Below are 51869 nucleotides of genomic sequence, written 5' to 3'. Positions count from 1 at the left end.
CGCGCGCTACGTTCTTGCAGCGTGGATGGATAATGATTTCGTCGAATCCGCGAAGGTGTGCGATCCCGTCCTCAACACTACCCTGCCACTTGTCGGCGGCTGAGATGTTGAAGCCCTGTCGCTTGAGATAGCTAATCGTCTCAGGTCGAGCGGAGTCGGCCTTGATGGGCCAGTCACGCGCGCCAGGAATCGTGTCGTACAGCTCTGGCATGTGGTCGAGCTCTGTCTGCTGACCGTATGCCTCGTATTCGATATACAGCCGGTTGTGCAGGATGAACGAACGCACCAAGGTGTTAGGGTCTTTGGCGAAACCGAAGTCAGCACCGAAGAACAGGCGCTCAGCTTCTTTCCAGAGGCTTTCCGAGAACTCAGCGATCCGGTATTTACCGGCCAGCACCTGCTTATCAGAGTTTTCGAGGTAAGCACCTTCCCACACCCATGCGTATGTTGCCGGGTCGAGGCGGCGTTGATCGTTCTGTCGCTCACCTTCCAGCACGTCAGGGAACCAGGGGTTATCCGTGTAGTTCATCTCAACGGTGATGCAGTCGTCGCCGGCTTCTTTACGGAACCTCTTATCCGTGGCGCTACCGTCGCGCTCCGGGTTCCACGTCACCCAAATCTCAGAGCCTTCTTCACGAACTGTCGGGCTCAACTTCTGCCAGGCTATTTCGCTGACTGATTCAGCCTCATCAACCCAGCACAGCAGGATTCGCGCTTTCGACTTGATGCTGTCGAGGTTGTGCCGCAGACCGCAAAAGACATAGTTAACGCTCTTGTCGATGGTGCGGATGTACTTCTCGCCGATATCAAAGTTGGCGGCCAGCCAGGGAACGGACAGGATCGCCTGTTTCACCTCCTGCATGCTCGACTCTTCCAGCGAGTTCATGAACTCACGCGCGCAGAGCACCACACCGCTTTCACCGTTCATCATCGACTGGTAAGCCTTTACCGCAGTCATCAGCGCAAAAGTGCGCGTCTTGGCACTACCACGACCACCATGCGAGCACCGGTAACGCTTATTCACGGCGGTGAACAGTGGCGCAAGCTTCGCGGGGATCGGCAGTTGAACGGCGTTACTCATGCTTTCGGCTCAACGGGGAGTAGCTGGATGATAGTCGGCTGCGGAGTCATGCTGCCATCAGGACTTGTATGCTCTACTTTCTGGCGATTGGTGTAGGCATCGCCCATTTCTTTGGCGGCCTGCTCGATAAGCTGAGAGGTCATGCCGTAGTTCTTCATCTTTTCAGCGTTGGTCGCCATTCGGTCGAGGACACGCAACCGGTACGCTTTATTTGCGATCGGGATGTCGGCGATCTCATTCTGGAATCGTTTACGGGTGGCGTTGAACAGGTCAATCCACTTCTGGCTCAACTTGGCCGCCATTGCGTTGCCGGGCGTATATTGCGACACCTGCTGGCGTGAGACATCGATGCCGTATTCAGCCTTTACAAGCTCAATGACTTTTACTGGCGGCTCGTAGCAGGCGAGCGATTGAACGATGAAGGCTTTGACCTCTGTCGATAATGCTGCCACAGGCTACCTCCATGACAATCTGAATAAAGCGTTACGCCAGCTTCAACATGCACGTCCCGCATGACCTGGCTATATCGATGTGAGCAACTTCTGCTGGCGCATTGGCCGCATCAACGAGCTCCTGCACTTCTTTGCTGGCACCGTATCGACGTACGACACCAGTGAATTCTTCGACGTCGTGGCCGCGCAGAGTTAGCACTGGCTGTCCGGTCTCTTTGTTGAACTTAGGCGCGCCGAAATCATCGGTGGCCTGTGCGATGTGGTAAAGCTCATGCTCTACCAGTGCGCAGAACTCCGGGTCGCTGCATTGTGAGCAGTAATCGGCTGCCAGCGTGATGATGAACTTCGGGATGCGCCCGAACCATTCATACATCTGCTGTTCCATTCTGGCTTTCTGCCAACCACCGGCGCGGAGCATTACCTGTTCGGCCTGACCGAGGACATACCGCCCTTTCTTCGCGAACGAATCGGACGCCCACATAAAGCAGAGGTCAGCCTCTAACAGGTGTTCGTGGTCAGGGTTATGGATGCTTCCGGTATCGCTGAGGATTTGCCGTTTTATCCACTCATGCACTTCATTAGCGGGGATCAGCCTGGTGTATGGCTGCCAGTTGTCGGAGGCGATGAAGTTAACTGGCGGATATGGCCTGCGCTCATCATCGTTAGCCATGGTTTACTCCGTCGTTTGTTCTGCTGGCGGCTCGGACTGCTCTGCCGGCACTGGCGTAAACTCCACGCGTTTTACATCGGCAGGCGCGAAATACAGCCACTGCCCAGTTTCGGTCGCCAGCGGCACAAATCCGTTCACCAGTTCAGGCTGACGTCGTGACATCTTGCCCGTGAAGGTTTCGCCTGTCTGGGTGGTTAGCGTGATTTGGTAGATGTCGGACATTGAGAGCCTCTTTATCCGCTTGTGGGGATATCTGGTTGATTATCCGTGACAGGGGATAATACTCGGTGAAACTGCGAGATGATTCAGTGACACAATAGACGAGCAGAGTCACACATCTTGCTCTATAGGCGTGAGAGGTATCCACCCAAATTGTCTACAATTGTAGACAGCATGATACATACCAAATCTGTCATCTCCGAGTTAAGTGACACAATAGATTTAATACTCTTTTCACACCATCTTGGAGGTAAACATGACTGATTTTCTTAGAGCTTTACGACCTTATGCAGTATCCATTAACTACATAATTATTCTTTTATGCTACTGGATTGCGGATATTCTCGGTATTTCTCTGCCCTTCTAATTCCCGCCTTATCCAGATTGCACTGCCCCAGCGCCGTATAAAGCTGAGCGTTTAACTCCAGACTTGCCTGCCACGTGAACGGAACCACCATTCCGGGGATCGGCGTGTCTGCTGTTAGCTCAGCGCTTAACGGCACCACCGGGGCTGGAACGTAAACTGTCTGCGTATTCCCGCAGGCTGTCAGCAGCGGCAGAAGGAACGAGCTGGTTAGCACACGGATCGCCCTGTAACGTTTGTTTGATATAGACAATGCGTGTTTCGCCTTCATGAGCCAGTTCTTGCTTAGCATTCTGGGTAGCCTGTGAGATATCACGAATTAGGTTCATCGTGGTGATCACGTTGTTGGTGATCGCCTCTGATGTGTCTGCTCGGACCGTCGCTTTATCGCGCTGGTCTTTATAGGTGATGGCGTTGTCGCGGTAGTGATTAACACGCCATGCCAGCAGCACAATAACCAACATAGCGACAATCGGAAGCCAGAACTTCTTTAGCAATGAAACAATGACGGCGTTCATAATGCAGTCTCGTTTACCTTCCCACCTGCGGCTTTGAACTTAGCGATCAGGTTGTCAGCCTTATGCTCGAACTGACCATAACCTGCGCCAGGCAGCGATGCCCATATATTGCTGCAGCGGTCGATGGCTTGACGGATATCACCGCGATCAATCATCGGTAACGCCCCACGCTCCTTAATCTGCTGGAGTGCAACCGCATCCTGACTGGCCGGGGAAAAATCCGTAAGGCCAAGCTGCTTACGATACGCATCCCAGTAACGGGTCAGTAACTGATATCGTCCTGCGGCCGTTGATTTCAGTTTCGGATTAAGGGTGACAAGCTTACGGGGGTGATCGGAATAGTCAGTGAACAGTGACCCACCAACAATCACATCGTAACCATGATTTTTTGTAGGTTGACCGGGTTTATCTGTACCTTCAGACCAGGCCAGTGTATCGAGGAACGCCTTACGCTGCGGATTAATTGTTTGCATTCTTCATCCCCGTCAGTCGTTCCCAGAAATAAGTCAGAGCCACGGATCCCATTGCACCGCTAATTCCGGAAGTGGCAAGAATCATGTAGAAACTAAGTCCGCTTTCAAGACTGATAAGTCCACCAATTACACCTGTGAATCCTGATACGGCTATTTGTGCCAACGCGTTAATCCAACTCCACGTTGCTTTGTTGTTCTTTACGTCAATAAGATAACGAACGAGACCTCCCCAACACGCCAGTCCTAGCAGGACAAGCCATGAGAGTCCCGCCATACTTTCTTTATCGGGCATACGCTTCATTTCCACCCCTCATATAACGGGGATCTGTTCAAATTAGGAATTAACGTGGTTGTTGAGTGAACAAATCCAGGATACGTTTATCAGTAACGTGGTTTGTTCGTGACTAAAGGCATGAGCAGATCAGGCAGGAGGCTGTTAGCGCAGTCTCTTGCCGCCCATCTTCACGAAGCCCAGCCATAGTGCTGGGTTTTCTTTTTTGCAAAGCGCATCGCACCTTAGCCACAGTGGATAAGGTGAGGGTTTGTCTGTCTGGTATTTGGTGGGGTGCGCTTTCAGAAATGTCGTGTTATTTTCGGCATTCACACAGCAAAAGGATAAACATTAATGAACGACTTTAACACTAGAAGACTCAACACAATCCATGCAACTCTTCAAGAAATCGCCGGTAAGACTTTAGAGATATCTATGTCAACGTACTCTGATGAGCATAAGCAAAAGCTTATCGCACCGCTAATGAAAAGACACGCCGAACTGATCGCTGAAGCTCAGGAATTATTAAAGTAAGAAAATAAAAGCCCCACATCTCTGCGGGGCTTCTATGGTCACATTTGCAACCTGTACTGCGTCAACTTTTACAGACCTCTCAGCCTGTGATGGTTGGAGTACCAGGCCATTAGCCGAAGATACCAACTAGGCGGTTCAATGGTGAGCGCCGCCTCTTTTGCCTCACCACCAACGAATGCAGTATCCCATCGTTAGAGTCAAATTTACCCAACTTTATTCAAAATGTCAACATTCTGATGTTAACTTGTCGCCATCCGTGGCAATCGTGGTGCTAACGTGTGACGCTATTCAAAATATTGTCAGCGTTAGACTCTTCTTTGTGGCATTGGGTAATCAGAGCGTCATACAGGGGCTTAACTGTGCGAGACCATGTAGGTTGCGTCAGGTCTGGTACCAGCACCGCTACAGCGCGATACGCTGCGCTTGCTGGCATACGTGAATAACCAACTCCCTTGCATCGCCCACACTCTTTCTCGACTATCCTTCCCCATTGTTCGGTTTTCGCCAGGTCAACGGCATGACCGGTACCATGGCAATCTCTGCATCGTGCGCCAGGTGTTGCAGCGCTGCGGCAATAATCCGCATAGGCGAATGTTGCGAGCACTTGCAGAACCTTTGCCTTAATATTTCCTTCAAGCTTTGCAACTCCACGGTATTTCCCCGATACCTTGTGAGCGAATTGCATCAGATAGTTGATAGACTTTTGCTTGTCGTTCTGGCTGAGTTCATGTTTCCCGCAGAATGCAGCCATACCGAAACCAGCTTGTGATTGCGCCATCCCCATAGCTGCCATCACATCTGTTCCTGAAAGAGAATCCGAAGCTGTAGCCCTTGGTGAGTCGCTCATCATTGGGCTTTTCGGTGAATGAAACTTCGCTACACTTTCCAGCCTCATGCAGCCTCCGGATCGTGATCTGGTTTGTTAATTCCAAGCCTATTAACCAACTCACGTCGACGATGAAGCAGGATGACTAGCGCTTTCTCTGCGTCTGCAATTGTCGCATCGAGTGATTTTAGTGCTTGCTCATCTGCGTGACGCTGCCATTTGACTTGCTGAAGGTTAGTTACAGTACTCATGCGGGTTCTCCTACTAAGCTGTCTAACTGGCGACGCATCATCTTCAGTGCGCCATCAGGGAATGGCTGACGGGCCAAACCTGCGAAGATGGCGCGGATTTTCTTGTCACGGATACGCTTGAGTAACTCGGTTACTGTTGCGCGGATGGTGGCGTTAATCTTGCGGTCTTCGAGTTGTGCGAATCGCACGGATAACTCCACTGTGACCAGTGCATCCAGATACTCTTCACAGACCTCTCTGCTTATGTCTATCATGCTGCCTCGCTATATCTCTTACGGAGTTTTTCGTAATGACGAGCCCGGCGCGTGAAGATTGATTTCACTCGCTTCAGGTAGTCGATATCGAATTTTCTAGTTTTGTTGTCGTGCTCGATGCGCTCGACAATTTCCAGTCCGTACTTTTTGATGAGATTTATTCGGTATGGGATAGGGTTTCCAGACAGGTCACGATTACATTTGACGCAGCTGGAGTTGTTGTTGAACACGTTAAACCTAAGCCACGGAGCTGCTCCTCTTGACCGGTAGTGGCTGGCATCCACTGCGCCACCTCTTACGCCGTAATTGAGCGGCCTCTCGCAAGATATGCATGGCTTTCCGTAGTCACGCCAGAAGATGAACTTATTTACCGCCGCCTGAGCCTCTTTGTTCCATTCCGATCTGGTCTTTAAAGCCTCCCTTCTCTTCCTCAAATCAGCGCTTTGCTCACGTTCGCGCTTGCGCTGTTCACGCGCAGCAATTTCAGCATCGCGTTGCTTATTGAACGCAATGGCACATTTGTAGTTGTGGCAGACTTTCTGGAGAGAACTTCGAGGGATGTATTCGGTAGAGCAGATTGGACAGGTCTTAGGCTTAGGCGTTTTGCCTTTAGCCATTTAATACTCCAGTTCAGGGTCGTTTTTCAGATCGTGTTTTTTGTAGAATTCCTGCCACTCTCTTTCCAGTCGTTTGCTTGTAAACTTCACTCGGCATTTTGAATACGTACGAATGGCATTGAATGGCGCAGTGCCTTTTGGGAATTCAGACCGGAACACTTCTGCCACAGGCACTAAAACCAAGTATAAATAATCAGAGCTACTTGTTGAATCACTCATCATCTTCCTCCGTCATAAATCCGTTAGGGTCGCGATACGCTATTGCCAGTGAGGCGCATTCTTCACAGCAGTGAACCTCGCCATCTGATAATTCCTTCGTGCAGCCAGCACACAACGTTCTACGTATGCTCTGCTGCTCGTAGGATTGAGCTTCTGATTGGCTAAGGGTGCACATAGCATTTTCCTTCGCATTGAGGACAGGCTTTATACTCAATGCCGATGTTTTCCCCGTGGTCAATTTGAATTAATCCATTGCCATCGCAGAAGGTGCATTTATTGGCCTTCATGAGGAACGCGATCATTGCCGTTTTGAGCGGCTCTTTCTCGCTACCATAGTGAGACTCACCTGTTTTGGTGATGGCTTTACACCAGGCATTTTGCGGAGGTTCGTTGCCGTCTTCATCGAAGATGATGCTGATTAAGTTGTCCTGGATGATAGGCCACGCATCAGAAGCGTTGTTGCATGGGTCGAATGAGCCGCGTACAACTTCGACCTCCACAATATCTCCACCTACTACATCACCTTCAAACGAGACAAGTAACATCGCTCCGTCATCACCCTCTTTGCAATCTGGTGAACCACCATGAAGCGCTTCGAATACTGCGACGTTAATTTCAAAATCTGATAACTTCGAATAGTCCATAGCTAACTCCATATCTTCTGCTGAAATCTCTTATCCACTCTCGGTTCTTTCGCGTACTCAGGTAGAAGCGCAGCCACATTCCAAAGGCGCGGGTCTGTGCTTAGCGTTCGTTGAGTTTTTACGTTGCGGGAGCGGTACTGATTGATGAGGTTTGTTGCTTCTTCGGTGGTGAGATTTAAGTGATGAAACCATGACATTTTCATTTCATGCAGCGTCTCCGAATCTGGCTTTCCACTCCAGCGCTAACCGGGCTTCATCAGACCACTTAACACCATGCTCAGTACCGAATGCCTGGATAAGCTCAAGTAACTCTGCAAACTCGCCTACGCGCATCTTGCTGGTTGACTGGCCTATCACCACGAAGCCGTTATTCTCCAGATTTGGCACCACATCCTGCTTCTTCAGTGCTGCGGTGAAGATGCACTTCCAGCTTTCAGCATCCAGCCATCGACCATGCCAGTTAACCTGCTGAGAGATATCCCGAAGAGTGGCCCACAAACGTTTGTTTTGTTCTCCTGAGCGCGTTCTCTCGGAGATGGTTACTGTGATTGGCTTTTCGTAGGATGGAAGGATTTGCTGTATGGCTTGAATGGCGTTCTGCTGATGAATGGGGCTTCTTAGCTCAAACGTTAGTTTTTTCATCTCCAGTTCTCCGATTCCAGTTCTCTTCTGCTTCCTCAGGTGATAACCAACCAAACCAGGTTGTCATCGGGCATTTACCTATGTCGCTTGAGCACATGATTTGATATCCCTCCATATCACCATCTGGGTAGTGCTCAGCTGGGCTTCCACAAAATGGACACGGCTTTAACTCGCTCATACTCACTCCTTCACTTTGATTCCAGCGGCGATTACTTCATCTCGCACACGAGACCTATAAGCTATCTGGGCGCGCACAGATTCTATAGAACGCCACTTTTCTATTTCAGGAAGCGCGATATCGATAGCTGCGCGAGATGATTTCCAGATTTCCCAAGCCATGCTAATTCCACTGGTTCTTAAGTGTGCTTCATCCCAGTAATCTTCTTTGAACCTGGTGCTTTCAACCATGCTCAGAGGGATACCCTTAATTTTTGCGAACTCTCGTTCAAACTGCTTTCTTGATTCGTCCACATTCCTCTCCATCAGCGTGCTGGGGTGTTAGTTGGCATTGGCATTCAATGAGGATTGATTCTCCCCATGGATAAAATCCGCCACTGTCCTCCATGCCAGTTCCATTGCATCTTTCGCATCGCGGTTCTTGCTCATTGACGCATCTTTCATAAACGTGAAGCGCGGAATCGTTTGAGTCAGGAAGTCTGATATACCCAAACTCAACGCCGTTGAGAATAAATTGACGCCTGAATTCAGATTCAATTTTGATATCTTTAATCGCCTTCTCAATCCGCTCTGCCCAGCCTGGGATGATGTGCTTACCACCATATTCATCAGCTTTCGGGTTGTATTGGCGCATTTCTTCTAAAATGTTTTCTAGTTTATAAATGTCGTATGTCATGAAGCCCTCACCTCTCTCAATCTCTGGTTGATTTCTTCATCCAAATAAAAAGGCCTATCGTTGCTGATAGGCCTGTTATTAACTCTGTGATGTAGATGGTCATACACTAATCCTCTGCGTTTCGTTCCTCGCATTGAAATCAGATGCTGTTATGCACTCCTGAATGCAATTAGCGAAAACAATTTCACCATCAAGGCATCGAACCCAACGCCAATCTTTGAATATGCGATCGGATACATTTCTAGACGGGCCAGTAGGTATGTCATCCAGAAAATCGGAGTAATAACGAATCAGATATTCCATTGCGTCTTCACGCAGAATTGCGTCTTTGTAGTCCATCATCCCCTCCAGTCTGTTTTCGGCGCTTCACTCTCGTTGTCGGCGAAGCGTTTGGCTGCTTCCTGTTGGTCAATGTTGACGAAGTGCCCATTCTTCCAGCCCATGTAAAACGTTTGAGGCTGCCCAGATCGGTATTTACCGATGATGATTTCCGCAATTCCCTTCATGTTGCTGTTCTCGTCGTAAACTTCATCCCGGTACGGGAAGATGATTACGTCCGCATCCTGCTCGATAGCGCCAGATTTAGCCAAATCACCCAGCCCAGGACGTTTTTCCTGACGTCCTTCTGGGCCACGGTTAAGCTGTGCAAGAAGGATTACCGGAACCTTGTTGCGCAGGCAGAACTGCTTTAGCTTTCTGGTGATGTCAGCGATGGCCTGATGCTCTGGAATGTTTGATGGCTTCTCGATTAGGCCAAGGTAGTCGATTGCGAGGAAGCTCAGGCCGCCGTCCATGTTCATACGCTCCGCATGAGCTATGCACTCATCAACGCTAAACGAACCGTCTATAACATGGTTTTCTTCATCCAGAAGAGTTCCTGTTGCAACGGTAAGGCGTGTGTATTGCTCCTGTATCATGCAGAGAGGGTTGCGAAGGGTTCCCACAGATAATCCTGCGCGATCTGCAACGTGACGCTCTACTACCTGCATATCCGACATTTCCATCGAGATAAAGAGCCCCTTCCCTTTCTGCCTTCCAACTGAGTTAGCGATATTGATGGCAAGTTCCGTTTTGCCCATTCCAGGACGACCAGCAATTACAATCAGGTCCGTTCTGTCCAGTCCTCCGTATGCATCATCCATGGGCTGAATTCCAGTCTTGAGGTACAAACCAGACTCTTCTCCTTGCATCCTGTTTTCCAGAACAACCATGTAATCGTCAAGCAAATCACCGATGCGGCGCGGTAGCTTGTCGTTGGTTTCGAACTGTAGTTTTGACAGGATTCCGCTTACTTCAGCGATCCTGTCATTCAGGTCATGTGTTCCTGCTCCTGCCAGAAGTTCTGCCGCTCGCTTAAGCTCAGCCTCGCCACGGCGTAACATCCAGCACTGCCTGACACGTTTTGCCCAACCGCGGATGTTTGCCGCCGATGAGCATTTGCATGCCACCTCGACCACAAAGTCCTTCGTCGCAGATGGAACTGCATCCTTCACGGTAAACATGTCTACCGGCTCAGCCTTGTTGAGCAGGGTTACTATCGCCTGATACATGCTTTTCAGGTGGAAGTTCTCAAATGCGTCAGCAGGTAGCTTGCCGGCGATTTCTCGGCAGTCGATGTGATCGCCCTTGACCATCATCGAACCAACCAGTTGGTGCTCAAAGTCGTAACTTTCCATCAGCTTCCAGCTCCTAAAATCTCATCAATCTTTTTCTGCGTCAGGGCAGTATCAATTCCGTACACCTTTCCTTCAGGGTTTCCACCAAGTGCCCACTGAGTAGGCTGATAACCGTGCTCGATGTATCCATTCAGGATGCTGTCGATATCACGTGGCTCCTTGCCAAGCTCTTTGCACTGCTTCAGGTAGGATGACCACAGACGCTTAATTCCATTCTCTGTCGACGTAGTGATGCTTCTGATGGTCGGCATACCAAGACGCTTGGCTTTGCAGTTCCAAGTATCTTTGAAACGCTCGCGGTCGAATACCGGGACTGTAGAGCGAGGATTAGTTTGTCTTGCTCTTGGGTTGGTTCCTTTCTGACGGGGTGTTAATTTTTCATCACCAGATAATCCCACTTCGTGGGTTTGGGTATCTTTTAAATTGTCTTTGGTAAGACTGTTTAGGGTGTCGGGTGATTTCGCCCAACTTGAAACCTTTTTTCGCCCAACATTTTGGGTGGTTTCGCCCAACATTTTGGGTGGTGTTTTTGGGGTCTTTTTGAGCACCCATTTATCAATGCTGACGTTCACGCTAACCAGCTTGAAACCACCAACTTTTCTGAGATTAATAATCTTGCGTTCTGCCAGAACATTCAGGGCTGCGGCTACATCTGAATCATCCAGATCTGTCACTTCAGCCAGGTATGTATTCGTTACCTTGTCCTCCGACTTATTCCAGCCAAAGGTGCAATAGATAACGGCGTCCAGAACCTGATGTTCACGACCTGCAAGTTTCAGTTTTGGCTTAAGCTTCCCGATGCTGGTAGCTACACGCATGTAACCATCATCAAGACTCGCCACTTTACGCTCCACTACCTCATGTCGAGGTTGGTAGTCCGATAGCTTAACGACGCCCATTCTTCACTCCTGCTTTGGCTAGTCTGTAAACGCCAATAAGACGCTCTGCGAACGCCCTGTTATTGGCTGCTGTAACGACCAATCCCTCAGGTGAATCAGGGTGTCGAATTTCTTCTTTTTCCTGGTATTTCTTACGACGCTTTGTCATAATTACTCCTGTGAATTGATCCAGTTGTTCCCACTCAGAACTGCATGGTGATTTGATCTGAATCCCCGACCTTGCCCGTTGGGGATTTTTTATTTGTGAGACCGTTTAAAGCACATCGAAACGCCCTGCTTATCGGACTTATGTCTGAATCCATTCCGAACGCGCACAGAACCGCCGCTATGAAGCGCCAGTCAGTTCTGCTTATCTTCGACTCATGACAACCAACCATCTGCGCCAGTCCACGCTGGGTGACTGTAGAAAGGTTAATTAGCAAGTCTGTTTCAGTGCGATCGATGTCTCGTTGCGTTGGTTTGCTGTAACTTGCGTGTTCCATATGTGAAACTTTCCTTAGTTAATAAGTAAGTACGCATTCATTGATGCGCTGTATTGAGTGGGCCGGAACAGCCCGTAGGTTTTTAAAGAGCGGTAGAACTATGCGGCTTTGCCGTTTTTGGTACCGTACTGCAACCAAATTGGATCACAGTTGAGTGCCATCGCTATCTCAAATAAGAATCGTGGACGCTTTGTTACCCCAGCCTCGATAAGCTGAATAGACTGTTGCTTAACACCTGCTTTGTTAGCCAGTTCAGTCTGGGTCATCTTTAGCGATACACGTTTCTTTTTGAGGCGCTCAGATAGAGTTTGCATATCGCCTCCTTCAACAAACTTTCTTGTATTTTCATACAAAGTAACTTGTTTGTCAATTACAGGTTTTCTTGTAACTATTGGAGGAAATTACAGAGGTAAGTTATGAGCATTTCTTCCAGGGTAAAAAGCAAAAGAGTACAACTAGGCCTCAATCAGGCAGAGCTGGCGCTGAAGGTTGGCACCTCTCAGCAATCAATCGAGCAACTGGAAAATGGAAAAACCAAGCGACCAAGATTTTTGCCAGAACTCGCTTCAGCTCTCGGAGTTAGCGTCGATTGGTTATTGAAAGGTTCGCCAGATTCAAACATAACTTATGTTGGTCCAAACGAACCTAAAGGAAAATATCCATTGATTAGCTTAGTTAGCGCTGGCGCGTGGTCAGAGGCTTGTGAGCCGTACAATCTTAAAGATATTGAGGAATGGTACGATAGTGACATCCATATGCTTGGAGAGGGATTCTGGCTGAGAGTCGAAGGTGACTCCATGACTGCGCCAGTTGGTCAAAGTATACCTGAAGGGCATATTGTCCTTGTTGACACCGGGCGTGAGGCATCCAACGGTAGCTTAGTTGTCGCCAAGCTCACTGACGCCAACGAGGCAACATTCAAAAAGCTTGTTATCGATGGCGGTCAAAAATACTTGAAGGGACTCAACCCTGCATGGCCCATGATCCCAATCAATGGTAACTGTCGAATTATCGGGGTTGTCGTTGAAGCAAGGGTTAAGTTCATATGATAAGAATCCTCGTAGCAATAGCGATACTTTTCTTGCCAATAGCCTCTTATGCGAATTGCTGGATCGTCTCTAATTTACAGGGAAAATCATCATTTAATGGTGATAACTATGATTTTATTGACGATGGAATGTCTGGAGTTGCGATAAAACTAACCATCAACGATGACACGGCATCTGTAACAAATCTGGATGGAAGCCCTATATCTGACATCACATACGTTCCCCTATCCAGCAATACAATGGTTGGAAGCTTCCAGTCTGGCGGCGGGATAACAGTTGAGACATGGTCAGTCACGAAGGATAAAAAGGTAATGTATTCAAAGGTTATGAATATCCCTAGAATGCAAAAGCTAACATCGACAAAAGCTTTCGTAGGCAACATTTCTGGAACTTGCGATAACTAACACCTGAAACACCACTCCCCCACTATCTAAAAACAAACTATTTTCCGTTAAAAAACAATGGAGTTTGTTTTTCCTGCCTAAAAATACAATATTTCTTGTTTACAACATACAATCTTTCTTGTAATTTTAACCCATCAGCAGGACGCACTACTCACCAGGACGGTGAATGCTCTTTAACAACAGAAGGCCTGTTCCGGGCCAACAATACCAAACGAGATGGGTTTGGGGTGTGGTGAATACTGACCAATGCGCAGGAAGCCACTCAGGTGACGCTGTCGAGCTAAAGATAGTCGACCACCACACCACCAAAACCATTTCAGGAGGCAATCATGACTAATCGTGAACACAAGAAGTTATTACGCGCTATTCGTCATCAACAACAGCTTCGAGATAACCAGATGCTAGCCAAGAAGATTGACCGCGCATTTACACGCATCTCAGAGGGCTGTAGCAATCGCGTTGTGGCTGCTACGTCATTGGTTAGCCTGAGAGAGAAGAAAGCTCAGGAAGAGTTACCAGAGCGTTCTAATCGCATTTACTACAGCAAGCCACGCGGTGACATGGGTGTGACTTGTGCGGGTCGTCAGAAGGTAAAAGGGAAATCTATCCCACTTATTTAATTGAGGGTTAATTATGAAACTGAATATAACTGTGGATCTGGAATGGCTTGGCGAAGATGGTGACATGGATGAAGAAGTTAAACACCAGATCATCTCAGGAGTGAAAGCAGCCATCTCTAAGGACTGTTTAGCGAAGGTTGAGAAAGAGGCTTCACAGCAGATTAATGAAGCCATTAACGAGTCAATAGTTGCGGCCAGAAAAGCAATCGAACAAAAGGCCGTTCAGTTCGCCGATGACTGGCTTGAAAAAGAAGTGACCATTACCGATAAATGGGGCGATACGCAAGACTGTCTGACTATTACCGACCTTATCAAGCGCACATTTGATGGGCTAATGGAGAAAAAGGTAGACGATAACGGAAACTTTGCTGACAGCTACAGCGGTAAAACCCGACTCATTACTTGGCTTACCGGCAAGAGAGTTCAGGACGTTGTACAGGAAAAGCTTAAGGGAATAAACCGAGACATTGACCGTCAAATTACTGAGTGTGTTAACGAAGGAATTCGTCAGAATGTTGCTAATAAGTTTGCTGAAATGGTTGTGCAGACCGCGCAGCATAACCACAAGGTTGCATTAGAGAGCAAATCATAAGGCCGCATAGTCGGCCTTCTTTTGGCAGCAAGCCACAGAGGTGAATATGAAAGAGTTTAAAGGAACAAAACAAGAATGGGTACGTGATGGGCGAATGGTTTACGCGCTACAGGGCGATGAGAATAGATTCTACGCGGCGTTTTATCCTGGCAAATGCTGCTCGCCAGACGAAGCATTAGCTAATGCCAGGCTTTCTAGTGCAGCTCCTGATTTGCTGAACGAGCTGAAAAAGCTTCGGGAATACGTCATTAACATCTGCGACGTTGATGAGGACGATTGCCATAGTGAACATCCGTTGATGTCGTCACGCGCAGCCATCAGCAAGGCTCTTGGGGAGGAGTAATGGAGTGGATTAAGTGTAGTGAGCAGATGCCGGATGAGAATGCAGAACAAGAGGTTCTGGCATGCTTCAAGGGTGGTGACATATCGACTTTGTATTATTTCGAAGGTCGGTGGGATGACGCATACGGAATCGTGCCAATTCGACAGGACGTTACCCACTGGATGCCATTACCTGAACCACCAAGCGAATAGCAGCTGATAGCTAATTCTCTGAGTTAGCTATTGGGTGTAATACCGCACCACATCATCCAAAGGAGACGGCGGATGATGTTCTGATTAAATGCCTTAACCATCCCTTGATAGTCTTGCCGCTCTATATGGGCGGCATTTTTTACTCGCATATCAATAACTCTTCGTCGAGGAGTTTTCGCTATGCCTATAACAACACAAGGAGCCACCCATGATTATAAAAATCGCGGGAGGCACTCGCATGGGTGTCTTCCATCTACATGAATCACTTTTAGATCGCATTACTCGCAAATTACGCACCGGATGGAAGCGTCTCAGTGAAATCCTTAATCAGCCAGGAGTTCCACGCGATGACTATTGTGCCTGTTAACGGAACCATCCTTGTTCAGCAAGGAAATCGTGAGTTCAACAAGCTGTACGAGAAATCATTCCCTGACACTAAGCAAGGTATTGCAGAGGCCTATATGTGGGCTGCGGGAATATCTCTTGGCTGGGATAAATGGCAAGACGAAGATTGGGATAAGAAACATGCTGCATGATTTTGATGATGATGAATTTATAGCGCTCATATCTCCAGAGATTGAAGAAGAAGTTGAGCAGCAAATTAATCTGGCAGCAGAACGGAATAACCAGCAAGTCACATTGCAGGAGTTAGCGGGGTATTACTCATGACAAGCAATAAGGTTTACGCAGCAATTAGTGCTGTAGCTAAGGAGATGGCTACAACAGGAATTAGCAAAGACAGACGAAATCAGCAGCAGGGATTCAACTTCCGCGGAATTGACCAGGTATACAATGCGTTAGCTCCAGCCCTTGTTAATCACGGACTTCTTATCCTTCCTCGAATCACTGAGCGCTCTGTAACTGAAAGAACAACACAGAAAGGTGGCGTGTTGTTTTATGTTGTCGTAAAGGCGGAATTCGATTTTGTCAGTACAGAGGATGGCAGCATTCATACCGTAACCACCTACGGAGAGGCGATGGATAGCGGTGATAAGGCCACGAACAAGGCCATGTCTATCGCATATAAGTACGCAGCGTTTCAGGCCTTCTGCATTCCAACAGAGGAGACTGCAATTGATGCTGATGCTGAGGTTCATCACATTAAACCAGCGGATGCAGACCAAATTCTTTCTGAGTTCACCCAATACGCAAGTATTGAGAATGACGGCAAGAAACTACAGGAACAATACGCTCTTACATGGACAAGGCTGAACGGATTTGCTGATCATCAAGCTAAATGTAAAGACGTTACAGGCATTCGTATCAAAGAACTAAAACAGGCGGCATAAATGGCTAGTAGAGGCGTAAATAAGGTTATCCTCATTGGTAGATTAGGCCAAGACCCGGAGGTGCGCTACGCACCTTCTGGTGCGGCATTTGCAAATCTCACTGTAGCAACATCAGAACAGTGGCGAGATAAACAGACAGGTGAGCAGAAAGAGCAAACTGAATGGCACCGCGTAGTAATTAGCGGAAAGCTTGCGGAAATTGCCGGAGAATATCTGCGAAAAGGTTCTGAGGTTTATCTCGAAGGAAAGCTGAAAACCAGAAAATGGACTGACCAGGCAGGAATTGAGAAATACACAACAGAAATTCAGGTTGGTATTAACGGAACAATGCAAATGATTGGAGGAAAGAGAGAACCCGACAATCAACCTAAAGCACCTCAATCTGCACCACCACCAAAACAGAAAACATCGAATGAGCCTCCTATGGACTTCGATGATGATATCCCCTTCTGATTTAAAACAATAAGGACTTAACCATGAATACACCTCTTCAAGGGGCGGGATACCTGCATCTTCCAAAACGCTACCGCACCAAAGAAGAGGTGCTTCAGATGCTTAAAGAGCATGTAGCAAATGGTTGCAACGGAGTGCGGGAATCAAGGGATGAACGAATGCTGCGTAAATACCAGGAGCGTCACGCAGCCGCTGTATGGCATGCAAACACTATCGCCAGACCATATTGGCAAATTACCGGGCCGGTTCGCCCGGTTGAATACACCGAAGAGCGACTCAGGAATTACATCGGTCGCTATGGTCAGACTCGTAACGACTGAGGAACTTCTCATGAAACTAAACATAGATTTGGGTAAATACGTTATCACAGGAACCAAGCATGACCTTGTTCTCAGCGAAAAGAAGAAAGTAAACGACGAGAAAAGTAAAAATTTTGGTAATGAAGTTTTGGTGCGCTGTGGTTACTACAGCAAGTTTGAGCATCTGGTTAAAGAACTATGCCATCGTGAAATTCTGGCATCAGAATCGCAATCACTTCAGGAATTACAGCAGCACATAGAGACGCTTGGACTGTCATTGAGCAAAGCGATTAATGACTTTATGGAGGCGAAATCATGTTAGGCAGACAATACGACCCTTCATTAACTCCTGGTGAATTAGTGGCGCGCCAGAGAATCAGACCTTACCCATCACGCGAAGAACTGTTAGCGCGTAATTCATTCCCAAGCGTGAATGAAAATAAATATCTGAATGCAAGATTGCCGGGAGTGAAGAAATGAAATTATTTGAGATGGAAGGATTTCTGCGCGGCAAATGCATTCCCGGCGATTTGAAGGTAAATGAAACCAACGCAGAATATCTTGTGAGAAAGCTTAACAAAATTAACGAACTAACAGCAGCACACTCAACGCTTGAGAAAGCGCGTGAAGTGACGAACTGTCCTGATGGTGTGGAGTTGCAGGAGCATTTGAAGCAACTGGTCAGCAGTACATGCCTATCCAAACAGTGGAAGCCGGAGTTTTGCCCCATTACAGGACGTAGATTCTTCATGTGGATTGAGCATCCAGAACTCGGCAATGTTCCTACGTATGGCGGCCCGTTTGATAGCTACACCATTCCAACTAAAGACAGTAACGGAGAATTTAACTGCGAGCGGTATGACCATGATTCTGGTGATTGGGCCGATAGTGAATATGTTGGGGTGCAGATTGTAAGTGACGAAGAGGAAATCGTGACAGACAGCATCCTGCGTGAAGCTGAGGCGCGGGGTGTTGAGAAGCTCAAGGAGCATCTTAATGAGTGGATGGCTGTAATGAACGTCCCATCAGATATGCAGTTCGAATACTCTGAGTTCATCAGCGCATGCGATGAATTCGCAACCCAGCTTCGCGAGGGGGAAGCATGAAAATCGAAAAAATGGATGTACTGGCTTTCACCATTACCGATGTAGAGCGTCTCGATCCGGTGCGCGTGATGATTGAGAACTATGAACCTGGTAAGGGCCGCATCACCGTTACATGCTTTGGTAAGGCTTGGACCGGCGCCTGGTTTGCCATGGGCGGCGACACCGTGCAGGCGTTCATTAAGCGCGTTAGCAATGAGTACCTTATCGGCTATTTCGACCCGCAGCTGGAAAGCACTGTTGATGATGATAACGATGAAAACCTTATTTTCGTGAAATCAGAAATCATCAAACTTCGCCGCCAATTGGAGATTAGCCACGAAGAAGCCCGTTCTATGTGGGATGAGGCAGAAAATGCTGACGATGTGAAAGCGTGCTGCTGCAATTACCTTGTCGGTGACAAGCTGCTTAGCCTATTCGGTGATGACCCATGGTATGCGAAATGGCCGAAAGTGCCGAACCACGAATATCAATACCTCGATCGCATCGTTAGCGCGGTACGTGATGGCCTGAACGAACTGGAGCAAACAGCATGAGCATGACAACAATGTCTAACCGTGAGCTTGTCGATGCAGCGATCGAACTTGCTGGTCAGTTCTACGCCATGCAGGGCTATTCACATCGGCCTGGTTTTAAATATTGGCAGTCACCACACCCACAAGAGCGCCTTGTTTTCGAAATGGCTTGCCATGCATTTGAGGTCATTCGTGGCTCTGACGTAATGGATGCTATCGCTGATTTGGAGGATGAAGAGTGAGCATGACAACAGAACTGGCGCAGCGTACCGATATGTTGATGGTCAACGCGCTTGAAACAGCGAAACAACTCCGCGAACTGGCAGAGTCTTCCGTCGCAGAAGCAATTTTCGAATCAGTTGTTGAAAACGAAAACGGTAAAGAAATTCAGTTTGAACGGCCTATTTCTGACTTGGCATATGCAGCATTTTTGCAGCTTGAGGCACTGGTAGAGGCGCTGGAAGCCAAAGAAGAGCAACGAGCCAACTGGTTTCATATGACTGAGAAATTGGGTAGTGAGTTGGATATTGCCGAAAAGCGCATTGCTGAGCTGGAGCGTATGGAGTCGACACTTCGCGCGGTAGGTGTGATGAGCCAGAAAGCATATTGCCGGCTGGAAAATAGAGAATCACGATTCATTGCGCTCTGGCCTCGCCCTGAAATCTATTTACCGCGTAAGCGTCCTGATGATGGTGTGATTGTCTATGCGCGTACGGCTGGCATCCAGGTTATCGAAGGAGAGCAGAACAATGGCTAAGACACAGATGCAGTTAGCAAACCGAGCATGGCGCACCGAGACGAAAGAGCTTGGCTGGCATCGAGGCTGGAAAACAGGCCGTAAGGGTTGGAAAGCGTTCTGTCGTGAGAATGCAGCGATAACGGTTGAAGAACACCTGAAAACTGACCCGCCATTTACTGACCAGGCTGACGCCAATTATCACGTTGCTGAAGAACTCACTTACTGGACGAACTAACAATGACAACCCCAATCACAAAAGAGCAAGCCCAGCGCCTGCGCAATGATTTTGAATGCTGGCAGCAGGACTACGACCCGGTAGCCGACAAAGAGCAGTTTGACATGTTTGGCCTCGGCATGATCGCCATGGATGCGCTGCTGGCGGCAATGGACTCCGAACCAGTAGCGTATGCAGACCCGCAGGCACTCCGAAACTTTCTGGCTGGAGCTGCTCGGAGAGAATGGATGTGGAGAAATCCTGCGCCAGACCTTATACCACTCTACGCCGCCCCGCCAGCGATGGCAGTTGACGCAGAACCTGTAGCCGACGTTGTAGCCTGGCACAAAGAAGGCGAAGAACGTACCTGCGATATCCGTTGGCGACGTTTCGATGTTGCTCCGGGGCCGCTGTTTGCGGTGTCGCAACCGGTGGCGACTGTACCAACATTCGATGAATGGCTGGAAATCCGCGGCAACAAACCACTCGGCTGGGTCAAAGATGCGATGCGTGAATCGTATGACGCCTGCCGCGCCGCCATGCTTCTGGGAGGTAAATCATGACCAATAACAACCTAACAGACGAGCGCCTGAGCGCACTGATCCGTGTGGCAAGGGATTCTCTTGAATTGTATGAAATGGAGTCGCCTGTCATTGATGATGTAATGCTAGCGCTGGCCGAACTACAGCAACGCCGTGCCACCATGCTTCAGGCTGGCAACTCTCAGGTAATTCCGGATGATTGGCAACTGGTGCCAGTTGACGCAACCCTGGACATGCTTAAGGAAGGAGCCAAGCAGAACATGAAGAATGAATCATTCCAGAGTGTATGGAAAGCCATGCTTGCAGCAGCACCGCAGCAGGAGGGGATGTGATGTCTAAAATGACATTCGTCGTTGAGTTCGAAGATGGCAAAGAGCCTCCAGTTAGCTCCCGCCTTGATGTAGCTGGAGGAAGGCTTGTTTCGGTTTTATTTGGTGACTACCGAGATGACTTTTTTAAACCAGAAGAAGTCGATGTGGTTAGAGAAGCCTTATATGAAATTGGAGTAGATGACGTTGACGATGATGTTCATTCTGAAATCATAAAGAAAGCGGAGCTACTAACTTACTGAAACGGAGTAACCATGGAATCACACAGCCTCACACTCGATGAGGCCTGTGCATTTCTCAAGATATCCAGACCTACCGCCACCAACTGGATTCGCACAGGCCGACTGCAAGCAACCCGTAAAGACCCTTCAAAACCTAAATCCCCTTACCTCACCACCAGACAAGCCTGCATTGCGGCTCTTCATTCTCCGCTGCATACTGTCGACGTGAGCGCGGGTGATGACATTAAAGAGGAAAGAAAATGTCACTCTTCCGCAGAGGTGAAATATGGTACGCCTCGTACTCGCTCCCGGGCGGGAAGCGAATTAAGGAATCTCTTGGCACAACGGACAAGCGGCAAGCTCAGGAGTTGCACGACAAGCGAAAGGCAGAACTCTGGCGAGTAGACAGACTCGGTGACTTTCCGGATGTGACTTTTGAAGAAGCTTGTTTGAGATGGCTTGAAGAGAAAGCAGATAAGAAGTCTCTCGATTCTGACAAGAGCAGAATGGAGTTCTGGTTGATGCACTTCGAAGGGATTCGACTAAAGGATATTACAGAAGGGAAGATTTACGCCGCTGTTAGCAGGATGCAGAACAGGAAGGATAAGGAGATATGGCAGAGCAAGGTAGATGCAGCGAAGCGGAAAGGAACTGAGCCACCTGCATTTACGCCACGACCAGTGACGACAGCGACAAAAGCCAAGCATCTGGCGATGATGAAAGCTTTATTGCGTGCAGCAGAGCGTGACTGGAAATGGCTGGAGAAGTCACCTGTTATCAAAATCCCTTCAGTAAGGAATAAGCGCGTCAGGTGGCTTGAGGCGGAGGAAGCTAAAAGGCTGATTGATGAATGTCCGGAGCCGCTTAAGTCGGTTGTTAAGTTTGCGCTTGCAACCGGGCTCAGGCGTTCTAACATCATCAATCTTGAATGGCAACAAATAGACATGCAGCGTCGCGTTGCCTGGATAAACCCGGAGGACAGCAAATCAAACAGAGCAATTGGCGTTGCACTGAATGATACAGCATGCCGGGTACTTAGAGACCAGATTGGCAATCACAATAAATGGGTGTTCGTCCACACCAAAGCAAAGCATCGACCTGATGGAACTCTGACGCCTACAGTAAGAAAGATGCGGGTTGATGATTCAGTAGCATGGAAAGCTGCGTGTAAGCGTGCGGGAATTGTTGATTTCAGATTCCATGACCTGAGGCATACGTGGGCTAGCTGGTTAATTCAGTCTGGCGTTCCGTTGTCTGTTTTGCAGGAGATGGGAGGCTGGGAGTCTATCGAGATGGTTCGCAGGTATGCACACCTGGCACCGAATCATTTAACTGAACACGCACGTCAGATTGACTCGATTTTTATCAATGATGTCCCAGATATGTCCCACACTCAAAATCAGGAGGAAATAAAAGAGGCGTAACTGATTGATTTGAAATGGTACGCCCTACAGGATTCGAACCTGTGACCCACGACTTAGAAGGTCGTTGCTCTATCCAACTGAGCTAAGGGCGCATTGTGAAGCCAGAACTTCGCGGGGGTGAAACGCGAGGAATTATACGGTCACCGGACGGTGAGTCAATCCATTTCAATGTGAAATCAGGGTTGTTCGCGAAGATGGACATTACGCGAACAGCCCTTGCGTTTTTTTTAACCACTCTTCTTAAGGTAGCCTGAGTGCTGCGAAAACCCTTACCTAACTTTAAGTATTGCCTTAGAGAAGAACCTGACTCTGGTGTCACAATGTCTGCTACTGGCTGTTTGACCGCATCGTTAGATAAGCTATAAGTGAAGACGCGCGTGACGGCGCCAGGAAGAGAAGCATGCGCATCGCAATTCGCAGAGAAAGGAGGCGTCGTTCAGGCACCGATCACCCTGGATTTAAGAATCCACACGCCTGGCCCCCGTTTTTTGATCGACTTGAACGCCTGACTCACTCACTTGCCCTCACGCACAAAACCGACTCCCCTCATTTTATTCTGGTCAGCAGCGATCAATTCTTACGGCAGGGGTTTCGTTTCGCCCCCTATCCACTGAGTAACGGTTGGGTAACCTCAACGCTGGATAATGCGCTGGACTTGCTTCCCAAAGCCCCCGGCGTGCAACTGCTGGTCGATATTTACTACACCGATGCACCAGCCATCGAAACGCTGGATCGCTTGCGGCGCATCAGCTTTGCGTTTCCGCAAAATTATATTCACCTGATAACCCCGACACAGGACAAAAAAGCCCTGCATTTTATGAAGGCGGTGACAACGCTGCGGATAATCAGTCGGCACACACCCTTTCGTACGCTGCGCAAAAAATTGCTTATGCCGCAGCCAATGCAGTTCAACCGGAAAAGTCATTTCTCACGTGATGAGTGGCTCATTCTGATGGCGCTGACCCAGGGGCGTTCGTTGAAATCCATCGCCAGCGATCACGACAAAGATTATCACAGGATTATCTATCGCCTGGGGCGCATTGTTGAACGGCTCAAGCTACAGCATCGCTCAGAACTTATTCACTTGCTGAAAAATCTTTCTGCTAGTTCAAACTGACAATTTCGTTAACCTCTTAAATCTTAGATTGTTTTAAGAAATTACTTAATCGAATTGATCTTTTTTTGTTAAATTTAAACAATATCGCAAACTTTATAACTATTCCTAAGACCCGATTTTAGATAGCAAAAGTCACTCTTAAACCAGTTCGTAAAAGTGCATTCCTCTGTTGTGTATTCATAAAGGAACCTTGCAAATAGCGCTATTTGCAGAGCTGACCGGCGTTAACGGCCAGATATCGTAGGGTTTTAGATTACAGTGATAAAATTTCTTTCTTTTGCCATTCCTATAGCTCGCATCGAGATCAAAAGGAATTTTTTGTGGAATAATCGTTGAATTGCGCCATTCCGGATATGTTTACCGATCGATTATTCCCCAATAATTGCGCCACATCAATTAACACGTTTTCAACATTTAGCATCTATTAATATTTATGCCTGGAAAAAAAGTTAAGTCCTCTACAGGATTTTAAACACCTGGTGGTAAATACCAAAAATAATTTAAATAAACTTTCTGACTAGAACATCATATTAATTACGGATTGATGCGACTTTAATAATGCTTTTCGGACAATTCATAGCAAGTATAATAGCCATGTACTTATCGTGTTATAAGAAAAGCCTTTTTCAAGGGTTTAGGCATTGTTTAAGTACCGGACAGAATTGTCACTTTATAATGGTACAAGTAGGGATAGATAACTCCTCTGGAAGTAAGCTAAAAATTAAAATTTTTTATTTATCCATTCGACTTGTAATAGTTTCCGTAAAGGAATCCCACGTAACTATTCCACCAGTCTGAGGCATATAAAGATGAAACCGGCATCCGTTATCATTATGGACGAACACCCTATAGTCAGAATGTCGATCGAGGTCCTGCTCCAAAAAAACCCACAGGTTCAGGTTGTTCTGAAATCAGATAATAGCCATGAAGTCATTGAATACATTAGGAATAACAATGTTGATATGGTTATACTTGATATTGAGCTTTCTGGTTCAGACGGGTTTTCATTACTCAAACGGATAAAGAACATCAGTGAAAGCACCAAGGTTCTTTTCTTATCATCCAAATCGGAGTCGTTCTATGCCTGTCGGGCGATCAGGGCTGGCGCAAATGGTTTTGTCAGTAAACGGAAGGATCTGTGTGATATCTATAAAGCGGTGGAGATGCTCCTGGCCGGATATTCTTTTTTCCCGGCCGACTCCATGAATATCTTCGGTGGCGGTAACACGCGCAGTAATAAGTTTAACGACATGCCGTTATCCAATCGAGAAATTACCGTACTACGTTATCTTGCTAATGGTTTGTCTAATAAAGAGATAGCAGCCCAACTATTGTTGAGTAATAAAACTATTAGCGCGCATAAATCAAATATTTTCACCAAACTTGGCGTGCATACTATCGTTGAACTGATAGATTATGCGAAAGCTCACGAATTACTCTAGCCCTTCATGAATCCCGGCCCTGAAACGGGCCCGGGAAGTCAGTTATAGTTTAGCGTAAAGGTTGCATCCGCATCGGCACTCCCCGGCTGTGGATTATCTGCCGTGGAAATGTAATTGGCGTAAAACGACAGAGTGGCATCCCCTTGTGCGTCAATGGCTACCGCTTTACTCTCCTGTTGTAACGGAAGGCGAGATTTATCCTCATCAAGGATCTCCACCGCAACGCGACTGGCCTGGCTTGTGCCATTCAGCGCCAGCAGGGTATTGTCCTGAGCGTCAGGCGTTCCGGCAAAGGTTATCGATACCGCCCCCGGCGGGCAGCCCGTCAGGCGAATCGAAAAGGGCATCGCCTGAGTTTTGCTGCCCGCCGTTTGGAGTTGCTTTGTGGGCCAGGATCCCAACTGGACTTCTTTCGCACTGTCGCTGGCGTTGACCACGCAGCTTAAATCCACAATATTGCCGGACAGCTGAATGTTGATCTCGCCCAGGGGCGTGGCCGCCTGTACAGTACTCATCATCGCCAGCAATGTCAGGGCACAGGTGAAATGACGTGGCATCTTGCCTCTCTTAATCGTAATCAACACGCAAATAGCCTCGCGATGTAAATATCCCTTCCGCGGGTTTATTGCCGGTAATGCTGACCGGCCACGCACGAATGCCCACCTGCGCCTGCGCGGCGTCATCCAGACGGAACGGGATGGTACTGCCCAGCGAATTTGGCGTTAGCGGATTACCGTTTGCATCAGCAACCACGAAACCTAAATCGGGATTGTCGGAGACCAACGCATTCCCCGATACTTTTTCAGCTTCGATACGCATCGTCAGGTACGCATTGGCTTCCACGTTGGTGCATTTAATTCCGATAGTTTTGCTCTGTGCAGGCACACTCGGTGGACGCTGCCCGGCGCCAGCCTGAGAAAAGAGCGATGCGCCAATGTCGCCAAAGTCAAACTCGACCACATTACCGGCGTTAATTTCACAGCTTTGCGGCACTTCAATGGTGCCGCTGTAGCTGATGGTGTAAACGACGGTGGTGAGCGGATCGGCACTTGTCGTAGTGACATAGACCCTGAACATGGTCTGCTGAGGGATCACCACCATATTGATAAAGCGCCGTGTCACTTTAAGACGGAAAACCAGCTTGGAATCCGTTACCGGAAACGCTTTGTTTTTCGAGACATTCGGGTGCGAACCCATCTGGATGTAACGCACCGGAGGATAAAACTCCCCCGCATAGTCATCCGTTATCTTCATGGCACCATCAAGATATTCATTCAGTTTTACATACTGGAATTTATCTTCCACGCTGGTAATCGGGAGATCGGTGGTATAACTTCGCATGGTCGTGTTGCCAGAGGTTCCCTTTGGGCAAATGGCGTTGACACCCACCAAACCCGACTTCTGCGACAGCGTAACTATCTGCCCCACCTGGTTATTCGCGCTGGTAAAAACATCCGTCAGGTTATAGGCAATATCTTTTGCAACGCCCTCCGAATTCGCACACACCGTCGCCCAGGCGGGAAGCGCCGTCATTCCCAGACATGCCGCCGCCAGTGCAAGGGCGCCTTTCATACTCTTATTCACGTTCACAGCGTGCTCCCATCATGGTAATCGCCTGATTTAAACTCTCCTGCGGGAGCGTATAAGTTGCCCGGCAGCGTTCCTGCGCGCTGTCGCCCCACTGAATGAGCAGCTCCCCGCTCAGCGGCAAACCGCTGAGGTAAATTTGCCCCTCTTCACCCACCATGCTGGTGACGCCACTGTTGACTTCACGCACGATTGCGCCAAACGGCACCACGCGATCGCCACGCCGCACCGTGATCAGCGCACGCACACCGATTCGCGTATCAAACGCCGCACGCACCAGCGCGCCGCGGGTGGGCACCACGCTGCTGACGTTGTTTTCCACATCCGTATGGTCATTCATGGAGTTGGTATCCAGCGCCACGCGGTTATAGCGATACACGGTGGCGTAAGGCATAACGGCGTATCCGCGCCAGTCGGTTTTCACCCCAGTCTGGTTTTCGATTTTCACGCCGCTCGCCCCCGGCGCTTTAATCAGCACGTTGGTATCGCCCAGCGGCTGGCTAAAGGTCACACCATCGGCATGACCGACCACGCCACCGGCCAGTTGCCAGTTAAAATCATGCTGATCGCGCGAATAGTTGTAGCCTGCACCGACTGTGCCGTAAGTCGCCTGCCAGTTTGCAGATGCGCTGCCGCTCGATCCATTGTTGCTGGTATGGCCCTGGGTCACGCTGTAATTCAGGTTGCGTCCTTCCAGTAACGTGCCGCTGACGCCGGTTTGCCAACTGCTATCACCGTCTTTATTGCGGCTCGCGGAGGCAGTGGCATAGGCACGATCCAGCACGCTATCGCGACGATAGCCGTTCGGCGTAAACAGACTGAACGGAATAGAGACGTTCGCAGAAACAATTCGATCGGTGCCGTCGATACCTACCGAGCGGTTCCACGACCAGGTCAATGAGTAGCTGACGCCTTTCCAGCCACCGGCATAACCAAGCTGATACCAGATATTGGAATCGCTGGTTCCCCAGTAGGTTTGTTCACTACCGGAGAGATAGACCGAACCGTAATCCCCCAGCGATTGCGAAATGTTGACCTGGAAACGCCCTTTTTTACTCCAGGTAAGGTTGTGATAGCTCACGACATCCGGCACGCCGTTTTTATCGTTTTCTGTGTCGGAATACTCATACCCGGACATCCGTTTCCACGCCACGTCATCAAGGGTATAAAAACCGCGCGTCGAGTAGCGATAGCCCAGCAACTGGAAGTTGGTACCGTAGCCGTTCAGGGATTTTGCGTACAAGAAACGCAGAGACTGCCCTTCATGCCAGCTATCATCGGCTAACTGGCTACGCGCATGGGTGACATCAAGAGAAATCGCGCCCCAGTCACCGAGGTTTTTGCCCGCGCCAATCGCCGCCGCCGCGTAGCGCGAGGCCATCTGCGTGCCGCCGTAAACGGTATAACCGCCCGGCAGACCGACAATCATCGTGCCCTGACCAAAGAATGGCGTATCTTTTTGGCTATTCCCGCTGCGGTACTCCCCGGCGACCAGGTCATACTTCAGTCGTCCTTCACGTTGCAGCAATGGCACCGTGGAATAAGGCACGGTGTAGCGCTGCTGGCTACCGTCTTTCTCCTCAACGGTCACCTCCAGGTCACCGCTCGAAGAGGTCGGGTTCAGGTCGCTTATCGCAAAAGCGCCCGGCTGGACGTAGCTTTGATAAATCACATAGCCGTTCTGGCGAATCACCACCTTCGCAGGCGTGCGCGCTATGCCGCGGACGGTCGGCGCGTAGCCCTGCAGGCTGTCCGGATACATACTGTCTGAGGAGTAAAGCCGCCCACCGCGAAAACCGATGCTGTCGAACACGTCATTGCCGGTATTACTGTCGCCCAACACCATTTCGCTTTTCAGCGGGATAATCGAGCGCTGAAGCCAGGTTCCGATATTTTCCCACTCGCTGTGGCGATGGCCGTTATTACGGGTATAGCGCCACGCGCCGTTATTACGCAACCGCCACGGGCCATAGTTCAGGCCGCTTTGCAAATTGAGGTAGTGGCTATCGTCATCGCTGCCTTTGTTGCCGGTGAGACTGTAGTTCAACAGCAGCGCAGGAATCCCTTCGTCCCACTCGTCTGGCGGAATATAACCGCGTGCACTGTTGCTCATCGCCGCCTGAGGCAGGCTGAGTCGCAGGCGTAGCGAGGCGAAGTCAAACGCCACCACGCTCCCCGGCAGCAGTGTTTCCAGCGCCACACAGTTTCCTTTCGGCTCACTGGCCAGCGCCGGGAAGGCCGTCATGTTGACACCCAGGCGCTGTAAGAAATCGCGCTGAATACAGGGTGCAAGGCCCGCTGCAGGCGGTGGCGCGCCCTCGGCGGCGACAAACGTGAGATCCTGGGTACCGATAAATTCATCGTTGCGCCAGATATCGACGCGATAAACACCCGGCGCTTGCTGGTGCCCTTGTTCAAAACGCGAAAGATCGGCCACCGAGGCCGTATCTTCCGACAAAAATGCGGGGTTAAAGTAGCTTTCGCCGCGCCCGTTGGGTGACCAGAGCGCCGCCATCACAGCCAGCGTCAGCATACTGAGCGGGTGGTGGATTTTCATGGTGTCGGCCTGCCCTGGCTTCATCAGAGATTTACGCGGTGAACGGGCGTGATCGCGCCGTAATCATTCACGCTCTGCCATGAAAGCGTGCCGCTCGCTGAGGCCGGAATTGCCTGTTGAGCACTGTTTTTCGGCGCAATCATCAGATTGTTAATGCGCTGACCGCCAAGCTGCAAATTGACCAACGTAACGTAATAAGGCGACGCATTGGTCACCTTCAAATGCGTGCCGCTACGCTCAAAACGCAGATGCGAGAGGGCTTCTTCCGGCGGCATCGCCAGATTTTTCGGGCGAACGAACAGTTTGATGCGCGACAAAATCGCCAGTTGCAGAACGTTCTTCCCTTCGATATTCGCTTTGTTAACGGAAGGAATCGCCTTCACGTTCATCCAGAACAGCGACTCGCGGTCGGACGGCAGAGGCTGACCGGCGTAAATAATACGCAGGGTGTTTTCACTTTTTGGCTCGCTGACGAACAGCGGCGGCGTCACGACAAATGTTGATTCTTTTTTCCCGAGGTCGTTTTCAATCCATGCGTTAATTAAATAACGTTCTTTATCGTTGCTGTTAGTGATGGCCAGCGAAGTCTGTTTAGCATCCGCTGGATAAATAACGCGCGTAGCGCCCAGTGCCACTCCCCCGGATGCCTGTGCAGGCAATGAGACACACAGCAGTAAAAATGACAGGGCCATGCTTGATTTAATAAATGCGTTAATCACAACAATACCTTTTCTTTATTTGACGCTTCAGGGATAAAGCAGCGTAAACCAGACATCAGACTGAATGGCGCCAGGCATAACCTTGCCGGAAATAGCCCGATAGCGTGCGCTGAAATGAAATATCAGCTCATCATCATTAATGGGAAAATAGGAAACCGGCTGGGCATTCGGAATAATGTGCCGCTGGCTATTATCAAATAACGCCAGCCCTACCCCACTGTTTGGTTGACGGCCATCGACGCGCGAAGTGGTCATAAACACCAGCGGATCTTCCGTCGGCGTTAGCCCCTGGAAGGCTATCCCCACGGTCTGCGAGACATCTTTTCGGCAGTCGACCAGGCGCAGCGTAAACGGCACCTGCGTGGTGGCAAAACTTCCCGGCCCGGTAAACGCGTTGGTCCGGTACTGCCCCATCTCAATGCGCATATTCTGGCTTTCAGTGGCGACAGCACAGGCGCTATTAACCAGCTCACCGCGCATTTGTACCTTTCCACCTTCGATGACAACTCTGTGCGCCAGCGCGGGCAGAGAAAGCATCAGCGTGGCCAGCAGGAACACAATCCCTCTCATTCGTGGCTCTCTTCAGGTGATTCGAGCCTCATCCCTGAGGCAAAGTCACTCCCTGTATTAGCGATTACTCGTACTTCATCACAAAGGTCGCGTCCGCATTCGCCTGACCCGGCTCTGCGGTATCCGCCGTCGCTTTGTAGCGCGCGGTGAAGTTCAGGGTGTTGGTGCCCTGCAGCAGAGTCTGCGCAGAGGAGAAGGTTGCGCCATCCGGGCTCAGGGTTTTCGATTTGCTGTCGAGGATCTCGATACCCACGCCTTTCGCCGCGGTATTGTTGTTGGAAGAGTTCACTGCCAGCAGCGTTGCGTCGGTAGCGTCAGCCTGGCCGCTAAATGCCACAGCAGCGGTAGCCGAAACGCTCGGATCGCAATCGTTCAGAACGATGGTGAACGGTATATTGGTGGTGGTATCGCCGACCGCAGTAAATTTCGCCGTGCGATACTGGCCCAGTTCAACAATTTGATCTGAAGACTCAGTATTTACCGCACACGCTGCGTTGACTAATTCACCTTTAAAGTGAACGCTGCCGCCATTAACGGAAACCGGCGCAGCCTGTGCGGCACCCGCCATTAATACGAAAGACGCCATCACAGTAGAGGCAATAGTACTCAGTTTCATAGGTATTCCTTGATGAATTAAAACATTGTGACGAACCGAATATCCTGTACGACTCGCATGACATAGCACGGCAAATAATTGCCAGACCGCATAACCTCAGCATCCCTGAGAGAGTTAAAAACACTGCCAAATAACAGGCAGCGTGATATTCCGGCGATAACACCGGAAGAATTTTATTTCGAGGGTAAGGTACAGAAATTAAATAAGAGAAAATACGTATAAACACTGAGCTCAGGCTAAGCCACGTCCTAATTTTCACCAGGACAAAACCGCACAATCAGTAAGACAATCGCCAGCGGGAAGGGCTTTCGCGCGAAAACTCGTAAAGGATGACTGACAGAAAGCCCCGCATCTGACAAAATATGGCCATCCCCCTTTCGAAAGTGACAGATGGAATCTTCTCTCTGATGGCAGCTAAGATTATTGACGGTAAAACGATTGCGCAGCAGGTGCGCTCTGAGGTTGCGGAAAAAGTACAGGCGCGCGTTGCAGCAGGAAAACGTGCCCCCGGGCTTGCCGTTGTGCTGGTTGGCAGCAACCCGGCCTCACAAATTTATGTCGCAAGCAAACGCAAAGCCTGCGACGAAGTGGGGTTCGTCTCCCGCTCTTATGACCTGCCGGAAACCACCAGTGAAGCCGAGCTGCTGACGCTTATCGACACCCTGAATGCCGACAAAACCATTGATGGCATCTTAGTGCAACTGCCGCTTCCGGCAGGCATCGATAACGTAAAAGTGCTGGAGCGTATTGCGCCTGATAAAGACGTTGACGGTTTCCATCCGTATAATGTGGGCCGCCTGTGCCAGCGCGCGCCGCGTCTGCGTCCGTGCACGCCGCGTGGTATCGTTACGCTGCTTGAGCGCTACAACATCGACACCTATGGGCTGAATGCCGTCGTTATTGGCGCATCCAACATCGTCGGTCGCCCGATGAGCATGGAGCTGCTGCTGGCCGGTTGCACCACCACCGTGACTCACCGCTTCACCAAAAACCTGCGTCACCACGTTGAAAATGCTGACCTGTTGATTGTCGCCGTCGGTAAGCCTGGCTTTATTCCGGGTGACTGGATCAAAGAAGGCGCAATCGTCATGGACGTCGGCATTAACCGACTGGAAAATGGCAAAGTGGTGGGCGATGTGGTCTTTGAAGATGCGGCAAAACGCGCGTCTTACATTACCCCGGTTCCGGGCGGCGTCGGCCCGATGACCGTTGCAACACTTATTCAGAATACGCTTCAGGCCTGTGAAGAGTATCACGACGTCGAGGAAGCATAATGGCCACATTCTCTTTAGGAAAACACCCGCACGTAGAACTGTGCGATCTGCTGAAACTGGAAGGCTGGGCCGAAAGCGGCGCGCAGGCGAAAATCGTCATTGCCGATGGCCAGGTGAAAGTTGACGGCGCGGTTGAAACGCGCAAACGCTGCAAAATTGTCGCCGGGCAAACGGTGAGCTTTGCGGGGCAGAGCATTACCGTTACGGCGTAAGCCGAATGATACCCGGCACCCTGCCGGGTATTCCCCACTCCCCTTGTGGTCAATTCTCGATCAACTTCAAAAAATCACAATCTCCTATGACGACGCCTCATAATCTTGTTGCGGAAATTTTACCTTTCTCCGACCATAAGTAGAACGTTCTAGTAGAACGTTCTACTTACAATAACAGCGCGATTTACGCGCAATTCATTATCTCCAGTCGGGGGAACGGGTATGGGTTTGCTGTCCGGTATTGTTAAATCATTGTCAAAACTATCGATGATTGGTCGCGCATTAATGCTGCCAATCTCACTCCTGCCCGCGGCCGGTTTGCTGCTGGCGTTCGGTGATAAATTCCATTTGCCGCTAATGATGAACGCAGGCGGGGTTATTTTCGATAACCTGCCGATGTTGTTCGCGATTGGTTCGGCAGTGGGGCTGGCGTCGGAATCGGGTATCGCGGCACTCTCTGCCGCCGTTTCGGTGTTTGTCACCAATATCACCATCGGTACCGTGCTGAACATTACGCCGGAAATGGCGTCTCAGGGCGGGAAATATGCGATGGTGGTCGGCATACCAACGCTGCAAATGGGCGTCTTTGGCGGGCTGATTTGCGGTATTCTCGCGGCCTGGTGTTATAACCGCTTCCATGCCATGCAGTTGCCGGAATTTCTGGGATTCTTCTCCGGTAAACGTTTTGTCGCCATTGCCACCGCGGTGCTGTCATTCCTGCTCGGCCTGCTATTGCCCTACGTCTGGCAGCATATTCAGGCGGGTATTGATGCGCTCTCCACGGTGGTGAACGGTGATAATCAGGCAGCCTCTACGTTTATTTTTGGTCTGGTCGAACGCGCGTTGATTCCGCTCGGCCTGCATCACATCTGGTATCCGTCTTTCTGGTACTCTTTTGGGGATTACACTACTCAGGCAGGCCAGGTGATCCACGGCGATCAGACAATCTGGTTTAAAATGCTGGAAGAAGGCGTGAAATCCTTTAGCAGCGACACCTACCAGAATGCCGGTAAATTCATGCAGGGCGAATTCCCGCTGATGCTTTTTGCGCTGCCTGCGGCATGTCTGGCGATGTATCACGAAGCGAACAGCAAAAACAAAAAAATTGCTTTCGGTATTCTGTTCTCTGCGGCCCTCACCTGCTTCCTGACCGGGATCACTGAGCCGGTCGAGTTCACCTTTATTTTCGTTGCGCCTATCCTTTACGTCTTTAACGCCATCATGGCCGGGCTGGCGTATATGTGTATGTTCCTGTTGCACGCGCACATTGCCAAATCCTTCTCAGCTGGGATGATTGACTATATTTCGTTCGGCATTCTGCCGTCGTTTAACGGTTATCAGACCAACTTCCTGAGCGCAGCAATCGTCGGTATCCCGATGGCGATTATCTACTACTTCACTTTCCGCTTTGTGATCCGCCGCTTTGATATCAAAACGCCGGGACGTGCAGACGTTGTCGCCGATGCGAAAGATAAAACTGATACCGAGCTGGCAACGGAAATTATTGCCTTGCTGGGCGGCGCGCAGAATATCGATTCGGTCGGTTCCTGTATTACCCGCCTGCGTCTGGAGGTGTCACAGGGGGATAAAGTCGATAAGGATGGCCTGAATGGCGTCGGGGCGCGCGGTGTGGTCTTCGTCGGGGATAAAGGCATTCAGGTTATTTTCGGGGCCAGAGCACAGTTTATCGCGCAAACCATGTCCACGATGATTGGCAAATAATACTATGCCGATCGACGACACCTCCGTTACGCTTGAGGGGGCGTCGTGGCATGAATCGATCATTTTCAGGGAGCGGAATTGAAGAAAGTCAGCATTATTGATGTCGCAAAACAGGCAGGCGTATCGGTGTCGACCGTGTCGCTGGTGCTGCGTCAGAAAGGGAAAATTTCTGACGCGACGATCGGCAAAGTGCAGGCCGCTATCGAGGCGCTGGGCTACGTTCACAACGTCGCGGCCGCCAACCTTCGCGCGAATACTTCCAATCTGATTGGTCTGATCCTTCCTGATTTCAGCGATAGCTTCTCCATTAAAGTGATGGCAAGCATCGTGCAAGAGCTGGAAAAACAAGGGTTTATGGTTTTTCTCGGCCAGCCGCTCAACAGTCATGATCATTTAGAGCGCTGCCTGCTGTCATTTAAACAGCAGGGCGTGGCGGGCGTTATCTACCTCGCGTCCGATGCCTTCAGCCTTCATATTCCAGACAAAATTCGCCACTGCCCACTGCCGTATGTAGTCGTTTCCCAGTCGCCGCTTGATGAGCAGTGCAACCTGGTGATGCGCGATAACCGTCAGGCCGCCGTCCTTGCCGCACGTTATCTGATTGAGCGCGGACATCGCAGCATTGCCTACATTGGCGGGCGCGAAGACGATTTAATTCGCCAGCAGCGGCTGGCGGGTTTTCGCAGCGTGTTAACGCAGTATGGCCTGTTGAATCGCGAAGAGGCGACGCCATGCTGTAGCGAAGATACTCATGCAGCAAGCCTCGTTACGCGCCAGTTGCTGGAAAAAAACAACACCATCACCGCCCTGCTGTGCCATTCACCAGCGGCAATGATTGGCAGCATAAGCGGGATTCACCAGATTGGGCGCACCGTGGGGAAGGATGTCTTTCTGACTCAGCAGGTCGCGCTGATTGGCTTTGAAGATATGCTTAACGTGAATCTCACCTCGCCCTCTTTTACCTATGTCTCATCATCAAGCGAAGAGACCGGGCGGCAGGCCGCGGGGTTGATTATCCGTAAGCTCAAAGAGCCGGAACTGCAAACGCAGAAAATTACGCTTTCCGGGCAATTGATTACGCGGGAATCAGCTTAATTTCAGAATCGTGCGCGGGCCTTACTGCGCCCGTTTGCTGCTATATTCTCCTGATTTATCCGGGAATGTTTCACCATGCCAACCATTATCACACACGCCGCCGTTCCTCTGTGCCTGGGTTTAGGCCTTGGCAGCAGAGTTATCCCACCCCGATTACTGTTTACCGGCATTGTTCTCGCTATGCTCCCCGACGCCGACGTGCTGGCATTTAAGTTTGGCGTGGCTTATGGCAACGCTTTTGGTCATCGCGGGTTTACCCACTCGCTACTTTTCGCTTTGGTGGTTCCGCTACTTTGCGTACTGATTGGCCGACGGTGGTTCCGGGCCGGACTGATTCGCTGCTGGCTATTTCTGACCGTATCGCTGCTATCGCACAGCCTGCTGGATTCAGTGACAACGGGCGGGAAAGGCGTCGGCTGGCTGTGGCCGTGGTCGGATGAACGCTTCTTTGCGCCGTGGCAGGTGATAAAGGTCGCGCCGTTTGCACTGTCGAGCTATACGACGGCATATGGGCATCAGGTGATTATGTCGGAACTGCTTTGGGTGTGGCTGCCGGGCGTGGTGTTGTTGATGGGGATATTGTGGTGGCAAAAGCGTTGAAGGGTGCGTGCTGATGCCCTCACCCCGGCCCTCTCCCACAGGGAGAGGGAGAAAACCGTACATCCATTACCACCTGCGCTATCGGCCCGTTCTTCCAGAGGGTGAAGGCGAAAACTGCACTTAGTTTACCACTGGCTCTGTCGGTCCCCTGCGGGCCATCTTCCAGCACGATTCCCATCTCATTCAGACGGTCACGCGCCGCATCCGCAGCCGACCAGTCCTTCGCTTTACGCGCGTCGAGACGCTGCTGAATAAGGGCTTCGATTTCCGCGACTTCATTGTCATCCGCCTGAGCACCACTTTGCAGGAAGGCTTCTGGATCTCTCCCACAGGGAGGGGGAGAAAACTGCACTTAGTTTACCACTGGCTCTGTCGGTCCCCTCTCCCTGAGGGAGAGGGTTAGGGTGAGGGGTTACTTACGACGCCACGTCGTTCCCTGCGGGCCATCTTCCAGCACGATTCCCATCTCGTTCAGACGGTCACGCGCCGCATCCGCCGCGGCCCAGTCTTTCGCTTTACGCGCGTCGAGACGCTGCTGGATCAGGGCTTCGATTTCCGCGACTTCACCGTCATCCGCCTGTGCACCGCTTTGCAGGAAGGCTTCTGGCTCTTGTTCCAGCAAACCGAGAACAGCCGCGAGCGTACGCAGACAGGTTGCGGCCGCATTCGCTTCTTCACTGTTGCCTGCCTGTTTGGCATTGTTCACTTCTTTCGCCAAATCAAACAGCACGGCGTAAGCCACCGGGGTGTTGAAATCGTCGTCCATCGCCTCTTTAAAGCGATCGACATACTGCGCGCTGCGAACAAATTCAACATCCGTTGCCGAGGTGCCGCGCAGCGCCGTGTAAAGACGCTCCAGTGCGGAACGCGCCTGTTTCAGGTTGTCTTCGCTGTAGTTCAACTGGCTACGATAGTGGCCGGACATCAGGAAGTAACGCACGGTTTCCGCGTCGTAATACTTCAGCACGTCACGCACGGTAAAGAAGTTGCCCAGCGATTTTGACATCTTCTCGCGGTCAACCATCACCATCCCGGAGTGCATCCAGTAGTTGACGTATTCGCCATCGTGCGCACAGGTAGACTGGGCGATTTCGTTTTCGTGGTGCGGGAACATCAGGTCAGAACCGCCGCCGTGGATATCAAAATGATGCCCCAACTGTTTGCAGTTCATCGCAGAGCATTCAATGTGCCAGCCCGGACGACCTTCGCCCCACGGCGACGGCCAGCTCGGCTCGCCCGCTTTCGACATCTTCCACAGCACAAAGTCCATCGGGTTACGTTTCACTTCCGCGACTTCGACACGCGCGCCGGCCTGCAACTGCTCCAGATCCTGACGCGACAACTTGCCGTAGTTCGGATCGGTCGGCACGGAGAACATCACGTCACCGCTCTCAGCGACATACGCGTGACCGCGTTCAATCAGACGTTCAGTAATCTCGATGATTTCATGAATATGGTGCGTCGCACGCGGTTCAGCATCCGGGCGCAGAATGTTCAGGGCATCAAAATCTTTATGCATTTCGACAATCATGCGATCGACTAACTGCACAAAACTTTCGCCGTTTTCATTGGCGCGCTTGATGATTTTATCGTCGATATCGGTGATGTTGCGGACGTATTTCAGTTTGTAGCCAAGAAAACGCAGGTAACGCGCGACCACATCAAAGGAAACAAAGGTACGTCCATGACCGATATGACAGAGATCGTAAACGGTAATACCACACACGTACATGCCGACTTCACCGGCGTGAATAGGCTTAAATTCCTCTTTTTGGCGGGTCATTGTATTGAAGATTTTTAGCATCGATAATTCCATGTTGACGTGTGTGATCTGGGCTTGCGCCTGAAACGGCGTATTCTACCTTTAATTCAACTCTGAAGCAGCACACATTGCAAGGTGATCGAACCTCGCGGTTATGCTATAACAGGCGCCTATATACGACTCGCACGCGAGTTAACGCACCACTATAACGGAACAGGATGCAGAAATGGTTACTTTCCACACTAATCACGGCGATATCGTAATCAAAACGTTTGATGACAAAGCGCCGGAAACAGTTAAAAACTTCCTGGACTACTGCCGCGAAGGTTTCTACAACAACACGATTTTCCACCGTGTTATCAACGGCTTTATGATTCAGGGCGGCGGCTTTGAGCCGGGCATGAATCAGAAAGCGACCAAAGAGGCTATCAAAAACGAAGCCAACAATGGTCTGAAAAACACCCGTGGTACGCTGGCAATGGCGCGTACTCAGGCTCCGCACTCCGCAACCGCGCAGTTCTTCATCAACGTCGCTGACAACGACTTCCTGAACTTCTCCGGCGAAAGCCTGCAGGGTTGGGGCTACTGCGTATTCGCAGAAGTCGTCGAAGGTATGGACGTGGTTGATAAAATCAAAGCTGTCGCCACGGGCCGCAGCGGCATGCACCAGGACGTTCCTAAAGAAGACGTTGTTATCGAAAGCGTGACCGTCAGCGAGTAATCGTGGCGACACTCTTTATTGCAGATTTGCACCTGCAAACAGAAGAACCGGCGATCACCGCCGGTTTTCTGCGTTTTTTAGCCGGTGAAGCACGTCACGCCGATGCGCTCTATATTCTCGGCGATCTCTTCGAAGCCTGGATTGGCGACGACGACCCAAATCCTCTGCACCAGCACATTGCCCGCGCTATAAAAGCGCTGGTCGATTCCGGCGTTCCCTGTTATTTCATTCACGGTAATCGTGATTTCCTGCTCGGCAAACGCTTTGCCCGAGAAAGCGGCATGACGCTTCTGCCAGAAGAACAACGCCTGGAACTGTATGGTCGCCCGGTTCTGATACTGCACGGCGATACCCTTTGCACCGATGACGCAGGTTATCAGGCGTTTCGCGCCAAAGTGCATACGCCGTGGATTCAAAAACTCTTCCTGATGCTGCCGCTGTTTTTCCGCCAGAAAATTGCCGCCCGCATGCGCGCCGATAGCAAAGCCGCTAACAGCCATAAATCAATGGAAATTATGGATGTTAACCCGCAGGCCGTTGTGGATGTGATGGAAAAGCACCACGTGCAGTGGCTGATCCACGGGCATACCCATCGCCCGGATGTGCATACATTGACCGCCAACGGCGAACCCGCGTATCGCGTGGTACTGGGCGCGTGGCATACGGAAGGGTCAATGGTGAAAGTTAGCGAGAAAGATGTCGAGTTGATTGCTTTTCCATTTTAGTGACTCCGCGACAAAAGCCCGCCTCATGCCCACGCAACCGTTTTCCTTGCCCATTTTCCATGCTATTCTCTGTGCCCTACATCGTCGTGTGCAGCACACCCACAGGAGTTTTAAGACGTATGTCTTCCCGCAATAATCCGGCACGTATCGCTATCGTGATGGGGTCCAAAAGCGACTGGGCTACCATGCAGTTTGCTACCGAAGTTCTTGATATCCTGAATGTTCCCCACCATGTCGAAGTGGTCTCCGCCCACCGCACGCCCGATAAACTGTTCAGCTTCGCCGAAAGCGCGGAAGAGAACGGCTATCAGGTGATCATCGCGGGCGCTGGCGGCGCGGCGCATCTGCCGGGCATGATTGCGGCTAAAACCTTAGTACCGGTGCTGGGTGTGCCGGTACAAAGCGCTGCCCTGAGCGGCGTCGATAGTCTCTATTCCATCGTGCAAATGCCGCGCGGTATTCCGGTCGGAACGCTGGCGATTGGTAAAGCGGGGGCCGCTAACGCCGCCCTGCTGGCTGCGCAAATTCTTGCCCAGCACGATGCCGAACTGCATCAACGCCTGGTCGACTGGCGTCGCGCACAAACCGATGAAGTGCTGGAAAACCCAGACCCACGAGGTGACGCATGAAGCAGGTTTGCGTACTGGGCAACGGCCAGCTAGGCCGCATGCTGCGTCAGGCTGGCGAGCCGCTGGGCATTGCCGTGTGGCCCGTCGGTCTGGAAGCCTCGCCGGAAGCGGTGCCGTTCCAGCAGAGCGTCATCACCGCTGAAATCGAACGCTGGCCGGAAACCCCGTTAACCCGCGAGCTGGCGCTGCATCCGGCATTCGTCAACCGCGACGTCTTCCCAATCATTGCCGATCGCCTGACGCAAAAGCAGTTGTTCGACAAACTCAGCCTGCCGACCGCACCGTGGCAACTGCTGGCCGGGCAAAGCCAATGGCCTGCCGTTTTCGAACGCCTGGGTGAGCTTGCGATCGTCAAGCGTCGCACCGGTGGCTATGATGGTCGCGGGCAGTGGCGCTTGCGTGCCGATGAGACCGCTCAGTTGCCTGACGAATGCTATGGCGAATGTATCGTTGAGCAGGGCATTAATTTCTCCGGTGAAGTCTCCCTTGTGGGCGCGCGCGCTCACGACGGCAGCACCGTGTTCTATCCGCTGACTCACAACCTGCATCAGGATGGCATTCTGCGCATGAGCGTGGCTTTCCCGCAGGCGAACGCACAGCAGCAAAATCAGGCCGAAAGCATGCTCTCGGCAATCATGCACGAGCTGAACTACGTGGGTGTGATGGCGATGGAGTGCTTCGTTACTCCTGCCGGGTTGCTGATTAACGAACTGGCTCCACGCGTGCACAACAGTGGACACTGGACGCAAAACGGTGCCTCTATCAGTCAGTTTGAATTGCATCTGCGTGCCATCACCGACTTACCGCTGCCGCCGCCGGTGGTGAATAGCCCGTCCGTGATGGTTAACCTGATAGGCAGCGATCTGAACTACGACTGGCTGAAGCTGCCGCTGGTGCATCTGCACTGGTACGATAAAGAGGTTCGCCCAGGCCGTAAAGTGGGCCACCTCAACCTGAACGACAGCGATACCGGACGTTTAAGCGCGACGCTTGAAGCGGTTACCCCGCTGCTACCGCCAGAATACGCCAGTGGAATTAGCTGGGCACAGTCAAAACTGGTTTAAGCCTAACGTGCCGGGGAACAATCCTCCCCTTCCCCGGCTCCCGTCACAAGCGTAGAATCCCGTCCGAGTCTCCCTCCCGATTTTTACAGAAGGATTTGCCCATGAATAATGGGACGGATTACCGGGCTATTTTGACCGCCGGTACCCCCATCATTGACGTTCGCGCCCCCGTTGAGTTTCAGCAAGGCTCGCTGCCTGCGGCAATCAACCTGCCGTTGATGAACGATGAAGAGCGTGCAGCAGTCGGTACCTGCTATAAACGCCAGGGCCCCGACGCGGCTTTAGCGCTGGGACACCAGTTGGTGTCAGGCGAGATACGCCAGGCGCGCATTGATGCATGGCGGAAAGCCTGCGCACGTTTTCCACACGGTTATCTTTGCTGCGCGCGCGGCGGCCAGCGTTCGCATATCGTGCAGGCATGGTTAACAGAGAGCGGCGTCGATTATCCACTGATTGTCGGTGGCTACAAGATGCTGCGCCAGGCGGCGATTCAGGCTACCGACGAACTGGTTCAGCATCCGATCGTGTTGATTGGCGGCTGTACCGGAAACGGCAAAACGCCGCTGGTGCGCAATCAACCTTTTGGTATCGACCTGGAAGGGCTGGCACACCATCGCGGTTCATCCTTTGGCCGCACACTGGACGCGCAGTTTCCGCAAGCAACCTTTGAGAACCATCTTGCCAGCGCGTTGCTTCAGCGTAGCGAAGGACGCGAAACGGTGCGTTGGGTGCTCGAAGATGAAGGTCATATGATTGGCGCGAATCATCTCCCGGAGAGCCTGCGCGAACGCATGGCGCAATCGCCGATTGCGGTGGTGGACGATCCCTTTGAACTGCGCCTTGAACGCCTGCGCGAAGAGTATTTTACGCATATGCATCAGGCCTTTATTGAGGCATTTGGCGAAGAGAAAGGTTGGGGGGAGTACAGTGAGTATTTGCATCACGGATTGTTCGCCATTCGTCGCCGCCTTGGTCTGCAACGCTTCGCCGAACTGACGCAACAGCTCGATCAGGCACTTGTTGAGCAACAGCAGAGCGGCTCAACCGAACCGCACTTTGCCTGGCTGGTGCCGCTGCTCAATGAATACTACGACCCGATGTACCGCTATCAACTGGAGAAAAAGGCCAGCAAGATAGTCTTTCGCGGCACATCGGAGGCGGTTGAGCATTGGTTGTCGGGGCATTAATAAGTGTCGGGTGGCGCTTCGCTTACCCGACATCCGAATGGATGCGAGATGTAGGCCGGATAAGGCGTTTACGCCGCATCCGGCAAAAAAGCACCATTCTTAACGCCGTTCACGCTTATCCGCCCGCTTCGCCAGCCAGTCGCCCAACATCTGCACCACCTGTACCAACACAATCAGCGCGATAACGGTCACGACCATCACCTGGGTTTCGTAACGGTAATAGCCGTAGCGAATCGCCAGGTCACCCACCCCGCCGCCGCCGACAATTCCCGCCATCGCCGAGTAGCCGATTAAGCTCACCAGCGTAATGGTCAGGCCGCGCAGCAGACCGGCGCTGGCTTCCGGCAGAAGCACGGTGCAGATAATCCGCATCGGGCTGGCACCAAACGCTTCAGCGGCTTCGATAATGCCTTTATCCACTTCGCGCAGGGCGCTATCAACCAGCCGCGCATAGAACGCTATCGCCGCCACGGAAAGCGGCACCGACGCCGCAATCGGCCCGATGGTGTTACCGAGCAAAAACTGCGTCAATGGCAGCAGCAACACCAGCAGGATCACAAACGGTACCGAGCGGATGATATTCACCAGCACTGACGACACCAGGTACACAAAGCGATTTTGCCAGAAGAGATGCCTGTCGGTGACAAAAATCAGAAAACCGAGCGGCAGGCCGCCGACAATCGCCAGCACCGTCGAAATACTCAGCATCTGGAAAGTTTCGTTAAACGCCAGCGTTAAGTCCGGCAGTAAATCATCCACGGATCACCTCCACCTGTGCCGTATTTTCCCGAATATAGGCCACCGCCGCATCCACTGACGTAGGGTTATGCGGTGCGGTCAGTTGCACCACTAAAATTCCCAGCGCCCGCTCGGCGATATACTCAATTTTGCCGTGCAGAATATTCACCGCCACGCCAAACTTCACCGCCACTTCCGACAGCACCGGTTGCTCGGCGGAATCGCCGATAAACAGAATTTTCAGCAACTGGCCCGGCAGATGTTCACGCAGGCGCTCGGGCAGCGTCAGGTTCAGGGTGTGCGACACCAGTTGCCGGGTGAACGCATGCTGCGGATGGGCGAAGACGTCAAATACTTCGCCGGATTCCACCACTTCCCCGCTGGACATCACCGCCACGCGATCGCAGATGGTTTTGATCACGTTCATTTCATGGGTGATCAGCACGATCGTGATCCCAAGCTTCACGTTGATCTCTTTCAGCAGCGCCAGAATGGTTGCGGACGTTTCCAGATCGAGCGCGGATGTCGGTTCATCACACAGCAGTACGTCCGGGTGATTTGCGATGGCGCGGGCAATCCCCACGCGCTGTTTCTGCCCACCGCTGAGCTGCACCGGATAACGGTTTGCTTTATCAGCAAGCCCCACCAGCGACAAAATCTCGGTCACGCGCGGCGCAATTTTATCGCGATCCCAGCCCGCCGCTTTCAGGCTGAAGGCGACGTTTTGCGCCACGGTTCGCGTGTGCATCAGGTTAAAGTGCTGGAAAATCATACCAATTCGCTGACGCGCTTTACGCAGGTTTGCACCTTCAAGCGCAGAGATTTCCACGCCGTTAACCTTAACGCTACCCTCGCTCGGGCGCGTTAAGGCGTTAAGCGTGCGCAGTAGCGTGCTTTTCCCCGCCCCGCTGGTGCCGACAATACCGAAGATTTCGCCCGCACCGATATGCAGGCTGACGTTATTCACCGCCCGCGTAGACGGGCCGTGTCCGGTGGAGAAATCCACACAGACCTTTTCTATCTCAATCATACTCACCTCAGAAATGCGAAAAGGGCAGACGCGTCTGCCCTGTCAGGTTGCGTCCTGCGATTATTTCGCGTCAGACATCCATTCGGGTTTCTGGAAGGCGCTATAAATATTTTTCGGATCATCTATTACTGCACGGTAGGCCGGGGATTTCACCGCCTCGACGATATCTTTGGCGAACGGTTTATCCGCATCTTCGCTGCGCACGGCAATAATATTTTTCAGGTTCTCGTCCAGATGCTCTTGTTTGAGTGCACTGGAGAGATCAAGCCCCGCCGCCACCGCAAAGTTACCGTTCACCAGTGCGCCGGTAACGCCATCAAGCGTACGCGGCAACTGCGCGGCTTCCAGCGGTTTGAATACCAGCCCTTTCGGGTTGCTGGCGATATCGCGCTCGGAGGCTTTGGTGGGATCAATATTCGGTTTAATGGTGATAAGGTCGAGCGATTGCAGGAAACGCAGGCCGCGCGCGAGGTTGGTCGGGTCATTGGAAAGGGTGATGATATCGCCCTTCTTCAGCTCATCCAGGCTCTTCACCTTACGGGAATAGAAGCCCATGCCCGCCGTGGGAACCACAATCAGCTTCGTCAGCTTGAGGCCTTTGTCGGTGGTGAATTTATCGAAATAGAGTGAATGCTGGAACAGGTTGGCGTCGATGCTGCCGTTAGATAACGCCATATTCGGCTGGACGTAGTCGCTAAATTCGCGGACCACGACTTTATACCCTTTCTCTTTCAGCGATGGCGCTATCGCCTGCTTCACCATGTCGCCATACGGCCCCGGCGCAACGCCGAAAACTATCGTATGCGGGTCGCTGTTGGCATGGGCAAACTGTAATCCACAGGCCAGCAGCAGGGCTCCGGTCGCGACGCGTAAACTCTGACGCAATCCCATAACTTCTCCATTTTAAACGTTGTGATGTCGTGCATATCGCCGTGCGATGCGGCGCTGTTGTTATGTCCACAAAAGGGGCAATCGTTAACATGACACAGTTCACAACCTGCTGTCCTTGAAATTATTTCATGATATTTCGAAGTATGTCTTAAAGGGGCGCTGAGAGGGGATATGCGTTTAATAACAATGCTTAGTTGTAAATAGCAAAAAGCCGGGCAATGCCCGGCTTTTGATAGCGGAAACGACTTAGAAGTCGTAACGCAGACGAACCAGGTTCATATCACCCAGGTTGTCGGTGCTGGAGGTAAACACGTGTTCGTAGTCAACACGGAAACCGTAATCCAGCTGGAAGCTGATACCTACGCCGTTGTCGGTACGCAGGTAGTTACGACCATTCACGTATTCAATACGGTCACCCATGAAGTACGGCTGGATGGATTTAACTGCGTATTGACCAATCGGGAAGGTGTAACCCGCGAAGTATTCCAGACCCCACGCGTCGCCCGCGAAGTAATCTTTCGCGTCGATTTTCTTGGTGGTCATGAAGTTCTGGTACCAGCCGCCGCCCAGGGCGAAGGTCCAGTTGTCTGGTTTCCAGCTAAACGCGGTACCGACGATGTTCTGATCGTAGGTTTTGCTGCCCTGATCGTCACCGCGCATTTCCGCACGGGTGTAGTTCCAGGACGTACCCCAGGTCAGGTCTTTGGTAATGTGGTAATCCACACCCAGAGAACCGCCGCCACGACGTTTGTATTTCAGGCCGTTGTTAGGGTTAAGATCATCGCTGAACAGGTAAGACGCGTAGAGATCAACGTCGCCTACAGTTTTCTTATATTTCAGAGATTTACGGGTACGATAAGAACCATCGTAGTCACCGTTGATACCGTTACCCGGAGCCTGACCGATCATGTCGTAGTCCCAGATATCGGTTTTCGCGCCAACCACATCATAGTAGATGCTGTTCTGTTGGCCGAAGGTCAGCGTACCCCAGGTATCGCTTTTCAGACCGGTGTAGAGCATACGACGGGTGGTGTCGTTTGCGCCATCAGCGTAGTGGTTATCCCAGTTGAACATCGCCGGGAAGTTAACACCCAGTTCGTAGTAGCTTATCCAGCTAATATCATCGAACAGGTAGTAATCAGCCGCGAAACGGAAACGGGTGCCGCCATCGAAGCCATTACGTTTGTAGCCGTTCGCACCATCATCCCCGGTCATGTTCTGGAACTGAGGACGGATACTCCCGCCAACGGTGAAGTTAAGACGGCTCAGCGGATCGCCAGCCTGCGGATCAGCTTTTAAAACGGTGATTTCCGCCTGAGTTGCGAAAGTCGTCAGTGCCACTGCTGCGCCGATCGATAATGCCAGCGCTTTTATTTTTATGGACATGGTTGTTCCTTGGATAGGTTAACTGCCATTTATTTAGCCAGTGAATATTATCGTGTCTAAATGAACTTATCTTTACCGTTTTTTAATGATTTGTGCGGTTAAAATGACGGTTCTATACAATCTGTGCCTTTATTGAACAATTCCATGGAACTTTTGGGGTTAAAGGTAAAAAGTGGGATTTAGCGCGCGGAATTTTTACGGGATGGAAGTTAAGTGGCGGCAGTTGCCCGGTGGCGCTAACGCTTACCGGGCCCCCGTGTAGGCCGGATAAGCGTCAGCGCATCCGGCAATCTCTTAGTGACTAAACTGGCGGAACAACGCTTTGCCTTTCAACAGGCGAATCCCCAGCCAACCGCCGCACAGTGAAAGCAGCACCGCGCCGCAAAGCGGCAGCGCCAGCCACAAGCGCCAGTCCGGCTCCCAGGGGAAATCAAACACGCGCGTTTGCAGCATCGCCAGCGCCGTCTCGGCGCCAATAGCCGCCACCAGCCCGGAGACCAGCCCCAGAAGCGCGAACTCTGCCCACAGCGTGGTGCGCAGCAACGGCTTGCTGGCCCCCAGCGTGCGATAGACCACCAGTTCCTGATGCCGCTGACGCATGCCCACCTGCACCTGTGCCAGCAACAGCAGCACGCCGCAGGCGGTCACCAGCACCACCATCACTTCAAGCGCGCGGCTTACCTGCTCCAGCACCTGCCCAACTTGTTTTAATATCGCGCCGATATCCAGCAGGCTAATGGTCGGAAACTCACGGTTCAGCTGCGTTAACAATGTATTTTTGCCATCCCAGCGGAAACTGGTGAGCCAGCTCTGCGGCTGACCGTCCAGCGCCCCGCTCGGGAAGATAAAGAAGAAGTTAGGCCGCAGGCTCTCCCAGTCTACTTTTCGTAAACTGGTGACCGTGGCGCTGAAATCCTGGGTGTCGCCGGTAAAGGTCACTTTATCGCCCAGTTTGATATTCAGACGCTTCGACAGCCCCTCTTCAATCGACACTTCCCCCGCTTTCGGCGGCCAGGTTCCGGCGACGATAGGGTTATGGTCGGGACGTTTATCCTGCCAGGTGAGGTTCAGCTCACGGTTGAGCGATTCATCTTTATTCCCTTCTGTGCTTTGACCGTTTATCTGGGTCAGACGCGCGCGAACGATGGGATAAAATGCCTCCGGAATCACCTGATGTTCTGCAAGGAACGTTTTCACCGGCTGCACCTGCTCCGGCGCGATGTTAATCAGGAAGTAGTTGGGGCTTTCGGGTGGCAACTGCTGTTGCCAGCGGTCAAGCAGATCGCCACGCAGCACCAGCAGCAACGCCAGTAACATGAAGGAGAGCGAAAACGCCGCTAGCTGACTCAGCGTCGACCAGGGCTGGCGCAGCAGGCGATTGACCGCCAGACGCAGCGGCAGCGCTTTCAGCGTTAAGCGCTTGAGCACGTTAAGCAGCATCCAGCCCAGCACGCCGCACAACAACGCCAGCACCACAGCGCCCGCCAACACTGACCACAGCAGTGGGCTACCGCCCATCAACCAGGCAAGCAGGCCGATAACCACCAGGCAAATCACCGGAATATAAAACTTCAGCGGCCAGACGCTGGCGACCACGTCGCGCCGCAGCACACGCAGCGGCTGCGTTGCCAATAACAGACGATAGGGCCGCAGACCGACCAGCAGCGAAATCACCACCATCGTGCCAATTGCCCACAACCACGGCCAGGCGCTGGCGGAAGGCAGCGCTGCCGGTAAAACCGGTTTGAGCAGAATCAATAATATATGTTCGAACAGCAGCCCCATCGCGCCGCCGGTAATGACCGCCAGCGTGAGCAGCAACAGCCACTGGCCGATAATCAGCTTGCGTAACTGCGCCCGCCCGGCACCCAGCGTTTTGAGGATTGCCACAAGGTCATAACGACTGCGGCAGTAGTGCCCCATCGCCACCGCGACAGCTGCCACCGCCAGCAGCAACGTTAACAGCGCGGAAAGCAACAGGAACTGCTGCGAACGTTCGAGCGATTTACCCAGCGCGCCTTCGTCCTGCTCAAGGCCATACCAGCGATGCTCAGGTTTCAGCTGCGGTAGTAGCCATTTTTCATAGCTCGCCAGCTGTTCTGGCGTGCCGCCAAATTTGTAGCGCCAGCTCACACGACTGCCAGGCTGCACTGCCCCGGTTTTTTCGACGTCAGCCATGTTCATCATCAGGCGCGGCGCCATCTGGAAAGGGTTGAAGCCCGCGTCCGGTTCCTGAACAATTTCTCCGGCGATGCGCAGCGTGGCATCACCGACATCAATCTCATCGCCGACCTTCAGGTTTAACAACGCCAGCAAACGCGGTGCCAGTAGCACAGTGCCGGGCTGTGGTTTTACCCCTTCCGGTTTGGTTTGCAGCGTGCCGTACATCGGATAAACACGGTCTACGGCTTTGACGTCAGCGAGCTGCGGAGTATTCCCCGCCCAGGTCATGGTTGAGAAACTAACCTGCTCGCCAACCTTTAACCCTTCTTCCCGCGCTTTATCGATCCAGGCAGCAGGCACTGCACGCGAACTGCGCAGCGCGCGATCGCCCGCCATATATTCACTGCTTTGCTGACTCAAGCCTTTTTCCAGGCGGTCGCTGATGCTGCCAAGCGCCAGCACGCAGGCCACCGCCAGGCTTAACGCCAGCCAGACAATCAGCAGCGACGGCGAGCGCCACTCCCGCCAGAACCAGCGTGCAATCATGCTTCCTCCCGCAATTCACCGTCCACGAGGCGTAAACGTCGATCACAGCGCGCCGCCAGTTGGGGATCGTGGGTCACGAGAATAAGCGTCGTGCCATGTTCGCGATTGAGAGAGAAAAGCAGGTCGGCAATTTTATCGCCCGTCTGCCTGTCGAGGTTGCCGGTGGGTTCATCGGCGAAGAGGAGATCCGGGCGGCCATTAAAGGCGCGTGCCAGTGCCACGCGCTGCTGTTCACCGCCCGAAAGCTGGGCGGGAAGATGATGCAGACGCTTGCCAAGGCCAAGTTGTTCGAGCAACGCTTTCGCGCCGCCCCGGCTCTGACTGTCACTTTCGCCACGCAGCAGCGCCGGAAGTTCGACGTTTTCCAATGCGTTAAGTGTCGGGATCAGCATAAAGGACTGGAAAACAAAACCGACATGCTGCGCCCGCAAACGTGCCCGCGCTTCTTCATCCAGCGCCGTCAGCGATTGCCCAAGCAGTTTTACGTCGCCACCGCTGCCGTCATCCAGCCCGGCGAGAATCGCCAGCAGCGTCGACTTCCCTGACCCCGACTCACCAATCAGGGCGATGGTCTGTGCCGGTTTGACAATCAGGTTAACTCCGGTAAGGATGGAAAGCTCATGCTCTCCCTGACCGACGGATTTCTTAAGATGATGAACTTCAAGCACGTTTTCCGCTGGCATTTGCCCGTCCTGTTTTTGATTCTGTTAAGCTTCCGCGCTGTCGCCGCAGACACGTTGTTGATTCTCGGCGATAGCCTGAGCGCGGGATATCGTATGGCCGCCAATACGGCCTGGCCTGCCCTGCTCAACAGCAAATGGCAGCCGAAAACAGAGGTGATTAACGCCAGCATCAGCGGCGACACCTCGGCACAGGGGCTTGCGCGCCTGCCCGCACTGCTGAAACAGCATAAACCGCGCTGGGTGCTGGTTGAGCTGGGCGGTAATGACGGCCTGCGCGGCTTCCAGCCTCAGCAAACCGAACAAACCCTGCGCACCATATTGCAGCAAATTAAAGCGGCCAACGCCGAGCCGTTGTTAATGCAAATTCGTCTGCCCGCAAACTACGGACGCCGTTATAATGAAGCCTTTAGCGCGATTTATCCGCAGCTTGCCCAGGAATTCACTATCCCACTGCTGCCCTTCTTTATGGAAGAGGTTTATCTCAAACCGCAGTGGATGCAGGATGATGGTATTCACCCCAATCGTGACGCCCAACCGTTTATCGCCGACTGGATGGCGACACGCCTGGCACCACTAGTTAATCACGACTCCTGAATATAAAGGGGCGTTCTCAGGTAAAGTTATGCAAAAAACGGTTTTAATTACAGGATGTTCAAGCGGTATTGGTCTGGAAAGCGCCCTTGAGCTGAAGCGCCAGGGATTTCGCGTGCTGGCGGCCTGCCGCAACCCTGCTGACGCCGCACGGATGAACGGCATGGGGCTTATGGGTATTGAGCTGGACCTCGATGACCCGGCAAGCGTCGACCGTGCCGCCGATGAGGTTATCGCCCTGACCGGCAATCGCCTGTTTGGCCTGTTCAACAACGCCGGTTTCGGCGTTTATGGCCCGCTCAGTACCCTGACCCGGACGCAACTGGAGCAGCAATTTTCCGCCAACTTTTTTGGCGCCCATCAGCTGACTCAGCGTCTTCTTCCGTCGATGATCCCGCATGGCGAAGGCCGCATCGTGATGACGTCGTCGGTCATGGGGCTTATTTCTACGCCCGGTCGCGGCGCCTATGCCGCCAGCAAATATGCACTCGAGGCGTGGTCTGACGCGCTGCGCATGGAGCTGCACACCACGGGCATAAAAGTGAGCCTGATTGAACCTGGCCCGATTCGTACACGCTTCACCGACAACGTGAATCAAATCGAGCAGGATAAACCGGTCGAGAACCCCGGCATTGCCGCGCGTTTTACGCTTGGCCCGGACGCGGTCGTGGAAAAAGTGCGTCACGCCTTTATCAGCGATAAACCCAAACTGCGTTACCCGGTGACGCTGGTTACCCATGCCGTTGGCTGGCTGAAGCGCCTGCTGCCGGCCCGCGCGATGGACAAAATTTTACGCGGCTAAGAGCCTGTCCCACCAGGCGTAATTGTTGCAGGCAGTTTGGACACGTACAGCGCGCAGAAACCGGAGCGTAAACGTAGTACGTGAGGATTTCGAGCACTGCCCGAGGCCAAACTGGCAAATAAAATAGCCGAATGGGATAGGTTCTAAGTTGAAGCCGAGCGCCGTGCCCCCATATATTACGGAAACCGACAAAAGAGAGTGGCTCATGTCCGTACAGAATATCGTCAATATTACCGAAGCTAACCTGCACCAGACGCTGGAACAATCCGTCACGACGCCGATTCTGTTCTACTTCTGGTCTGAACGCAGCCAGCACTGTCTGGAGCTGACGCCGGTGCTCGAAAGCCTTGCTGCCCAGTACAACGGTCAGTTTATTCTGGCAAAAGTTGACTGCGACGCTGAGCAGATGGTGGCTTCACAGTTTGGCCTGCGCGCTATCCCCACGGTTTACCTGTTCCAGAACGGTCAACCGGTGGACGGTTTCCAGGGCCCACAGCCGGAAGAAGCTATTCGCGCTCTGCTCGATAAAGTGCTGCCGCGTGAAGAAGAGCTGAAAGCCCAGCAGGCAATGGAGCTGATGCAGGAAGGCAACTATGCCGACGCGCTGCCGCTGCTGAAAGATGCGTGGTCCATGTCGAATCAGGATAGTCAGATTGGCCTGCTGCTGGCAGAAACGCAGATCGCCCTGAACCGTTCTGAAGACGCGGAAGCCGTACTGAAAACCGTGCCATTACAGGATCAGGATACCCGCTATCAGGGGCTGCTGGCGAAAATTGAATTGCTGAAACAGGCCGCGGACACGCCGGAAATTCAGCAGTTACAACAGCAGGTTGCACAGAACCCGGAAGATGCCGCCCTGGCATCGCAGCTGGCATTACAACTGCATCAGGTAGGCCGTAATGAAGAAGCGCTGGAACTGTTGTTCAGCCATCTGCAAAAAGACCTCGGCGCGGCTGATGGCCAGGCGCGTAAAATGCTGCAAGAGATCCTGGCCGCGTTAGGTACCGGTGATGCACTGGCGTCGAAGTATCGTCGTAAATTATATTCGCTGCTGTACTGATCTCGTGCTGGTTGGGGGGATTTGTGCGTACATTTGCCCCCTAACCCTCTCCCTGTACAGTCCGGGGACATAGTGAACACTTGTTCGGAGACATGGTAGACACTTACA

The 51869-nt window shown here is 51.7% G+C and carries 74 protein-coding genes, 1 tRNA gene and 2 pseudogenes (1 of these 77 running past the window's edge); 39 read left to right on the top strand and 38 right to left on the bottom strand.

Annotated elements, in window-relative coordinates; genetic code table 11:
- From DBY68_RS19470 to DBY68_RS19435, 7 genes are all read right to left on the bottom strand, one after another.
- A protein-coding gene (locus tag DBY68_RS19470) for a phage terminase large subunit (RefSeq protein WP_108474028.1) crosses the window boundary here: on the bottom strand, nt 1-1081 show its 5' portion. Its footprint begins 167 nt before the window's first position; only the first 1081 of its 1248 coding nucleotides appear in the window; the start codon lies at nt 1079-1081; its stop codon lies off the left edge, out of view.
- Nucleotides 1078-1533: a DUF2280 domain-containing protein gene (locus DBY68_RS19465; protein WP_023306055.1), complete on the bottom strand. Its 456-nt coding sequence runs from the start codon at nt 1531-1533 to the stop codon at nt 1078-1080. The genes DBY68_RS19470 and DBY68_RS19465 overlap by 4 nt, the downstream gene beginning before the upstream one ends.
- Before the next feature lie 31 nt (nt 1534-1564).
- Entirely contained in the window at nt 1565-2203 is a 639-nt protein-coding gene (locus DBY68_RS19460) for a putative metallopeptidase (RefSeq protein WP_108474029.1), read from the bottom strand.
- 3 nt (nt 2204-2206) lie between these two features.
- Complete coding sequence (locus DBY68_RS19455; protein ID WP_108474030.1) at nt 2207-2425, bottom strand: hypothetical protein; 219 nt, start codon at nt 2423-2425, stop codon at nt 2207-2209.
- Between the two features lie 483 nt (nt 2426-2908).
- Complete coding sequence (locus tag DBY68_RS19445) at nt 2909-3304, bottom strand: DUF2570 domain-containing protein (RefSeq protein WP_108474032.1); 396 nt, start codon at nt 3302-3304, stop codon at nt 2909-2911.
- Complete coding sequence (locus DBY68_RS19440; protein WP_108474033.1) at nt 3301-3777, bottom strand: glycoside hydrolase family 104 protein; 477 nt, start codon at nt 3775-3777, stop codon at nt 3301-3303. Before DBY68_RS19440 ends, DBY68_RS19445 begins: the two co-directional genes overlap by 4 nt.
- Nucleotides 3764-4069, bottom strand: a complete 306-nt coding sequence (locus tag DBY68_RS19435) for a phage holin family protein (RefSeq protein ID WP_146745488.1) — start codon at nt 4067-4069, stop codon at nt 3764-3766. The genes DBY68_RS19440 and DBY68_RS19435 overlap by 14 nt, the downstream gene beginning before the upstream one ends.
- A 333-nt stretch (nt 4070-4402) precedes the next feature.
- Between DBY68_RS19435 and DBY68_RS19430 the strand changes: the two genes are divergently transcribed.
- On the top strand, nt 4403-4582 hold the full coding sequence (locus DBY68_RS19430; protein ID WP_108474035.1) for a hypothetical protein: 180 nt from the start codon (nt 4403-4405) through the stop codon (nt 4580-4582).
- A gap of 271 nt (nt 4583-4853) precedes the next feature.
- Here the strand turns inward: DBY68_RS19430 and DBY68_RS19425 are convergent, their stop codons facing one another.
- The 16 genes from DBY68_RS19425 to DBY68_RS19345 form a co-directional block, all read right to left on the bottom strand.
- Nucleotides 4854-5477 (bottom strand): antitermination protein, encoded by a 624-nt coding sequence (locus DBY68_RS19425; RefSeq protein WP_108474036.1) that lies wholly within the window; start codon nt 5475-5477, stop codon nt 4854-4856.
- Nucleotides 5474-5659 carry a hypothetical protein gene (locus tag DBY68_RS19420; RefSeq protein WP_108474037.1) on the bottom strand — a complete coding sequence of 62 codons (186 nt, stop codon included), beginning with the start codon at nt 5657-5659 and terminating at the stop codon, nt 5474-5476. The genes DBY68_RS19425 and DBY68_RS19420 overlap by 4 nt, the downstream gene beginning before the upstream one ends.
- A complete protein-coding gene (locus DBY68_RS19415; protein WP_108474038.1) occupies nt 5656-5913 on the bottom strand; it encodes a hypothetical protein in 258 nt (85 codons plus the stop codon). The genes DBY68_RS19420 and DBY68_RS19415 overlap by 4 nt, the downstream gene beginning before the upstream one ends.
- Nucleotides 5910-6530 (bottom strand): recombination protein NinG, encoded by a 621-nt coding sequence (locus DBY68_RS19410; protein ID WP_108474039.1) that lies wholly within the window; start codon nt 6528-6530, stop codon nt 5910-5912. The genes DBY68_RS19415 and DBY68_RS19410 overlap by 4 nt, the downstream gene beginning before the upstream one ends.
- Nucleotides 6531-6752: a hypothetical protein gene (locus DBY68_RS19405; protein ID WP_233503910.1), complete on the bottom strand. Its 222-nt coding sequence runs from the start codon at nt 6750-6752 to the stop codon at nt 6531-6533.
- Nucleotides 6742-6924 (bottom strand): protein NinF, encoded by a 183-nt coding sequence (locus DBY68_RS19400; RefSeq protein WP_108474041.1) that lies wholly within the window; start codon nt 6922-6924, stop codon nt 6742-6744. Before DBY68_RS19400 ends, DBY68_RS19405 begins: the two co-directional genes overlap by 11 nt.
- Nucleotides 6911-7393 (bottom strand): phage protein NinX family protein, encoded by a 483-nt coding sequence (locus DBY68_RS19395; RefSeq protein WP_108474042.1) that lies wholly within the window; start codon nt 7391-7393, stop codon nt 6911-6913. The genes DBY68_RS19400 and DBY68_RS19395 overlap by 14 nt, the downstream gene beginning before the upstream one ends.
- Before the next feature lie 204 nt (nt 7394-7597).
- On the bottom strand, nt 7598-8035 hold the full coding sequence (locus tag DBY68_RS19385; protein WP_146745487.1) for a recombination protein NinB: 438 nt from the start codon (nt 8033-8035) through the stop codon (nt 7598-7600).
- The gene (locus DBY68_RS19380) at nt 8016-8213 is read right to left on the bottom strand and encodes a Lar family restriction alleviation protein (RefSeq protein ID WP_108474044.1); all 198 of its coding nucleotides are present in this window, start codon (nt 8211-8213) and stop codon (nt 8016-8018) included. The genes DBY68_RS19385 and DBY68_RS19380 overlap by 20 nt, the downstream gene beginning before the upstream one ends.
- A gap of 2 nt (nt 8214-8215) precedes the next feature.
- On the bottom strand, nt 8216-8506 hold the full coding sequence (locus tag DBY68_RS19375) for a hypothetical protein (RefSeq protein WP_108474045.1): 291 nt from the start codon (nt 8504-8506) through the stop codon (nt 8216-8218).
- Nucleotides 8481-8888 (bottom strand): hypothetical protein, encoded by a 408-nt coding sequence (locus tag DBY68_RS19370; protein ID WP_108474046.1) that lies wholly within the window; start codon nt 8886-8888, stop codon nt 8481-8483. The genes DBY68_RS19375 and DBY68_RS19370 overlap by 26 nt, the downstream gene beginning before the upstream one ends.
- 338 nt (nt 8889-9226) lie before the next feature.
- Nucleotides 9227-10564 (bottom strand): replicative DNA helicase, encoded by a 1338-nt coding sequence (locus DBY68_RS19360; protein WP_108474048.1) that lies wholly within the window; start codon nt 10562-10564, stop codon nt 9227-9229.
- A complete protein-coding gene (locus DBY68_RS19355) occupies nt 10564-11463 on the bottom strand; it encodes a replication protein (RefSeq protein ID WP_108474049.1) in 900 nt (299 codons plus the stop codon). The genes DBY68_RS19360 and DBY68_RS19355 overlap by 1 nt, the downstream gene beginning before the upstream one ends.
- Nucleotides 11450-11611, bottom strand: coding sequence for a hypothetical protein (locus tag DBY68_RS23015; RefSeq protein WP_199538677.1), 162 nt, complete (start codon nt 11609-11611; stop codon nt 11450-11452). Before DBY68_RS23015 ends, DBY68_RS19355 begins: the two co-directional genes overlap by 14 nt.
- Nucleotides 11612-11645: 34 nt before the next feature.
- Nucleotides 11646-11945, bottom strand: a complete 300-nt coding sequence (locus tag DBY68_RS19350; protein ID WP_108474050.1) for a CII family transcriptional regulator — start codon at nt 11943-11945, stop codon at nt 11646-11648.
- Nucleotides 11946-12043: 98 nt separating this feature from the next.
- Nucleotides 12044-12259 carry a helix-turn-helix transcriptional regulator gene (locus tag DBY68_RS19345; RefSeq protein WP_108474051.1) on the bottom strand — a complete coding sequence of 72 codons (216 nt, stop codon included), beginning with the start codon at nt 12257-12259 and terminating at the stop codon, nt 12044-12046.
- A 102-nt stretch (nt 12260-12361) separates the two neighbouring features.
- On the opposite strand from DBY68_RS19345, the gene DBY68_RS19340 reads away from it, so the two are divergent.
- The 23 genes and pseudogenes from DBY68_RS19340 to DBY68_RS19230 all read left to right on the top strand — a co-directional run bounded on the left by DBY68_RS19340 (nt 12362) and on the right by DBY68_RS19230 (nt 22272).
- A complete protein-coding gene (locus DBY68_RS19340; RefSeq protein WP_108474052.1) occupies nt 12362-12994 on the top strand; it encodes a LexA family transcriptional regulator in 633 nt (210 codons plus the stop codon).
- Complete coding sequence (locus DBY68_RS19335; protein WP_108474053.1) at nt 12991-13398, top strand: hypothetical protein; 408 nt, start codon at nt 12991-12993, stop codon at nt 13396-13398. Before DBY68_RS19340 ends, DBY68_RS19335 begins: the two co-directional genes overlap by 4 nt.
- A 329-nt stretch (nt 13399-13727) precedes the next feature.
- The gene (locus DBY68_RS19330; RefSeq protein ID WP_108474054.1) at nt 13728-14018 is read left to right on the top strand and encodes a transcriptional regulator; all 291 of its coding nucleotides are present in this window, start codon (nt 13728-13730) and stop codon (nt 14016-14018) included.
- Nucleotides 14019-14031: 13 nt separating this feature from the next.
- Nucleotides 14032-14610 (top strand): hypothetical protein, encoded by a 579-nt coding sequence (locus DBY68_RS19325; protein WP_108474055.1) that lies wholly within the window; start codon nt 14032-14034, stop codon nt 14608-14610.
- A gap of 46 nt (nt 14611-14656) precedes the next feature.
- Nucleotides 14657-14953, top strand: a complete 297-nt coding sequence (locus tag DBY68_RS19320) for a hypothetical protein (protein ID WP_108474056.1) — start codon at nt 14657-14659, stop codon at nt 14951-14953.
- Between the two features lie 399 nt (nt 14954-15352).
- Nucleotides 15353-15511, top strand: coding sequence for a protease FtsH-inhibitory lysogeny factor CIII (locus DBY68_RS19310; RefSeq protein ID WP_108474058.1), 159 nt, complete (start codon nt 15353-15355; stop codon nt 15509-15511).
- Nucleotides 15492-15680 (top strand): DUF5444 family protein, encoded by a 189-nt coding sequence (locus DBY68_RS19305; protein ID WP_108474059.1) that lies wholly within the window; start codon nt 15492-15494, stop codon nt 15678-15680. The genes DBY68_RS19310 and DBY68_RS19305 overlap by 20 nt, the downstream gene beginning before the upstream one ends.
- Nucleotides 15670-15813 (top strand): hypothetical protein, encoded by a 144-nt coding sequence (locus DBY68_RS22950; RefSeq protein ID WP_158529129.1) that lies wholly within the window; start codon nt 15670-15672, stop codon nt 15811-15813. Before DBY68_RS19305 ends, DBY68_RS22950 begins: the two co-directional genes overlap by 11 nt.
- A complete protein-coding gene (locus DBY68_RS19300) occupies nt 15810-16433 on the top strand; it encodes an ERF family protein (protein ID WP_108474060.1) in 624 nt (207 codons plus the stop codon). The genes DBY68_RS22950 and DBY68_RS19300 overlap by 4 nt, the downstream gene beginning before the upstream one ends.
- Nucleotides 16434-16886, top strand: a complete 453-nt coding sequence (ssb, locus tag DBY68_RS19295) for a single-stranded DNA-binding protein (RefSeq protein ID WP_108474061.1) — start codon at nt 16434-16436, stop codon at nt 16884-16886. It begins immediately after the preceding gene.
- A gap of 23 nt (nt 16887-16909) precedes the next feature.
- Complete coding sequence (locus DBY68_RS19290; RefSeq protein ID WP_108474062.1) at nt 16910-17206, top strand: hypothetical protein; 297 nt, start codon at nt 16910-16912, stop codon at nt 17204-17206.
- 10 nt (nt 17207-17216) lie between these two features.
- Complete coding sequence (locus tag DBY68_RS19285; protein ID WP_108474063.1) at nt 17217-17507, top strand: hypothetical protein; 291 nt, start codon at nt 17217-17219, stop codon at nt 17505-17507.
- Nucleotides 17501-17665, top strand: a complete 165-nt coding sequence (locus tag DBY68_RS19280) for a DUF2737 family protein (RefSeq protein WP_108474064.1) — start codon at nt 17501-17503, stop codon at nt 17663-17665. The genes DBY68_RS19285 and DBY68_RS19280 overlap by 7 nt, the downstream gene beginning before the upstream one ends.
- The gene (locus DBY68_RS19275) at nt 17662-18291 is read left to right on the top strand and encodes a hypothetical protein (protein WP_108474065.1); all 630 of its coding nucleotides are present in this window, start codon (nt 17662-17664) and stop codon (nt 18289-18291) included. Before DBY68_RS19280 ends, DBY68_RS19275 begins: the two co-directional genes overlap by 4 nt.
- Nucleotides 18288-18824, top strand: coding sequence for a hypothetical protein (locus tag DBY68_RS19270; RefSeq protein WP_108474066.1), 537 nt, complete (start codon nt 18288-18290; stop codon nt 18822-18824). Before DBY68_RS19275 ends, DBY68_RS19270 begins: the two co-directional genes overlap by 4 nt.
- On the top strand, nt 18821-19045 hold the full coding sequence (locus tag DBY68_RS19265) for a hypothetical protein (protein ID WP_108474067.1): 225 nt from the start codon (nt 18821-18823) through the stop codon (nt 19043-19045). Before DBY68_RS19270 ends, DBY68_RS19265 begins: the two co-directional genes overlap by 4 nt.
- A 2-nt stretch (nt 19046-19047) precedes the next feature.
- On the top strand, nt 19048-19560 hold the full coding sequence (locus DBY68_RS23150) for a hypothetical protein (RefSeq protein WP_233503909.1): 513 nt from the start codon (nt 19048-19050) through the stop codon (nt 19558-19560).
- Nucleotides 19553-19777 carry a hypothetical protein gene (locus DBY68_RS19255; RefSeq protein ID WP_108474068.1) on the top strand — a complete coding sequence of 75 codons (225 nt, stop codon included), beginning with the start codon at nt 19553-19555 and terminating at the stop codon, nt 19775-19777. Before DBY68_RS23150 ends, DBY68_RS19255 begins: the two co-directional genes overlap by 8 nt.
- 2 nt (nt 19778-19779) lie before the next feature.
- On the top strand, nt 19780-20319 hold the full coding sequence (locus DBY68_RS19250; RefSeq protein ID WP_108474069.1) for a hypothetical protein: 540 nt from the start codon (nt 19780-19782) through the stop codon (nt 20317-20319).
- Nucleotides 20316-20630 (top strand): hypothetical protein, encoded by a 315-nt coding sequence (locus tag DBY68_RS23010; RefSeq protein ID WP_199538676.1) that lies wholly within the window; start codon nt 20316-20318, stop codon nt 20628-20630. The genes DBY68_RS19250 and DBY68_RS23010 overlap by 4 nt, the downstream gene beginning before the upstream one ends.
- Nucleotides 20630-20869: a hypothetical protein gene (locus DBY68_RS19240; protein WP_108474070.1), complete on the top strand. Its 240-nt coding sequence runs from the start codon at nt 20630-20632 to the stop codon at nt 20867-20869. The genes DBY68_RS23010 and DBY68_RS19240 overlap by 1 nt, the downstream gene beginning before the upstream one ends.
- Nucleotides 20870-20881: 12 nt before the next feature.
- Nucleotides 20882-20977 (top strand): annotated as a pseudogene (locus tag DBY68_RS23145) (helix-turn-helix domain-containing protein); the annotation flags it as partial.
- A 131-nt stretch (nt 20978-21108) separates the two neighbouring features.
- Entirely contained in the window at nt 21109-22272 is a 1164-nt protein-coding gene (locus DBY68_RS19230) for a site-specific integrase (RefSeq protein WP_108474072.1), read from the top strand.
- A 15-nt stretch (nt 22273-22287) separates the two neighbouring features.
- On the opposite strand, the gene DBY68_RS19225 is transcribed toward DBY68_RS19230, so the two are convergent.
- A tRNA-Arg gene (locus DBY68_RS19225) sits at nt 22288-22364 on the bottom strand.
- 308 nt (nt 22365-22672) lie between these two features.
- Here DBY68_RS19225 and DBY68_RS19220 point away from each other — a divergent pair.
- Together DBY68_RS19220 and fimZ are read left to right on the top strand one after the other, a co-directional pair.
- Nucleotides 22673-23389 (top strand): histidine kinase, encoded by a 717-nt coding sequence (locus tag DBY68_RS19220; RefSeq protein WP_108474073.1) that lies wholly within the window; start codon nt 22673-22675, stop codon nt 23387-23389.
- Nucleotides 23390-24198: 809 nt separating this feature from the next.
- Nucleotides 24199-24831, top strand: coding sequence for a fimbria biosynthesis transcriptional regulator FimZ (fimZ, locus tag DBY68_RS19215; RefSeq protein WP_108474074.1), 633 nt, complete (start codon nt 24199-24201; stop codon nt 24829-24831).
- Nucleotides 24832-24869: 38 nt separating this feature from the next.
- Here the strand turns inward: fimZ and sfmF are convergent, their stop codons facing one another.
- The 6 genes from sfmF to fimA form a co-directional block, all read right to left on the bottom strand.
- Nucleotides 24870-25388, bottom strand: coding sequence for a fimbria assembly protein (gene sfmF, locus DBY68_RS19210; RefSeq protein WP_108474075.1), 519 nt, complete (start codon nt 25386-25388; stop codon nt 24870-24872).
- 10 nt (nt 25389-25398) lie between these two features.
- Nucleotides 25399-26403 carry a type 1 fimbria D-mannose specific adhesin FimH gene (gene fimH / locus DBY68_RS19205; RefSeq protein WP_108474109.1) on the bottom strand — a complete coding sequence of 335 codons (1005 nt, stop codon included), beginning with the start codon at nt 26401-26403 and terminating at the stop codon, nt 25399-25401.
- Between the two features lie 4 nt (nt 26404-26407).
- The gene (locus DBY68_RS19200) at nt 26408-28999 is read right to left on the bottom strand and encodes a fimbrial biogenesis usher protein (protein WP_108474076.1); all 2592 of its coding nucleotides are present in this window, start codon (nt 28997-28999) and stop codon (nt 26408-26410) included.
- On the bottom strand, nt 28999-29691 hold the full coding sequence (fimC, locus tag DBY68_RS19195) for a type 1 fimbria chaperone FimC (RefSeq protein WP_108474110.1): 693 nt from the start codon (nt 29689-29691) through the stop codon (nt 28999-29001). The genes DBY68_RS19200 and fimC overlap by 1 nt, the downstream gene beginning before the upstream one ends.
- Before the next feature lie 30 nt (nt 29692-29721).
- Nucleotides 29722-30264: a type 1 fimbrial protein subunit FimI gene (gene fimI, locus DBY68_RS19190; protein WP_108474077.1), complete on the bottom strand. Its 543-nt coding sequence runs from the start codon at nt 30262-30264 to the stop codon at nt 29722-29724.
- Between the two features lie 64 nt (nt 30265-30328).
- Nucleotides 30329-30880, bottom strand: coding sequence for a type 1 fimbrial major subunit FimA (fimA, locus tag DBY68_RS19185; RefSeq protein ID WP_108474078.1), 552 nt, complete (start codon nt 30878-30880; stop codon nt 30329-30331).
- 407 nt (nt 30881-31287) lie between these two features.
- Between fimA and folD the strand changes: the two genes are divergently transcribed.
- The 5 genes from folD to DBY68_RS19160 all read left to right on the top strand — a co-directional run bounded on the left by folD (nt 31288) and on the right by DBY68_RS19160 (nt 35783).
- Nucleotides 31288-32154 carry a bifunctional methylenetetrahydrofolate dehydrogenase/methenyltetrahydrofolate cyclohydrolase FolD gene (gene folD, locus DBY68_RS19180; RefSeq protein ID WP_015965477.1) on the top strand — a complete coding sequence of 289 codons (867 nt, stop codon included), beginning with the start codon at nt 31288-31290 and terminating at the stop codon, nt 32152-32154.
- On the top strand, nt 32154-32366 hold the full coding sequence (ybcJ, locus tag DBY68_RS19175; RefSeq protein ID WP_108474079.1) for a ribosome-associated protein YbcJ: 213 nt from the start codon (nt 32154-32156) through the stop codon (nt 32364-32366). Before folD ends, ybcJ begins: the two co-directional genes overlap by 1 nt.
- A gap of 222 nt (nt 32367-32588) precedes the next feature.
- Entirely contained in the window at nt 32589-34088 is a 1500-nt protein-coding gene (locus DBY68_RS19170; protein ID WP_108474080.1) for a PTS transporter subunit EIIC, read from the top strand.
- A gap of 78 nt (nt 34089-34166) precedes the next feature.
- Entirely contained in the window at nt 34167-35183 is a 1017-nt protein-coding gene (locus tag DBY68_RS19165) for a substrate-binding domain-containing protein (RefSeq protein ID WP_108474081.1), read from the top strand.
- 75 nt (nt 35184-35258) lie between these two features.
- Nucleotides 35259-35783: a metal-dependent hydrolase gene (locus DBY68_RS19160; protein WP_108474082.1), complete on the top strand. Its 525-nt coding sequence runs from the start codon at nt 35259-35261 to the stop codon at nt 35781-35783.
- A gap of 142 nt (nt 35784-35925) precedes the next feature.
- Here the strand turns inward: DBY68_RS19160 and cysS (DBY68_RS19155) are convergent.
- Nucleotides 35926-36108 (bottom strand): annotated as a pseudogene (cysS, locus tag DBY68_RS19155) (cysteine--tRNA ligase); the annotation flags it as partial.
- An 87-nt stretch (nt 36109-36195) separates the two neighbouring features.
- Nucleotides 36196-37587: a cysteine--tRNA ligase gene (cysS, locus tag DBY68_RS19150; RefSeq protein ID WP_108474083.1), complete on the bottom strand. Its 1392-nt coding sequence runs from the start codon at nt 37585-37587 to the stop codon at nt 36196-36198.
- A gap of 184 nt (nt 37588-37771) precedes the next feature.
- On the opposite strand from cysS (DBY68_RS19150), the gene ppiB reads away from it, so the two are divergent.
- From ppiB to mnmH, 5 genes are all read left to right on the top strand, one after another.
- Nucleotides 37772-38266, top strand: coding sequence for a peptidylprolyl isomerase B (gene ppiB, locus DBY68_RS19145; protein WP_015965485.1), 495 nt, complete (start codon nt 37772-37774; stop codon nt 38264-38266).
- 2 nt (nt 38267-38268) lie between these two features.
- Entirely contained in the window at nt 38269-38991 is a 723-nt protein-coding gene (gene lpxH, locus DBY68_RS19140; RefSeq protein WP_108474084.1) for a UDP-2,3-diacylglucosamine diphosphatase, read from the top strand.
- Nucleotides 38992-39110: 119 nt separating this feature from the next.
- A complete protein-coding gene (gene purE, locus DBY68_RS19135; RefSeq protein WP_108474085.1) occupies nt 39111-39620 on the top strand; it encodes a 5-(carboxyamino)imidazole ribonucleotide mutase in 510 nt (169 codons plus the stop codon).
- Complete coding sequence (gene purK / locus DBY68_RS19130; RefSeq protein ID WP_108474086.1) at nt 39617-40684, top strand: 5-(carboxyamino)imidazole ribonucleotide synthase; 1068 nt, start codon at nt 39617-39619, stop codon at nt 40682-40684. Before purE ends, purK begins: the two co-directional genes overlap by 4 nt.
- Before the next feature lie 101 nt (nt 40685-40785).
- Nucleotides 40786-41871 carry a tRNA 2-selenouridine(34) synthase MnmH gene (gene mnmH / locus DBY68_RS19125; protein ID WP_108474087.1) on the top strand — a complete coding sequence of 362 codons (1086 nt, stop codon included), beginning with the start codon at nt 40786-40788 and terminating at the stop codon, nt 41869-41871.
- Between the two features lie 99 nt (nt 41872-41970).
- Here mnmH and DBY68_RS19120 read toward each other — a convergent pair whose 3' ends face one another.
- The 6 genes from DBY68_RS19120 to ybbA all read right to left on the bottom strand — a co-directional run bounded on the left by DBY68_RS19120 (nt 41971) and on the right by ybbA (nt 49308).
- Complete coding sequence (locus tag DBY68_RS19120; RefSeq protein ID WP_015965490.1) at nt 41971-42630, bottom strand: methionine ABC transporter permease; 660 nt, start codon at nt 42628-42630, stop codon at nt 41971-41973.
- Nucleotides 42623-43639 carry a virulence-associated ABC transporter ATP-binding protein SfbB gene (sfbB, locus tag DBY68_RS19115; RefSeq protein ID WP_108474088.1) on the bottom strand — a complete coding sequence of 339 codons (1017 nt, stop codon included), beginning with the start codon at nt 43637-43639 and terminating at the stop codon, nt 42623-42625. Before sfbB ends, DBY68_RS19120 begins: the two co-directional genes overlap by 8 nt.
- 60 nt (nt 43640-43699) lie before the next feature.
- Nucleotides 43700-44530 carry a MetQ/NlpA family ABC transporter substrate-binding protein gene (locus DBY68_RS19110; protein WP_108474089.1) on the bottom strand — a complete coding sequence of 277 codons (831 nt, stop codon included), beginning with the start codon at nt 44528-44530 and terminating at the stop codon, nt 43700-43702.
- 246 nt (nt 44531-44776) lie between these two features.
- Nucleotides 44777-45916, bottom strand: coding sequence for a porin (locus DBY68_RS19105; RefSeq protein WP_108474090.1), 1140 nt, complete (start codon nt 45914-45916; stop codon nt 44777-44779).
- A 294-nt stretch (nt 45917-46210) separates the two neighbouring features.
- Nucleotides 46211-48625: a putative ABC transporter permease subunit YbbP gene (ybbP, locus tag DBY68_RS19100; RefSeq protein ID WP_108474091.1), complete on the bottom strand. Its 2415-nt coding sequence runs from the start codon at nt 48623-48625 to the stop codon at nt 46211-46213.
- Complete coding sequence (gene ybbA, locus DBY68_RS19095) at nt 48622-49308, bottom strand: putative ABC transporter ATP-binding protein YbbA (RefSeq protein ID WP_015965495.1); 687 nt, start codon at nt 49306-49308, stop codon at nt 48622-48624. The genes ybbP and ybbA overlap by 4 nt, the downstream gene beginning before the upstream one ends.
- On the opposite strand from ybbA, the gene tesA reads away from it, so the two are divergent.
- From tesA to DBY68_RS19080, 3 genes are all read left to right on the top strand, one after another.
- A complete protein-coding gene (gene tesA, locus DBY68_RS19090) occupies nt 49276-49902 on the top strand; it encodes a multifunctional acyl-CoA thioesterase I/protease I/lysophospholipase L1 (protein ID WP_144052258.1) in 627 nt (208 codons plus the stop codon). The genes ybbA and tesA overlap by 33 nt on opposite strands.
- Nucleotides 49903-49930: 28 nt before the next feature.
- On the top strand, nt 49931-50701 hold the full coding sequence (locus DBY68_RS19085; protein ID WP_108474092.1) for an SDR family oxidoreductase: 771 nt from the start codon (nt 49931-49933) through the stop codon (nt 50699-50701).
- 205 nt (nt 50702-50906) lie between these two features.
- On the top strand, nt 50907-51761 hold the full coding sequence (locus DBY68_RS19080) for a co-chaperone YbbN (RefSeq protein WP_108474093.1): 855 nt from the start codon (nt 50907-50909) through the stop codon (nt 51759-51761).
- Nucleotides 51762-51869: the final 108 nt, after the last annotated feature.

Source organism: Pseudocitrobacter sp. RIT415, assembly GCF_003057695.2.
Lineage (GTDB): Bacteria > Pseudomonadota > Gammaproteobacteria > Enterobacterales > Enterobacteriaceae > Pseudocitrobacter > Pseudocitrobacter faecalis.
This window is presented reverse-complemented; position numbering and strand designations above follow the sequence as displayed.

What these genes read in the sequence shown, in the direction of transcription:
- DBY68_RS19240 (WP_108474070.1), top strand. Translation starts at nt 20,630, where the DNA reads ATGTCTAAAATGACATTCGTCGTTGAGTTCGAAGATGGCAAAGAGCCT.
- DBY68_RS19340 (WP_108474052.1), top strand. Translation starts at nt 12,362, where the DNA reads ATGAGCATTTCTTCCAGGGTAAAAAGCAAAAGAGTACAACTAGGCCTC.
- fimH (WP_108474109.1), bottom strand. Translation starts at nt 26,403, where the DNA reads ATGAAAGGCGCCCTTGCACTGGCGGCGGCATGTCTGGGAATGACGGCG.
- DBY68_RS19385 (WP_146745487.1), bottom strand. Translation starts at nt 8,035, where the DNA reads ATGAAAAAACTAACGTTTGAGCTAAGAAGCCCCATTCATCAGCAGAAC.
- mnmH (WP_108474087.1), top strand. Translation starts at nt 40,786, where the DNA reads ATGAATAATGGGACGGATTACCGGGCTATTTTGACCGCCGGTACCCCC.
- DBY68_RS19335 (WP_108474053.1), top strand. Translation starts at nt 12,991, where the DNA reads ATGATAAGAATCCTCGTAGCAATAGCGATACTTTTCTTGCCAATAGCC.
- DBY68_RS19085 (WP_108474092.1), top strand. Translation starts at nt 49,931, where the DNA reads ATGCAAAAAACGGTTTTAATTACAGGATGTTCAAGCGGTATTGGTCTG.
- DBY68_RS19250 (WP_108474069.1), top strand. Translation starts at nt 19,780, where the DNA reads ATGACAACCCCAATCACAAAAGAGCAAGCCCAGCGCCTGCGCAATGAT.
- DBY68_RS19330 (WP_108474054.1), top strand. Translation starts at nt 13,728, where the DNA reads ATGACTAATCGTGAACACAAGAAGTTATTACGCGCTATTCGTCATCAA.
- DBY68_RS19415 (WP_108474038.1), bottom strand. Translation starts at nt 5,913, where the DNA reads ATGATAGACATAAGCAGAGAGGTCTGTGAAGAGTATCTGGATGCACTG.
- DBY68_RS23010 (WP_199538676.1), top strand. Translation starts at nt 20,316, where the DNA reads ATGACCAATAACAACCTAACAGACGAGCGCCTGAGCGCACTGATCCGT.
- DBY68_RS19350 (WP_108474050.1), bottom strand. Translation starts at nt 11,945, where the DNA reads ATGGAACACGCAAGTTACAGCAAACCAACGCAACGAGACATCGATCGC.
- DBY68_RS19105 (WP_108474090.1), bottom strand. Translation starts at nt 45,916, where the DNA reads ATGTCCATAAAAATAAAAGCGCTGGCATTATCGATCGGCGCAGCAGTG.
- DBY68_RS19160 (WP_108474082.1), top strand. Translation starts at nt 35,259, where the DNA reads ATGCCAACCATTATCACACACGCCGCCGTTCCTCTGTGCCTGGGTTTA.
- ssb (WP_108474061.1), top strand. Translation starts at nt 16,434, where the DNA reads ATGGCTAGTAGAGGCGTAAATAAGGTTATCCTCATTGGTAGATTAGGC.
- DBY68_RS19280 (WP_108474064.1), top strand. Translation starts at nt 17,501, where the DNA reads ATGTTAGGCAGACAATACGACCCTTCATTAACTCCTGGTGAATTAGTG.
- ybcJ (WP_108474079.1), top strand. Translation starts at nt 32,154, where the DNA reads ATGGCCACATTCTCTTTAGGAAAACACCCGCACGTAGAACTGTGCGAT.
- DBY68_RS19290 (WP_108474062.1), top strand. Translation starts at nt 16,910, where the DNA reads ATGAATACACCTCTTCAAGGGGCGGGATACCTGCATCTTCCAAAACGC.
- DBY68_RS19275 (WP_108474065.1), top strand. Translation starts at nt 17,662, where the DNA reads ATGAAATTATTTGAGATGGAAGGATTTCTGCGCGGCAAATGCATTCCC.
- fimZ (WP_108474074.1), top strand. Translation starts at nt 24,199, where the DNA reads ATGAAACCGGCATCCGTTATCATTATGGACGAACACCCTATAGTCAGA.
- DBY68_RS19080 (WP_108474093.1), top strand. Translation starts at nt 50,907, where the DNA reads ATGTCCGTACAGAATATCGTCAATATTACCGAAGCTAACCTGCACCAG.
- purK (WP_108474086.1), top strand. Translation starts at nt 39,617, where the DNA reads ATGAAGCAGGTTTGCGTACTGGGCAACGGCCAGCTAGGCCGCATGCTG.
- fimI (WP_108474077.1), bottom strand. Translation starts at nt 30,264, where the DNA reads ATGAGAGGGATTGTGTTCCTGCTGGCCACGCTGATGCTTTCTCTGCCC.
- DBY68_RS23015 (WP_199538677.1), bottom strand. Translation starts at nt 11,611, where the DNA reads ATGACAAAGCGTCGTAAGAAATACCAGGAAAAAGAAGAAATTCGACAC.
- DBY68_RS19430 (WP_108474035.1), top strand. Translation starts at nt 4,403, where the DNA reads ATGAACGACTTTAACACTAGAAGACTCAACACAATCCATGCAACTCTT.
- DBY68_RS19230 (WP_108474072.1), top strand. Translation starts at nt 21,109, where the DNA reads ATGTCACTCTTCCGCAGAGGTGAAATATGGTACGCCTCGTACTCGCTC.
- DBY68_RS19420 (WP_108474037.1), bottom strand. Translation starts at nt 5,659, where the DNA reads ATGAGTACTGTAACTAACCTTCAGCAAGTCAAATGGCAGCGTCACGCA.
- ybbP (WP_108474091.1), bottom strand. Translation starts at nt 48,625, where the DNA reads ATGATTGCACGCTGGTTCTGGCGGGAGTGGCGCTCGCCGTCGCTGCTG.
- DBY68_RS19325 (WP_108474055.1), top strand. Translation starts at nt 14,032, where the DNA reads ATGAAACTGAATATAACTGTGGATCTGGAATGGCTTGGCGAAGATGGT.
- DBY68_RS19455 (WP_108474030.1), bottom strand. Translation starts at nt 2,425, where the DNA reads ATGTCCGACATCTACCAAATCACGCTAACCACCCAGACAGGCGAAACC.
- DBY68_RS19395 (WP_108474042.1), bottom strand. Translation starts at nt 7,393, where the DNA reads ATGGACTATTCGAAGTTATCAGATTTTGAAATTAACGTCGCAGTATTC.
- sfbB (WP_108474088.1), bottom strand. Translation starts at nt 43,639, where the DNA reads ATGATTGAGATAGAAAAGGTCTGTGTGGATTTCTCCACCGGACACGGC.
- DBY68_RS19410 (WP_108474039.1), bottom strand. Translation starts at nt 6,530, where the DNA reads ATGGCTAAAGGCAAAACGCCTAAGCCTAAGACCTGTCCAATCTGCTCT.
- DBY68_RS22950 (WP_158529129.1), top strand. Translation starts at nt 15,670, where the DNA reads ATGCTGCATGATTTTGATGATGATGAATTTATAGCGCTCATATCTCCA.
- DBY68_RS19445 (WP_108474032.1), bottom strand. Translation starts at nt 3,304, where the DNA reads ATGAACGCCGTCATTGTTTCATTGCTAAAGAAGTTCTGGCTTCCGATT.
- ppiB (WP_015965485.1), top strand. Translation starts at nt 37,772, where the DNA reads ATGGTTACTTTCCACACTAATCACGGCGATATCGTAATCAAAACGTTT.
- DBY68_RS19270 (WP_108474066.1), top strand. Translation starts at nt 18,288, where the DNA reads ATGAAAATCGAAAAAATGGATGTACTGGCTTTCACCATTACCGATGTA.
- DBY68_RS19285 (WP_108474063.1), top strand. Translation starts at nt 17,217, where the DNA reads ATGAAACTAAACATAGATTTGGGTAAATACGTTATCACAGGAACCAAG.
- DBY68_RS19300 (WP_108474060.1), top strand. Translation starts at nt 15,810, where the DNA reads ATGACAAGCAATAAGGTTTACGCAGCAATTAGTGCTGTAGCTAAGGAG.
- DBY68_RS19110 (WP_108474089.1), bottom strand. Translation starts at nt 44,530, where the DNA reads ATGGGATTGCGTCAGAGTTTACGCGTCGCGACCGGAGCCCTGCTGCTG.
- DBY68_RS19265 (WP_108474067.1), top strand. Translation starts at nt 18,821, where the DNA reads ATGAGCATGACAACAATGTCTAACCGTGAGCTTGTCGATGCAGCGATC.
- cysS (WP_108474083.1), bottom strand. Translation starts at nt 37,587, where the DNA reads ATGCTAAAAATCTTCAATACAATGACCCGCCAAAAAGAGGAATTTAAG.
- fimA (WP_108474078.1), bottom strand. Translation starts at nt 30,880, where the DNA reads ATGAAACTGAGTACTATTGCCTCTACTGTGATGGCGTCTTTCGTATTA.
- purE (WP_108474085.1), top strand. Translation starts at nt 39,111, where the DNA reads ATGTCTTCCCGCAATAATCCGGCACGTATCGCTATCGTGATGGGGTCC.
- DBY68_RS19220 (WP_108474073.1), top strand. Translation starts at nt 22,673, where the DNA reads ATGCGCATCGCAATTCGCAGAGAAAGGAGGCGTCGTTCAGGCACCGAT.
- DBY68_RS19200 (WP_108474076.1), bottom strand. Translation starts at nt 28,999, where the DNA reads ATGAAGCCAGGGCAGGCCGACACCATGAAAATCCACCACCCGCTCAGT.
- DBY68_RS19440 (WP_108474033.1), bottom strand. Translation starts at nt 3,777, where the DNA reads ATGCAAACAATTAATCCGCAGCGTAAGGCGTTCCTCGATACACTGGCC.
- DBY68_RS19360 (WP_108474048.1), bottom strand. Translation starts at nt 10,564, where the DNA reads ATGGAAAGTTACGACTTTGAGCACCAACTGGTTGGTTCGATGATGGTC.
- DBY68_RS19460 (WP_108474029.1), bottom strand. Translation starts at nt 2,203, where the DNA reads ATGGCTAACGATGATGAGCGCAGGCCATATCCGCCAGTTAACTTCATC.
- DBY68_RS19310 (WP_108474058.1), top strand. Translation starts at nt 15,353, where the DNA reads ATGATTATAAAAATCGCGGGAGGCACTCGCATGGGTGTCTTCCATCTA.
- DBY68_RS19435 (WP_146745488.1), bottom strand. Translation starts at nt 4,069, where the DNA reads ATGCCCGATAAAGAAAGTATGGCGGGACTCTCATGGCTTGTCCTGCTA.
- DBY68_RS19170 (WP_108474080.1), top strand. Translation starts at nt 32,589, where the DNA reads ATGGGTTTGCTGTCCGGTATTGTTAAATCATTGTCAAAACTATCGATG.
- DBY68_RS19425 (WP_108474036.1), bottom strand. Translation starts at nt 5,477, where the DNA reads ATGAGGCTGGAAAGTGTAGCGAAGTTTCATTCACCGAAAAGCCCAATG.
- DBY68_RS19405 (WP_233503910.1), bottom strand. Translation starts at nt 6,752, where the DNA reads ATGATGAGTGATTCAACAAGTAGCTCTGATTATTTATACTTGGTTTTA.
- DBY68_RS23150 (WP_233503909.1), top strand. Translation starts at nt 19,048, where the DNA reads ATGACAACAGAACTGGCGCAGCGTACCGATATGTTGATGGTCAACGCG.
- ybbA (WP_015965495.1), bottom strand. Translation starts at nt 49,308, where the DNA reads ATGCCAGCGGAAAACGTGCTTGAAGTTCATCATCTTAAGAAATCCGTC.
- tesA (WP_144052258.1), top strand. Translation starts at nt 49,276, where the DNA reads ATGATGAACTTCAAGCACGTTTTCCGCTGGCATTTGCCCGTCCTGTTT.
- DBY68_RS19355 (WP_108474049.1), bottom strand. Translation starts at nt 11,463, where the DNA reads ATGGGCGTCGTTAAGCTATCGGACTACCAACCTCGACATGAGGTAGTG.
- DBY68_RS19370 (WP_108474046.1), bottom strand. Translation starts at nt 8,888, where the DNA reads ATGACATACGACATTTATAAACTAGAAAACATTTTAGAAGAAATGCGC.
- DBY68_RS19380 (WP_108474044.1), bottom strand. Translation starts at nt 8,213, where the DNA reads ATGAGCGAGTTAAAGCCGTGTCCATTTTGTGGAAGCCCAGCTGAGCAC.
- DBY68_RS19255 (WP_108474068.1), top strand. Translation starts at nt 19,553, where the DNA reads ATGGCTAAGACACAGATGCAGTTAGCAAACCGAGCATGGCGCACCGAG.
- DBY68_RS19400 (WP_108474041.1), bottom strand. Translation starts at nt 6,924, where the DNA reads ATGTGCACCCTTAGCCAATCAGAAGCTCAATCCTACGAGCAGCAGAGC.
- DBY68_RS19320 (WP_108474056.1), top strand. Translation starts at nt 14,657, where the DNA reads ATGAAAGAGTTTAAAGGAACAAAACAAGAATGGGTACGTGATGGGCGA.
- DBY68_RS19305 (WP_108474059.1), top strand. Translation starts at nt 15,492, where the DNA reads ATGACTATTGTGCCTGTTAACGGAACCATCCTTGTTCAGCAAGGAAAT.
- folD (WP_015965477.1), top strand. Translation starts at nt 31,288, where the DNA reads ATGGCAGCTAAGATTATTGACGGTAAAACGATTGCGCAGCAGGTGCGC.
- DBY68_RS19345 (WP_108474051.1), bottom strand. Translation starts at nt 12,259, where the DNA reads ATGCAAACTCTATCTGAGCGCCTCAAAAAGAAACGTGTATCGCTAAAG.
- sfmF (WP_108474075.1), bottom strand. Translation starts at nt 25,388, where the DNA reads ATGCCACGTCATTTCACCTGTGCCCTGACATTGCTGGCGATGATGAGT.